Genomic DNA, 56,922 nt, shown 5'->3' with positions numbered 1-56,922 from the left:
CGAGGAGGAGGGGATCCGCCGCACGGTGAACCCGGCCGCGTCGAACCGGCCGCTCCTCACGGGCGACGACCCCGCCGCGGCGTACCGCGCCCTGATGGCGCGGCGCACGCCGATCTACCGTGAACTCGCGACGATCCGCGTTTCCACCGTGGGGCGCGCGCCGTCGTCGGTCGTCCGGCAGGTGCAGCGGCGCCTCAAGGACACCGCGCCCGGGCGCGAACGGCGCGGCCCGTGGCCCAAGCTGCCCACCGTCCTGCGCACGTCCAGCAAGAACCGATCGGAGTAGTAGATGAGCGAGAACCCGGTGAAGGTCCGCGTCGACGCGGGGAGCCCCTACGACGTGGTGATCGGGCGGGGCCTGCTGGACGAGACCGTCGCGGCCGCCGGCGAGGCGAGCAAGGCCGCGATCTTCTACCAGCCGACCCTCGCCGAGACCGCCGAGGCGCTGCGGCAGGCGCTGGCGGACAAGGGGATCGACGCGCACCGCGTCGAGATCCCCGACGCCGAGGCCGGCAAGGAGCTCCAGGTCGCCGGGTTCTGCTGGGAGGTGCTCGGCCGTATCGGTCTGAGCCGTCAGGACGTGATCTACAGCCTCGGCGGCGGCGCCGCGACCGACGTCACCGGCTTCGTCGCGGCCACCTGGATGCGCGGCGTGCCCGTCGTGCACATCCCCACGACGCTGCTCGCCATGGTCGACGCGGCCGTCGGCGGCAAGACCGGGATCAACACCGACGCCGGCAAGAACCTGGTCGGCTCCTTCCACGAGCCGCGCACCGTCATCGTCGATCTGGTGACGCTCGAGACGGTGCCCCGCAACGAGATCGTGGCCGGCATGGCCGAGGTCATCAAGACCGGATTCATCGCCGACCCCGTGATCCTCGATCTGATCGAGAAGGACCCGCAGGCCGCCCTCGACCCCACGGGCGACGTGCTTCCGGAGCTGGTGCGGCGTTCCATCGAGGTCAAGGCGAAGGTGGTCTCCGCCGACCTGAAGGAGTCCTCGTTGCGGGAGATCCTCAACTACGGCCACACACTCGGGCACGCCGTCGAGCGTCGCGAGCGCTACCGGTGGCGCCACGGCGCGGCGGTGTCCGTGGGCCTCATCTACGCCGCGGAGCTCGGCCGGCTCGCGGGACGCCTGGACGATGCGACCGCCGACCGGCACCGCACCGTCCTGGAGTCCGTGGGCCTGCCCACGAGCTACGACGCCGACGCCTTCGGCCAGCTCCTCGAGTACATGGGCAAGGACAAGAAGAACCGCGCCGGGATGCTGCGGTTCGTCGTGCTCGACGGTCTGGCCCGCCCCGGCCGGCTCGAGGCCCCCGACCCCTCGCTGCTGGTCGCCGCCTACTCCGCCGTCGCCAAGGAGGGCACCCAGCCGGGGGGCGCCGTGCTCCTCTAGCACGCTTACCCCGCTAATCGGCCCCGCCCCGTCCACCAACGGGGCGGGGTTTCTCGCTGTCGGGAGTCGAACCGTTGATTTCCGTACGCCGTTCTGGAGTGTGCACTCGATTCAACGAATCGGGCGATTCGCCCATGCGCTCGCCCGACGATTCTTACTCGACGTCAGAATTATTCGTGTCCGAGTTGTTGGATTGCAATTCATTGCAGGATGGGATTTCAAACGAACAGGCTTTGCAATAACAATATAGGCCTCGCGGTTTCGCCTAAAACGGACTTCGATCGCGGATCGTCAACGTCTGCGGCCGGTTGTATTGCACTAAGTATGAACGCGACTCCATTCGCAACCGGTGTCGGCTTATGCGGTTTCCGTGTATGTGATTCGTTCGGATGATTCGTTCATCGTCCGCGAAAGTCGTGGGAATTTCGTTGTAACATTGCCGCCCTAGTGTGAGATACGACGGCTGAGTAAATGGCCTTCGTATTCTTTTGTCCTTCAAGAAGTGGGGGAGTGGATGGTCGTCATTCGTCGCCTCGTCGGCGCGGGATCGGCAGAGCCGAACACCGGCCGTGCGGTGCTGGCGCGCCCTAATGCCGGCAGGGTGCGGCACGTTCAGCGAGTGCGTACGGCGGATACTGCCGTCATCACGGCGGCGGTCCTGGCCGCCCAGGTGGTTCGCTTCGGCGGCGATCCGTTCGCGCCCTTCGCCTCGACGCAGGTCCCGCTGCTCGTCTTCTCCCTTGCGCTCATCGTGTTGTGGAAACTGGCATTGCACCTGTCCCAGGCGGATGACGAACGGGTCATCGGGTCCGCGGTGGCCGAGTACAACAGCGTGTTGACCGGCAGTCTCGGTCTCGTCGGCTGCCTGGCACTCGCGGGCATGGCCACGAACTTCGTCTTCGCCCGTGGCTACTGGGCGTTGGCCTTCGGACTGGGAATCGCGGGCCTGCTCGCGTCCCGGACGGTATGGCGGCGCAGGGTGAGCGCCGAGCGTCGTTCGGGACGCCTCACGACCTCGTTGCTGGTACTCGGCGACACCGCGTCCGCGCGGAGGTTCCTCACCTCTGTGCGAGCGAACCCCGATCGCGGGTATCGCGTGGAGGGGGTGGTCCTCTCGGACACTGCCGACCGCATGCCCTTCCGTGACGACATGCCGATCGTCTTCCCCGACCTCGAGGCGGGGCTCGCGGCACTTCGGGGGCGCGAGGAGAGTGCGGTCGCACTCACGGCGATCGATGCGCTCGAGGTCGCCGCTATGCGCGAGCTCATGTGGCGGCTCGACGAACTGCACATCGACCTCATGGTGGCACCGGAGATGCTGACTGTCGCGGGTCCCCGCGTGACATTTCGCTCCGATGCCGGTCTGCCTCTGATGCACATCGAACGGCCGCGGTACCTGCGGGCGACCACGACGATGAAGCGCTCGTTCGACCTCCTACTCGGAGGCGGCCTGCTGATCGTCTTCGCGCCGCTGCTGGTCGCGGTTGCGCTTGCTGTGAAGCTCGGCGACGGAGGTCCGATCTTCTATCGCGCGGAGCGGATGGGGCTGGCGGACAAGCCGTTCGGCATGTGGAAGTTCCGCACCATGGTCGTCGGCGCGGATCTGATGCTCGCCGAGCTCGCCGACCGCAATGAGGCCGCCGGCGTGTTGTTCAAGATTCGCGATGACCCTCGCGTCACGCGGGTGGGGCGAGTGCTGCGCCGCTACAGCATCGACGAGCTGCCGCAGTTGTTCAACGTCCTCGGGGGCACCATGAGCCTCGTCGGACCGAGGCCGCCGCTGCTCTCGGAAGTCGCCGCGTACGACGCGATCACCACGAAACGGATGCTGGTGCGCCCCGGCATGACCGGCCTGTGGCAGGTCTCGGGTCGCAGCAACCTCTCCTGGGAGGAGACGGTGCACCTCGACCTGAGCTACGTCGAGAACTGGTCCCTCGCAGCCGATCTCCAGATCCTCTGGCGCACTTTCCGCGCCGTCCGCGACCACCACGGCGCGTACTGACCGCCGCCCACCCCCCGCTTCCCGAGTAAGGACGACAATCCCATGGCGAAAACCGCACTCATCACCGGTATCACGGGCCAGGACGGCTCGTACCTGGCCGAGCTCCTGCTCGCGAAGGGTTACGAGGTGCACGGCATCATCCGTCGTGCGTCCACGTTCAACACCGCACGCATCGATCACCTCTACGAGGACTCGCACGAGAAGGACGCCCGCCTGTTCCTGCACTACGGCGACCTCAGTGACGGCGCGCGCCTGGTGACGCTGCTCTCCGACGTGGCTCCGACCGAGGTCTACAACCTGGCCGCGCAGTCGCACGTGCGGGTCAGCTTCGATGAGCCGGAGCACACGGGCGACACCACCGGTATCGGCTCCACCCGGCTCCTCGAAGCGGTCCGGATGTCGAAGATCGACTGCCGCTACTACCAGGCTTCGACGTCGGAGATGTTCGGCGCGACACCGCCTCCGCAGAACGAAGACACGATGTTCTACCCGCGCTCGCCCTACGGCGCCGCCAAGGTCTACTCCTACTGGATGACCCGCAACTACCGCGAGGCGTACGACATGTTCGCAGTCAATGGCATCCTCTTCAACCACGAGTCCCCGCGGCGCGGCGAGACCTTCGTGACCCGCAAGATCACGCGCGCCGTCGCCCGCATCAAGGCGGGACTCGAGGAGTACCTGTACATGGGCAACCTCGACGCCATCCGTGATTGGGGCTACGCGCCGGAGTACGTCGAGGGCATGTGGCGGATGTTGCAGGTGGACGAGCCGAACGACTTCGTCCTGGCGACGGGCGTCCAGTGCACGGTCCGTGAGTTCCTGGAGACGGCCTTCGAGCACGCGGGTCTCGACTGGGAGCGTCACGTGCGGTTCGACGAGCGCTACCTGCGCCCCACGGAGGTCGACGCACTGATCGGCGACGCGACCCGTGCCGCGGAGCTACTCGACTGGAAGGCGCAGGTGCACGCGCAGGAACTGGCGAAGATCATGGTGGACGCCGACATCGCAGCGCTCGACTGCGCCAGCCGTCCATGGATCGACCGGCCCGTCTTCTCTGGAGCTCACGCGTGACCGGCCGGTTCGCGCCGGGGCCCCTCGATCGAGACGCGCTCGTCTACGTTGCGGGACACCGCGGACTCGTCGGGTCTGCGATCGTCCGAGCGCTCATCCGGGCGGGGCACACCAACGTCATCGGGTACACCAGCGCTCAGCTGGACCTGCGTGACCGCAGCGCCACTATGGACTTTCTCGCGGATGCACGGCCTCGGACGGTCATCCTCGCAGCGGCGCGGGTCGGCGGTATCGCCGCGAACAACGCCGAGCCGGTGGAATTCCTGTCCGACAACCTGCGTATCCAGACCAACGTGATGGACGGTGCCCTCGCGGCCGGGGTGCCTCGCCTGCTGTTCCTCGGATCGTCGTGCATCTACCCCAAGTACGCGGAGCAGCCGATCCGGGAGGACTCGCTCCTCACGGGAACGCTGGAACCGACCAACGACGCCTACGCCATCGCCAAGATCGCCGGCATCATCGGCGTGCAGTCAGTCCGGCGCGAGTACGGTCTGCCGTGGATCTCCGCGATGCCGACGAACCTCTACGGCCCCGGAGACAACTTCGACCCGCAGGGCAGTCACCTGCTCCCGGCACTCATCCGTCGGTACCGAGAAGCCGTCGAGACCGGTGCGGGCGAAGTAGTGAACTGGGGGAGCGGCACGCCGCGCAGGGAGTTGTTGCACGTCGACGACATGGCCGCCGCGTGCCTGCACCTGCTGGAGACCTACGATGGAGCCACCCAGGTCAACGTGGGCACCGGCGTCGACCACACCATCGCCGAGATCGCGGCGATGGTGGCGCGCGCGACGGGCTACACGGGATCGACCCGGTGGGACGCCACCAAGCCGGACGGTACTCCGCGCAAAGTGCTCGACGTCCGCTCGTTGGCGGCTCTGGGATGGCGGAGCACCATCGCCCTGCAAAGCGGTATCGACGAGACCGTCGCGTGGTACGCCGCCAACCGGAATCTGGTGCGGGCCTGAATATGCGGATCACCATCATAGGGCTGAACTTCGCTCCAGAAGTCACGGGAATCGCGCCGTACACGACTGCGATCGCGGAGGGACTCGCCGCCCGGGGACACGAGGTCGAGGTGCTCGCAGGACTCCCGCACTACCCGGGGTGGCGTGAGATCCCCGGCTATCGTGGGCGCTCCGTCGAACGTCTCGGACGTGCGACCGTGCGGCGTATCGGGCACTACGTCCCGCAAGGACATTCCATGCGGGGCAGGCTCCGCATGGAGCTCAGTTTCGGCCGCCTCGTCGCAGCGCGGCGCTGGGACTCGCCCGATGTGGTGCTCACCGTCAGCCCGTCCCTCTTGGCGGCGGGGGCGGTGGTCGCCGCGGCCCATGTGCGGAGGGTGCCGAGTGTTGTTGTGGTGCAAGACCTGTACGGCAAGAGCGCGGGCGAGACCGATGCCCTGAGCGCGGCTGCCGGAGCCCTCACTCGGCTGGAGAGGGCGATTCTGTCGGCAGCCTCCCGGGTGGTGGTGATCCATGACCGGTTCGCGGCGACGGTGGCATCCCTCGGGATCCCGGCACACCGGATCAACACCGTGCGCAACTGGACGCACGTACCCGACGCGGGCGTCGTCGACGTCGCCGCCGTCCGCGCGGGGCTGGGGTGGAGCCCCGACGAGATCGTCGTCCTGCACACGGGGAACATGGGGATGAAGCAGGGCCTGGAGAACGTCGTCGAGGCGGCGCGGATCGCGGACGCACGCGGCCTACGGATGCGGTTCAGCCTGGTCGGGGGCGGCAATCAGCACGATCATCTGGTCGCGTCCGCCGCGGGCGTCGCGTCGATCGAGTTCCGGGATCCGCTTCCGCCGAAGGACTTCCTGTGCGCCCTGCGCGCCGCCGACGTGCTACTGGTCAACGAGCGACCGGGCGTCGCCGAGATGGCGGTGCCGAGCAAGCTCACCTCGTATTTCGCCAGCGGGCGTCCTGTAGTCGCGGCGACCGATGCGGGGAGCACGACGTCGGCCGAAGTGCACGCGGCCGGCGCGGGAACGGTCGTTCCCGCCGGGCGACCTCAGGCACTCGTCGACGCCTGCCTGGACATGGCCGCGGACGTCGATCGGGCCGCAGCGTGTGGGGCGGCGGCTAAGGATTTCGCCGCGCAGCGTCTGGGCGCCGCGCACGCGATCGCCGAGTACGAGGGCGTCTGCCGATCCGTGATGGAGACGGGGAGGTCCGTTCATGCCTGAGACCGTCCGAGTCGGCGAGCTGGACCGCCGGTTCGCCGGCGGTCCCATCGTGTGCGTCGTCGGACCGGTGCACGGCACGCAGCAGATGCTGTTACCGCGCCTGACCGCTATGTACCGATCGGGTCCGCAGAACCGGGTCGGAGTGCTGCCGGATCCGGCGGGCCAGCGATGGCTCCGCATCGCGCCGGACCGGTCGTGGATCGCGCGTGACCCCGACTTCGACCCTGAGGACATCGGCGCGGCGGTGCGGCGTTTGCATGACCGGGTGAACGTACCGCCCATCCAGGTCGCCGTCGAGCGTGAGCACCTCCTGATGCGCGTCGACCACGGTGTCGGAGACATGGGTCTCGTGTTCGAGATCATTGCCGCGCTCTCGCAGCCGGGTGGGCCGACGACCACGGGCTTCGTCGATCCGGCACCGCGTTACGGCCTGCGCGGTGCGGTCCTCCGCATCGTCTCCCGCGAGGTCTTTCGCGATCCGGTGGGTACCGCGCGTTGCTTCCGAGCAGTCACCCGCGGGCGGCGCCGCCGTGCTGAGCCGGCGGCCGAGTTCCGAGCGCTCCCGGGCGGCGTCGTCGACGCGCACTCGGTGTTCGTGCGGTCCGATTCCGACTACCTCACGGCACTCACCGCGGCGCGTGGAGCCGGAGGCGGATCCGCCTCGGTGAGCGCACTACTCGCGCAGGCGTTCGCGGAGGAGATTGCCGCGCTCGAGCCGGGCGTCACGGACGTCCACGTCGTCGTCAGCCTGCGGGGTCGAGTGGGCGGTGATCGGGACACGGCGGGCAACCTCACAGCGGTCGTGACCGTCCCAGTCCAACCGCTCTCCGCCTTCGCGGCCCGATTCGACGTGCGGGTGCGTTCTGCGGAGGCTCCGATCAAGCTGGCCCTGTCGCTCATCTCACGGACAGCGACGCCGCGGGCCGGGGGCGCATCCGCACCGGGGCCGTCGTTGTCGGTCTCGAACGTGACGAGGGCGGCGGCCGGCGCCAGAATCGGGTGGGCGGGCGTCCCGGACAGACGGACCTGTGCCGTGGGAGCGCCGCTCAACGACCGGGGAGCGATCGCTGTCATGCTCACGCAGGTGGCGGCGCAAGTCACGGCCACGGCCCATTTCGATGCGGCGGTGTACGCCCCGGTTCTCGTCGAGCAGGCCGTCGCACGTGCGTTGTCCGGCGATCGGTGGACCCGATGAGGATCCTTCAGATCGCGACCCTGTTCAGTCCCGACGGCGCGTACGGCGGGCCCACGCGGGTCGCCGTCAATCAGTGCCGAGCGTTGCGGGCGCGCGGACACGACGTGATCATCGCCGGTGGTGCCGACGGGTACGCCACGCCTCCCGTGCAGATCGACGGTGTGCCGGCGCGGCTCTCCCGGGCCCGACGGGTACTGCCCGGTGCCGGTTTCGCGGGCCTCGCGGCGCCGGGGATCCTCCGACTGCTGGCCCAGGTGCGTGCAGAGATCGATGTTGTGCACGTCCACCTCGCGCGCGATCTGGTCACCCTTCCCGCGCTGCGTCTGGCGCAGCTGATGGGGTTACCGACCGTGGCCCAGACGCACGGGATGATCGACCTCAGCGGCAACCCGCTCGCGGGGCCTCTGGATCGAGCCCTCACCGGGCCGGCTCTGCGCGCGGCGGGCGCGGTCCTTCACCTCACGGACGCGGAGCGGCGTGATCTGGCCGCTGCGATACCCGGTGATCTTGCGTTCACCGAACTGCCGAACGGCGTTCCCGAGCCGGAGGGCCGCGTCGCGGCCACGGCGCCGCCCGAGGTGCTGTTCCTTGCGCGACTGCAGGAACGCAAACGCCCCGAGCTTTTCGTCGACGTCGCGCGAGAACTCTTGCGGGACGGCGTCGATGCGGTGTTCACGGTGGCCGGACCCGATGGCGGACGTCGATCCGCTGTCGTCAGCGCCGCCGGATGCGCGGTCCGCGTCGAGGACGCGGTGGATCCGGACCGGGTCTCCGAACGGATCGGACACGCGTCGGTCTACGTCCTGCCTTCCGTCGACGAGCCGTATCCGATGGCGGTACTCGAGGCGATGGCCGTCGGCCGTCCGGTCGTGATCACCGAGAGTTGCGGTCTGGCCACCGTCGTCCGTCGCAGCGGGTGCGGCATCGTCGTGGACGAGTCGAAGGAAGGACTGCGCGCGGGGATCGAGGCCATGCTCCGCGACCCCGCCGCTGCCGCGGAGATGGGCGTGAGGGGCGCGGCCGTCGCCCGCGCGCGCTTCGGCATGCCTGCCATCGCCGAGCAGTTGGAAACCGTGTACCGCCTTGTGCTCAGTGTGAAGAATGACGCATCGGAGGTCCGAGGATGAGGCGGTCGCGCGCAGTCGCGTGCGTCATCACTGTCGGGATCGTCCTCGGCGCGCTGGCGGGCGTGCTCGCCGACAGGTTCGGTACGCGCGAGTACGAGGCCACCGCGTTCGTGGTCACCTCGGCCGACGATGTCATTTCGGATCCGAGCTCGGTCTTCCAGAGCTCGTACGGCGTGTGGCGCATCCCCGAGTACGAGGCGATCGTGCGCTCAGAGAGTTTTCTCACCCGCGTGGTCGCCGACAAGCGTCTCGGGGTATCACCCGACGAACTCGCGGAACGCATCCACACGGGCACGGCTGCGAAGAAGTCCGCGGTGCTGACGATCAGCGCCGTCGACGGCTCCGCGCTCATCGCAGCGGCACTGGCGAACTCCGTCGCGGAGGCGCTCGCCGAGGTGATCGGCGAGCGGGAACACAGCGTGGACGTACGCGCCACTGTCGCTGCCGCCGCCGTGCCGCCGCAACACTCGAATTCCCCGCCGCTGTCGCTCGTCGTGGCGCAGCCTGCGGTCGCCGGAGCGGTCATCGCCTGGGCACTGATAGTTCCGATCGTCCGATCAAGGAGGACACATCGTGGCACTCGCACTTCGTAAGCCAGAGGACCGGTCGGGGTTGGTGGCACTGATCGTGTGGCTACTGCCCGGCTCGCGACTGAAGACCCGATTGCTGAACGCGCTCGGTAACGACATCCACCCCGACGTGACGATCGGGCCGAACATCGTCGTCGCATGCGGTCCGTTCCGTGTATCCGAGAGAGCTCGGGTAGGTGCCCTCAACACATTCCGCAACATGGCCGAGGTGCGGATCGGAGCCGGGTGCTTCTTGGGGAACCTCAACTCAGTGACCGCGCACCCGGACTTCCAGCCGGACCATCCGTGGGCGGGCAGGCTCATCCTCGATCCCGAGTCGGGAGTGACCAGCAGGCACTACCTGGACTGCTCCGGCGAGATCCGAATCCACCGGATGGCCGCGATCGGTGGCGTGCAGTCGATCCTGCAATCGCACGAGATCGACCTGCGCCGTAATGAGCCGAGCATCGGCCGGATCTCCATCGGCGAATACGGGTTGACTGCGACCCGAGCTCTGGTCCTCAAGGATGCGCACGTACCCCCGCGGTCCGTGCTCGCCGCCGGCGGGGTACTGATGCGCGGCGACACCGAGGGCAAGGAGGGCGTCTACGCCGGCAACCCCGCGCGGTTCGTCAAGGAACTGCGGGACGCGAAGTGGATGAGCCGCTCCGAGCTGGACACGCCGGTGCGTCGGGCAGCCGCGGCCCGGGTGGACTCGACCGCCGAGGTGACGGACTGACCATGGTTCTCCTTCTCGCGGCTGCGGCGACGCTGCTCCTGTTCGGCGCACTGCTTCCGCTGTCCACTCTTCGGCTACCGCCCGGCGTGCAACGCCGGGCGGCGGTGCTGACGGTGCTCCTCACCGCGTGGCCCGCGTCGTGGACCTTCTTGCTCGGGCCGTTGCTCTTCGGTGGTGCGGCGCCGTCGTTCTATCCCGCCATCTGGTACGGCCCCGCTATGGTTGCGGGTTTCGCGATGCTGGTGCAGAACCTGAACTCCCCGAACGCGCGGCCCGCGCGGGCGGCGATGTTGATCGCCAGCGTCAGCGTCCTCACCCTGCTCTCAGTGGTGCTCGCTCCGAAGAACTCCAGCGACATCATCCGATGGGGCATGGCCGCGATTCTTCTGTCCGGGGCTCTGGTGTCCGCAGAACGCGTTCCGGCGCGGGCGATCATGGTGGGGTGCAGGGTCGCTCTGGCCTGGACGGCGATGTCCGTGCTGGCTGCAGTGGTGATGAACCCGGCGGTGATCAGCGAATGCCGGGCGGATAAGTGCGGCATCGCCGGGCGAGTCCTGACCTCGCCGTTCGCCGGGAACGGCAACATCCTCGGCCTGTACGTCGCGATGCTCCTGCCGTTCGCCCTGCACCGCGCAGGGCTGTTCCGCGCCGGTGTGACTGTCGTCGGCGTCCTGGGCGTCTGCGAGCTCGCCGGTTCGCGTTCCGCGCTGATCGGTGTCGCCGTGGCCACCGTCGGGTATCTCGCGCTCGCGGCGACCACTTCGCCCCGCGTCCGGTCGGCGATCATCGCCGTGGGCCTCGTCGCCTGTCTCGCAGGATCTCTCGTGCCCGCGTTGATGGTGTACGGGAACGAAGCATTCACGTTTCGCGGGACCCTCTGGAACCGGGCGAAGGACTTCGTCGTCGACCGCCCGGTCTTCGGGTCCGGACCGACGGCGTGGGAGAAGTTCGGACTCACCTCGGTCGACGACGCGAACTACTCACCGCACAACATCTGGCTGGACACTGCTGTCTCCGTCGGGCTCTGGGGTGTGGCCGTGATGGTCGCGGCGATGGTGCTGCACCTGTGGCGCAGTGACGTCGATGATCGTGCCGCGATCGGCTTGTACCTCTGCACGCTGCTGGGCATCGGTGCGCTCGAGTCGTTGTTCGTCCCGTACTTCCTCGGGATCGCCCCGTTCGTCGCCGTTCTTCCACTCCTCGTCGGCGGCGCCCCTGATGCGCCGCCGGACCCAGCTCCTCCGCCGGTCGGGGACCCGCCCGATCACGACACCCAACGACCAATTCCGGCGGCCACGACCGTGGCGGCCACGACACCGGGAGACCCATGGACATGATGATCAACCTCGTCCGTCGCAGAATCGCACTGATCCTGCTCTGCGCCGTGATCGGTGCGGCGGTCGCGGCTGCCCTCGCGCTTACGGGCGAGCAGTCCTACAGGGCCACCGCCAGGCTCTTCGTCGCCACCTCCGCCCAGGACGTGGCCACCGCGAGCCAAGGCGACCTCGCGGCCAAGTCGCGGGTGCGTACGTACGCCGCGCTCGCCACCAGCGAGGACATTCTCCGCCAGGCGGCGAAGCGGGTCACGACCGACACCAGCGCGTCGGACCTCGGTTCGGCGGTCGTGGTGTCCAACCCTCCGGACACGGTGCTGCTCGACATCTCGGCGACCGCGAGCGATCCCGCAGTCGCAGCGGCGAAGGCGCAAGCACTCGCGGATCAGATGGTGGCCACGGCGACCGTCGTCGAGAAGCCGATCAGGTCCGGTCCGCCGTCGATCGGTCTGGTGGTGCTCCAGCCGGCGGCGAGCGGCATCACCACCGTGCCGAAGTTCGATCCGATCACCTTCGGCGTCTACACCGGAGGCGGCCTCCTCGGTGGGCTGGTCCTCGCGCTCCTGATTCCCGAGCGCTTCCGACTCCGGCGGCGCAAGCGGTGATGATCGGGCCGGACGCCGGCACCGGTCAGCCGGGCGTTTTCCGGGATCTGTCGACGTTCGACGGATCCCGGATCGATCGCGGTCGCCCGGTCGCGGTGCGGTGCCTGTGGCTCGCGGTGTCGGGCACGGTCCTCATGCGCTGGTGGTTGCCCAACCGGGCGCGGATCGCCGTACTCCGCGCGTTTGGCGCCGTGATCGGAAAAGGGTGCATCGTGCGGCACCGGGTCCGCATCGAGCTGCCGTGGTTTCTCGAGATCGGCGATCACACGTGGATCGGCGAAGGCGTCTGGATCATCGACAAGGCACCCGTGCGCATCGGATCGCACGTGTGCGTCTCCCAGGGGGCGGTGCTCTGCGCGGCGAGCCACGATCCGCGGCGCTCCGACTTCCCCGAGATCGATCGTCCCGTGACCATCGGCGACGGTGCCTGGGTCGCCTTGGGAGCCACAGTCCTCTCCGGCGTGACCGTCGGGACCAATGCCGTGGTCAGGGCCGGTGAGGTAGCGGCGCGGGACATACCCTCCGTCCGCCCCGTGACGGCGCACAGGAAAGGTGAAGACGATGATCGCTGACCGAGGTCGGGCGGCCCCGACGATCTCAGTGCTGATGCCCGCCTACAACCCCGGACGCTTCCTCGAAGCGGCTATCCGGAGTGCAGTGGAGCAACTGGGCGCCGAGGACGAGCTCGTCGTGCAGGACGCGAACTCGGACGACGGTTCCGCAGAGGTCTTCGCCGCGTGGGCGGCGGCCGATCCCCGCGTCCGAGTGGTCCATGAGAAGGACTGCGGACAGAGTGATGCGCTCAATCGCTGTCTCGCACGGGCACGCGGGCAGTGGTGCGTCTGGCTCAATGCCGACGACGTGCTCGTCGACGGAGCGCTCGATGCCGTGCGCACTGCCATCGCGCACGGGGAGGACCTTGATCTGGTGGTCGGGGCGAATCAGATCCTGCGTGCCGAGGGAGACGTGGTCGATGACTACTCGGGCCACGCGTTGACCCGAGCACACCTCGTCGGCAAGGGCTGCGCGGCGTTCTCGGGATCGATCGCGATGCGCACCGGATTCCTGCAAGAGGTGGGTGGATTCGACGCCCGACTGAACACGATGATGGATCTGGAACTGCAACTGAGGATGGCCGAGGCGCGGCCGAACCAGGTCGTCCTCGAGCAGGTCATCGGTGCCCTGCGGTTCCACGAGGTGTCGAAGTCGGCGAACCTGTGGCGGGAGTTCGTGGCGGAGAGCCACGAGGTGCGGATGGCGCACGCCGATACGCCAGCGCTGAAGGCGACGGCTCTGCTGTGCACGGGGATGCATCTGGCGGCGGTCCCGATCTTCCGCCTACGGCTTTCTCCGATGTACCGCGCGGTGCGCAAATCGGTGGTTCGGCGCTGACGTGGGACGACATTCGGCGCCGCCGAAGCGCAGCGTGGTGGGTTCGGCGATAGGGCGGGTGATCGCCCGCGTGGTGAGCTCGTTCGCCCTCGGCGCCTGTCTCATCCTCCTTGCGCGCGGCACCGATCCGCACTCGCTCGGTGTCTTCATGACCGCCTACGCGATCGCCCTGATCGTCGGTGTCGCGGTCGGATTCGGAGCGCCGACGAGGGTTCTGCGCGCGCCCGCGGAGGCGCACGGAACGGCGGCGGCGCTGTACCGCGTGCATACGGGCGTGGTGTGCGCGGTCCTCGGTGCGGGTGCGATCGGTGCTCTGGGCTACTCGACGATCGCCGCAGCGGGGGTGGTGTTCGCGTGGGGCGACACGGTGTTGAACTACGCGCAGGCGCACCTCGCGGCGATGGGCCGTGATCTCGCCGGGAACCTCCTCATCCTGGCGCATCGGCTGGTGCCGCTGCTCGTCGCCGCGCTCTCCCTACTGACGCAGGGGGGTGTGTCGTTCGTCGTCTTCGGGATCGCCTCGCTCGTGCCTGTCGTGCTCGGAGTCCTCGTTCCCCGAAGACGTTCCGAGCGTTCGATCGCCGTCGGGCGCGGGGCCGTCTTCGGGCCGGGATGGACGGGGTACCTCGGTTTCACGGGCGCGGCGATGATCAGCCAACTCCAGGTACCGGTCCTCGGTGCTGCCGGCGGCCCGGCGATGACCGCGCCCTACGCTCTGGCGGCGCGCGTGACCGGGCCCATCACCCTGGTCACGGCATCGCTCACACAGGTGTTGGTTCCGGAGCTCGCACGCCGCCGCGACGAACCGGAGCGATTCCGCCGGATCTTCCGCACGATCGTGCTCGGCTGCGCGATCTACCTGGTCGTCATCCTGATGCTGTGCTGGCCCGCGGCCCAGGTCGTGACGGCGCTGGCGGGGCCCCAGTATCGCGATGCGACGCTGCTCGTCGCCGCGTGCATCGTGGCCGCCGGGCTGAGTGCCAACAGCCAGGGGCTCAACGTCAAACTGCTCGCCCTGGGTCGGCCGCACCGGGCGACGGTCCCGATCCTCGTCGGCAACGTGGTCGGACTGGTGGTGCTCTACGCCACCGGGACGACGGCAGATCTTCGGTCGGTCGCGTGGGCGCCGATCGTCACGGAAGTCGTGGTGCTGGCGTTGATGTCGCTGGCCGTCACGCAGACAGCGCTGGATCCGCTCAGGGGCGGCGCAGGAGAGGAACGGCCTAATGGTCAGCGTATGGAGGGCCGTGCGAGCGGCTTCGGTCGTACTGATGGTGACGGCATCGAGCGGATGCGCGACGCAGTTCGTCGATCCGGTGTCGTCGGTGCCGGTGTCCGCGGCGCCCACGTGGACGGGGGTTCGAGTCGCCATCGTCGGGGACAGCTTCACGGCGGGCACCCAGTTCGGCGGTCAGGGGGAGGCGAACTGGGTCGCGCGGACGAGGTCCAAACTTCAACGCGATAACGCGGCGATCGATCTCGCCGTGTCCGCGTACGGGGGCCAAGGATACCTCGCACGTGGCGAGGGCGGGCACACGTTCGGCGACAGTGAGAAGGCCGTCGTGGATGCCGACACCGTCGCCATGGTCGTCTTCGGAGGCTCGAACGACATCAATGCCAAGGGAGATCTGACCAAGGCGGTGCAGGCGCTCTGCGTGAGCGCGAAGTCGACTGCGCGTGACATCAAGATCCTCCTCGTCACGCCCGCATGGCCGAGTTCGGCCGCCGGGGTGGTGGCGGTCGCGGATAATGCGGCGGCGCTCAAGAACGCCGCCCGGGGCTGCCCCGCCGAGGCGTTCGATCCCGTTGCCGACAGGTGGTTCCCCGACTTGGACAAGCGACGCAGGGACTACATCGGCAGCGATGGCATCCACCCCACCGACGCCGCCCACGAAGTCTTCGCGGACCGGATCTATCCGTGGATCAAGAAGTTCGCGAAGTAGTGGGGACGTCTCACCGGGAGAGGGAATGATGATCAGATGATCATCGCTCGATTGTTGGCCGCCGTGATATTGATCGTCTCCGGGATGTCGGCGAACGCTCAGCCGGCACGCGCGGCCGTGTGGATTCCGGTGGGTGTCGCCACCGTGTGCACGCTGCAGCCGGGATGCGATCCGTATGACGAGGCCGCGAAGACCGCAGCCGTCGGGGGCAAACTGACGAGGATTCCCGTGCCGTGGAACCTGGTCCAGTCGTACTCGGCGGCGTCGTACGACTGGAGCCGCGTCGATGCCGCCGTCGCCGGCGCGCGGAACGCCGGACTGATGGTCCTCCTGGTCCTCTACGGGCCCGCGCCGGTCTGGGCACAGGCTCCCGGCGCTAATCCCAGCGGGACCGGGAACCCGCCCGCTGACCCGCGGACCTTCGGAACCTTCGCGCAGGCGACCGCGCAGAGGTATGCGTCGCGGGTGAGCGCTTTCGAGGTGTGGAACGAGCCCAATCTCCCGCACTATTTGCAGCCGCCCACCGCCGCCACCTACGTGCCGCTCCTCAAGGCGGCCTACGAGGGCATCCGTGCGGCGGGTGCTCAGCAGCCCGTCGTCTCCGGCGGTACGTCCAGCTCGCCGGACGGCACGCCCGACATCACGTTCCTCCGCGACATGTACGCGGCGGGCGGCAAACCCTACTTCGATGCCGTCGGCGTGCACCCGTACACCTTCCCCAACCCGATCACGGGCACTGGCTCAGGAGTCCTGATCAACGGCTACCAGATCATGCAGTCGAACGGTGACGCCGCGAAGAAGATGTGGATCACCGAGTACGGCCAACCCACCGGAAGCAGCGTGGTGTCGGTCTCGGAGCAACAGCAGGCCCAGATCCTCGTCGATGCGGTTCAACGGACGCAGCAGCTGAATTGGGTCGGGGTCTTCGTCGTCTTCAATACGCGCGACCTCAGCGCCGATCCCACCGTGATGGACGCCAACTTCGGCCTCTTCCGCTACGACGGGAGCCCCAAACAGTCCGCGTTCGCGCTCAGATCGCTCCTGGTCGGCTGAGTCGCAGCCCGCCACGTCGTAAGGGACGTGGCGGGATCAGCGCGTCGGACGCGCGCCGTCCTGGCAGGTGGAACGCGGTGCGCGATTCGACATTCGCTCGTACAACCACGCGGTCACCTCGCTCAGATCCGCGGGGTCGTAGTGGCCTCCGGCGCGCTCGCGGTGCTCGACCGGGACACCGGCTGCACACAGGCGGGATACGGCCGCGGCCGTCCAGCGCGGCAGGATCAGTTCGTCGCCGGTGCCGTTGATGACGAGGGTCGGAATCGCCCGGTTCGGGCGCTGCGGGAGCTGGTTATCGCTCAGGTACTGCAGGAAGCGTCGACTGCCTTCCTGACTCGCTGCTGTGCCGTCGGGACGCACGTCGGCAGGACCGATCGGCGGTCCCGATGGATCGATCCAGGGCTTGGGCGCCGATCCGGCGCACCCCTTGGTGAAGCCATCGGCGTGCGCGAGCAGGGTGCCGTGCAGGACGTCCGAGGTCTTCATGTCGGGGTAAGAGGCCTGCGCCCCGAAAACGAGTTGCGGCAGGATCGAGTACTGGGCGCCGTTGAGGGTCCCACCTTCGATCAGCGGCGCGAATTCGAGAGACAGGGCCGGGACGGCCATCGCGTTGGCGACGATCCGTAGCTCCGGCGCCGCTGTGGGGGCGAGTTCCGCGGCCGCTTCGGTGGCGCGCCCGCCCTGCGAGATCCCGAGCAGGAAGACCCGGTCGGAGAGCGGTTCGCCGATGCGCCGCGCCGCACGGACAGCGCCGAGCACATCGTTGCCGTGACTTCGCGCATTCAGGTACGGGTGGCGCCCGGCGGAGCCCAACCCCAGGTAGTCCGGCATCACCACTGCGGCGCGCAGCTCCTTGAGCGCGGCCAGGACCACGGGGAGGTTCTGGAACATCCCCTCGTCGAGGGTCGGTGCGCACTGGGGACGGACGCCGGTGGTGCCGTGCCCGAAGGCAACGACCGGCCACCCGCCGGCGGGGGGAGTCCCGGTCGGTACGTACACACCGCCCGTCGCGGCGGTCGGCGCACCGTCGGGACCGATCGTCGTGTACGTGATGTCCGTGGCGGAGGACGTGGCATTCTGCAGGCTCTTGCTCGCGTGCGCGGCCGGCCGGGCGTCGACGAGGCTCCCCAGCGCCCGCTGGTCGGATCCGAGGGCGACCGAGGCGAAGGTCTTGTCGGGCGTGGGCGCGCTCGAATCGCCGCACGCCACAGCGATGGTCGCCAGCAGAGCGCAGATCGAAGCGCGGAGAATGCGTTGCACACCATCAGAGTAGGGAATCGGGACGGTAGCGTCGAAGGAGTGAGCGAGAAGCGGAACTACGACCAGGAATCGGCGGTGCTGCAGGTGCGGACGGGTGTCGCCGGGCGCTCGGCCCGCCTGGGGCACCGACTCACTCTGCGCGCCGGGACGTGGACGGCCGAGGCCACGGTCGAGGACGGCGCGCCGACACAGCTGACGGTCACCGTCGACGCTAAGTCGCTGGACGTCGTCTCCGGCGGGGGCGGGCTGACGCCGCTCAGTGCTCTGAGGGGTCAGAGCCCCAGCATCTCGACGGTACGCTCGACCGTGTAGTCGAAGAGTGCATTGGCGGGCTCGAGCGTGTTCGCGAACTGCCCGAACAGCTCGAAGCTCACGGCGCCGAACAGCTGCGTCCAGGCCATGACGCCGAGCGCGAGCTGCGCCGGGTCGGCGTCCGTGGCCACCACGTCGGCGACGGCGCGCAGCTGCTCGTCCAGCTCGCCCGACGGTGCCGGCGCCCCGCCCGCACCGAATCCCGCGATCCTGGCGAAGACGCCCGACGTGCGGATCGCCGCGGCGGTCGTCTCCGGCGGCGCGTGGTAACCGGGGACGGGGGAGCCGTACAGCAGCGTGTACTCGTGCGGGTGGTGCAGGGCCCACGCGCGGACGGCGCGCGCCGCGGCGATCCATCTCGCGCGCGGCTCGACGGCCGCGTCGGCGGCGGCCTCGACCGCGTCGCCCAGGGCGTTGTAGGCGTCGGTGATGAGCGCCGTGAGGAGCGCGTCGCGGCTGGGGAAGTATCGGTACACCGCCGACGAGGCCAGTCCCAGGTCTCGGGCGACGGCGCGCAGCGAGAGCGCGGCCGCGCCCACCTCCTGGAGCTGTTCCCGAGCACTCCGAGTGATCTCGGCGGTGAGTTCGGCGCGGGCGCGCTCGCGGGCGGTCAGGGAGGCGTTCACCTCTCGATCATTGCACTGATCCGAAAGCAGAGCACTGCTCTTGACAACAGTGCGCGGGCAGCGGAGCATGAGATTGAAACGAGAGCAGTGCTCACACTTTGGAGGAATCGTGACCCCACCCGCCGCCGACCACACCCGCCCTGGCCGCACGGCCACCGCCTTCAACAGCGCGGTCGCGTGGCTCTCCCGCCGCGGTGTCTCCGTCTACGGCAGGCAGTAGGGAACTCGCAATCCGTGGGCGGAAGTCCGGGGAGTGGCGCACGGTCCCCGTCAACGTGCTCGTCGTCGACGGTGCCGAGTACCTCGTCGCGGCGCGCGGCGTCACCCAGTGGGTGCGGAACCTGCGCGCTGCCGGCGCGGGGGAGCTCCGGCACGGGCGGACCGTCGAAGCATTCACCGCGACGGAGGTCACGGATCCGGCTGCGAAGGTGCCCGTGCTGCGCGCGTACCTGCGCAAGTGGGCCTGGGAGGTGGGCGCGTTCTTCCCGGGCCTCTCCTCCGGCAGCACCGACGACGAGCTCGCCGCCGCCGCGGTCCGCTACCCGGTGTTCGTCGTCACCCGCTCGTGAGTGACCTGCCGGCCCACGCGCCGGTACCGTCGAGGGGGTGAGCGAGACCACGACCATCGATCAGTCCAGTGCTGTGCTGGAGGTGCACACCGGTGTCGCCGGGCGATCCGCGCGGCTCGGCCACCGCCTGGTGCTGGCGCCCACCGCCTGGCGGGCGGCCGTCGAGGCCGACGGTGGCCAGCCCGTCGCCGTCACGGTGACCGTCGACGCGGCCTCGCTCGAGGTCGTCTCCGGCGAGGGCGGGCTCACGCCGCTGACCGCGCCCGAGCGCGCCGTCGCCACTGCGAACGCGCATCGCTCGCTCAAGGTCAAGACGAACCCGACCATCGAGTACCGGTCCACCGCGATCGACGCCACGGAGAACGGCTACCGTGTCCGCGGCGAGCTGACCATCTGCGGCACGACCCGCCCGTGCGACTTCGCCCTGCTCTACGAGGAGGCCGCGCCGGCGCCGGCGCTGGCCGCTGCGGTCCCGGTGAGGCAGACCGACTTTGGAATCAAGCCCTTCTCCCTCATGATGGGCACGCTGCAGGTCGCGGACGAGGTCACCGTCGTCGCGCGCGCAACGGTCTGACGATTCCGCCCGCGCCGCGATAGCGTGGCGGGATGCCGCAGACGACCACCGACCACGCCCGCCGCCGCGACGCGCTTCGCGCCGCCCTGTCCCGTCAGGAGCCCGCGCTCGACGCACTCCTGGTCACCGACCTCGACAACGTCCGCTACCTCGCCGGTTTCACCGGGTCGAACGGCGCCGTGCTCGTCGCCGCCGATCCGGACGGCGATGCGATCGCCACCGACGGCCGCTACCTCACCCAGGTCGCCGAGCAGTCGGGCGACCTGCGCGCGGTCATCGAGCGCGACGTCGCGAAGGCGCTCCTGGCGCAGGCGAAGGCGAAGGGCGCCGTCGGTTTCGAGGCGACGGCGCTCAGCTACGCCGACCACGCCCGTCTCGCGCCGGAGGCGCACCTCGTGCCGACCACCCGGCTCGTCGAGACGCTCCGCGAGGTCAAGGACGAGGGCGAGATCGAGCTGCTCCGCCGCGCCTGCACGATCAGCGATCAAGCGCTCGCGGCGCTCGTGGAGGAGGGGGCCGTCCGCGTCGGCGCCACGGAGACGCAGGTCGCGCGGCGCCTCGAGAACCTCATGTACGAGTTCGGCGCCGAGGCCGTCGCCTTCGAGACGATCGTCGCGGCCGGACCGAACTCGGCGATCCCGCACCACCGACCCACCGACGCCGTCCTCGCGGCCGGCGACTTCGTGAAGATCGACTTCGGCGCCCGCTTCCAGGGCTACCACGCCGACGAGACCCGCACCTTCGTCCTCGGGGAGCCGGCCGCCTGGCAGCGCGAGATCTACGACCTGGTCCGCGCCGCGCAGACCGCCGGACGGGAGGCCCTGGTGCCGGGCGCCGACGTCCGCGCGATCGACGGCGCGGCCCGCGCGGTGATCGAGGAGGCCGGGTACGGCGAGCAGTTCCTGCACGGCCTCGGCCACGGCGTCGGCGTGCAGATCCACGAAGCCCCGGCGCTGGGCAAACTCGGCAGCGGTACACTGTCCGACGGTGCTGTGGTCACCGTGGAACCGGGTGTGTACCTCCCGGGTCGTGGCGGAGTCCGCATCGAGGACACCCTCGTGGTCCGTGCGGACGGGCCGGAACTGCTGACGCGCACCACCAAAGACTTGATCGCACTCTAGGAGAATCGACACACCGTGGCATCGACTGCTGATTTCAAGAACGGCCTGGTCCTCAACCAGGAGGGCCAGCTGTGGCAGATCATCGAGTTCCAGCACGTCAAGCCGGGCAAGGGTCCCGCCTTCGTGCGGACCAAGCTCAAGAACGTGGTGTCCGGCAAGACGGTCGATAAGACTTTCAACGCCGGCGTCAAGGTCGAGGTCGCCACCGTCGATCGCCGCGACTTCAGCTACCTCTACCACGACGGCTCCGACTACGTCTTCATGGACGGCGAGACCTACGACCAGATCAACCTGGACGAGGCCAAGGTCGGCGAGGGCGCGAAGTTCCTGCTGGAGAACATGCAGGTCCAGGTCTCGATGCACGAGGGTGAGGCGCTCTTCGTCGAGCTCCCGATCTCGGCCGAGTACGTCGTGCAGCACACCGATCCGGGCCTGCAGGGCGACCGCTCCACCGGCGGCACCAAGCCCGCGACGCTGGAGACCGGTGCCGAGATCAACGTCCCGCTGTTCATCAACACCGGCGACAAGCTCAAGGTCGACACCCGTGACGGCAGCTACCTGGGGCGCGTGAACTCCTAAGTGCCCGAGCAGTCTGACAACCGGCGCCCGAAGAAGTCGGGCGCCCGGCACCGGGCGCGCAAGCGCGCCGTCGACCTGCTGTTCGAGGCGGAGGCCCGCGGCCTCGCCGACCTCGACGGCCTGCTGGCCGAGCGGCGGCAGCTCGCCGCCGACGACGCGGCGGTCGCCCCGGTGTCCGAGTACACCGCGACGCTGGTCACCGGCGTCGGCGTGGACGGCGACCAGATCGACTCGGTCATCTCCTCGCACCTGACCGGCTGGACGCTCGCGCGGCTGCCCGCGGTGGACCGCGCGATCCTGCGGATCGCCGTCTGGGAGCTCTTCAACGCCGTCGACGTGCCCCCCGCCGTCGTGGTCGACGAGGCCGTCGAGCTCGCCAAGGAGCTCTCGACCGACGAGTCGCCGACCTACCTCAACGGCGTGCTCGGCAAGGTGGCGGCGCTCGCGCCGCAGGTCCGGGCCGCGGCCGCCGCCCAGCCCGCCGCCGACCGCTCGGAGTAGCCGCTCAGCTCCTCAGACGCTCAGCTCCTCAGACGCTCAGCTCTTGAGGCGCTCTGCGAGGGCGCGGGCATTGCGGAGCGCCAGGGCCTGCACCACGCCGATCGGGTGCACGCCGCTGGCCGTGGGCAGGGCCGAGGCGTCGGCGATCACCACGTTCGGCACGTCCCACAGCACGCCCTCCGGGTTCGCCGCGCCGTGGCGCTCGGAGGACGCCATGCGGGCGGTGCTCATCGGGTCGTGCGCGCCGAGCGCGATCTCGCCGACCCCGTACCCGGCGGCGTGCGAACGCTCGAGGAACCGCTCGATGGGGCGGTCACCGGGCACGTAGTCGCCCCCGCGCTGCTGGCCGGTGAAGATCCGCCGGGCCCCGGCGGCCTCGAGGATGCGGACTGCGGTGTCCACGCCGGTCCGCAGGTTGGCCCGGTCGGCCTCCGCGAGGTCGTAGCGCACGGAAGGCTCGCCGGAGGCGTCCATCACCACCTCGCCGGCGCCCCGGTCGCGCAGCACCACCCGCACGATCGACAGGTGCGGGAACTGCCGCATCACGTTGAGGTGCTCGACGGGGTTGCGCCACGGCACGAAGCTCGACGCCAGCGCGGGCGTGAGTGGCACGGTCTCGTAGCGCACGCCGAAGCCCTTGCCGTCGAGGTTCGCGTGCGCGTCGCAGAACCGGGTCGACGGGGCGCCCAGCCACGGGGCCACGACCTCGCCGAACAGGCCGACTGCGGTCGCCGTCGGGTGCAGGTGCAAGTGCTTGCCCACGTGCTGCCCGCCGATGCCCGAACGGGCGAGCAGGGCGGGTGTCTGGAATCCCCCCGCGGCCACCACGACCGCGCTGCACCGCACCGTCAGCCACGAGCCGCCCGAGGTCCGCGCGATCACGGTGCGCGCGCGTCCGCCCTGCGTCTCGATGGAGCGGGCCTGTGCGCCGGTCACGATCCGCGCGCCCTTCTTCTCGGCGTCGCGCAACCACGTCCGGCCCGCGTCCTGCCGCGCCGCGACCCTGCTGGACGGCCCCCAGCGGCCCCCCGGCTCGACGTCGTCCGCCACGCTGACGAGGCGTACCGGCAGGTCGAGCGCTCGGCAGCCCCTCTCCAGGATCACGTCGCGGGCGGAGGGCGCGCCGGCCCCGTCGGACACCCCCGAGCGCTGCCACACCTCGGCGAGGGCGGCCTCCAGCGAGGCTCCGGTCTCGACGCCCCGCGCCTCCCAATCGGCGCGCACCTCCTCCGGCGGAAGGAAGTACCCGCCGTTCGAGACGGCGGTGCCGCCACCGAGGCAGCGCGCGGTCAGTAGGTACGACTGCGCGTTCTCGGTCCAGAACGGCCCCGGCGCGTACAACTGCTCGAGGTTGTCCAGATCGGAGTCGCCCACCTCGGTGGGCGAGACGTAGTCCCCGCGCTCGAGGACCAGCACGTCCAGTCCGGCCTCCGCGAGCTCCGCCGCGGCGACGGCGCCGCCCGCGCCGGAGCCGATCACCACCACGTCGCACGCCGTGGCCGCGTCGATCTCGTAGCGCGTCGGGGAGAGGGGCCGCTGCGCGCGCAGGGCCCGGGCGCGGGGCTTCTTCAACGGCGCCTGCCGGGGATATCCGATCGCGGCCATCAGTTCGGCGCCCGGGCCGTGCTCGCCGTCCGCGCCGCCGGCGGCGTAGTACGCGAGCAGGGCGATGTTGCGCAGGCGCTTGAACAGCATCCGCTTCTGCACGAACCGCGACCGCGAGAGGTCGATCAGGATGCGCTCGCGCTCGGCGGCCGAGAGATCGGCGAAACGCTGCCCCCGGGTGCCCAGCACAACGGTGCAGAAGACGACGTTGTCGAAGAAGGAGAGGGATTGCGCGAGCGTGACGCCGTCACTGTCGCGCGGGCTGCGGTCGGCATAGGATACGGCCAGCTCACCGGCCCGCAGATCGCTCGCCGAGGGGACGGCGACCCCGTCTCCCGGGGCGAAGGAGTCGACGATGGCGGACAGCGTCGTGCGTTGCCTGGTCGACAATTCCATGACCTGAACGTACTGGTATGCTTCGTCCTGCATCAAGGCATCCTTTGCAATCCGTCCAGAGAGGCGGAGCGAGCCGTCCGGAGAGGCGGGGAAGGAGGTCACGTGGCTCGGGAGCTCATGTCCGCGGCCGATGTCACCCGGACGGTGGCGCGGATCGCGCATCAGATCATCGAGAAGACGGCCTTAGACACCGCTCGATCCGGTGATGAAGCGGATTCCGCCCGTCCCCGCGTCGTCATCTTCGGCATCCCCACCCGCGGCGCGGTTCTCGCCGCCCGGCTGGCGGCCGACATCGAGGAGTTCTCCGGCGTGGCTGTGCCCGTCGGTCACCTCGACATCACCCTCTACCGCGACGATCTGCGGCACAAGCCGCACCGCCCTCTCGAGCGCACCACGGTGCCGCCGCAGGGGGTCGACGGTGCGCTCGTCATCCTCGTCGACGACGTCCTGTACTCGGGCCGGACGGTGCGCGCCGCGCTGGATTCGCTGCGCGACATCGGCCGCCCCGCCGCGGTCCAGCTGGCGGTGCTCGTCGACCGCGGGCACCGGCAGTTGCCGATCCGCGCCGACTACGTGGGCAAGAACATCCCGACCTCCCGCCAGGAGGACGTGCAGGTCCGGCTGCAGGAGAAGGACGGCGAGGACGCCGTGGTGATCTCCGAGCTGCCGGAACCGGACGCGAAGGAGGGCGGCCGGTGACCAAGCACCTGCTCTCCGCGGCGGACCTCAGCCGCGCCGAGGCCGAGGAGATCCTCGACGAGGCGGACCGGCTGCAGCAGGCGCTGCTGGGCCGTGAGGTCAAGAAGCTGCCCACGCTGCGCGGGCGCACCGTCATGACGGTGTTCTACGAGAACTCCACCCGGACCCGCGTTTCCTTCGAGGTGGCGGGCAAGTGGATGAGCGCCGACGTGATCAACGTCTCGGCGTCGGGGAGCTCCGTCGCCAAGGGGGAGTCGCTGCGCGACACCGCGCTCACCCTGCACGCCGCGGGCGCCGATGCGCTGATCGTCCGGCACCCCGCCTCCGGTGCGGCGCAGCAGATCGCGGCGTGGACGAATTCGGCCGCCGCGCTGGCGGGTCTGCCCGGCCCGATCGTGATCAACGCCGGCGACGGCATGCACGAGCACCCCACCCAGGCTCTGCTCGACGCGCTCACCCTGCGTCAGCGGCTCGGTGGGATCGAGGGCCGCCGCGTCGTGATCGTCGGCGACGTGCTGCACAGCCGGGTGGCCCGGTCGAACGCGGTGCTGCTGTCCACGCTCGGCGCCGAGGTCGTCCTCGTCGCGCCGCGCACGCTGCTACCGGTGGGTGTGGAGACCTGGCCGGTCACGGTCGCGGACTCGCTCGACGCCGAACTGCCCGGCGCCGATGCGGTGATGATGCTGCGTGTGCAGGCCGAGCGGATGAACGGCGGCTTCTTCCCGAGCGAACGCGAGTACGCGGTGCGCTTCGGGCTCAACCCGCAGCGCGCGGCGCTGCTGCCCGACCACGCCGTGGTCCTGCACCCCGGACCGATGCTGCGCGGCATGGAGATCGGCTACTCGGTGGCCGATTCGGCGCAGGCCGCGATCCTGCAGCAGGTCAACAACGGCGTGCACGTCCGCATGGCGGTGCTGTTCCATCTCCTTGCCACAGAGGGGGGTACGGAATGACCTCGGCGCGCCCCGCTGCCACCCACTCCTCGCGGACCGAAGGATCCTCCCGCATGAGCCTGCTGCTCACCGATGTCCGGCCCTACGGCGAGGGCGATCCCGTCGACGTGGCGATCGCCGGCGGTGAGATCACCGCCATCGGCGCCGGTCTCACGCCGGACGACGGTGCCGAGGTGATCGACGGCGGCGGCAAGGTCCTGCTGCCCGGCTTCGTCGACCTGCACACCCACCTGCGCGAGCCCGGCCGCGAGGACACCGAGACCATCGAGTCCGGCTCCGCCGCAGCGGCGCTCGGCGGCTACACCGCCGTCTTCGCGATGGCCAACACCAACCCGGTCGCCGACTCGGCCGTGGTCACCGACCACGTCTACCGCCGGGGCCAGGAGGTCGGCCTGGTCGACGTGCATCCTGTCGGCGCGGTCACCGTCGGCCTGGCCGGCGAGAAGCTCGCCGAGATGGGCATGATGGCCGCCGGCGCCGGGAACGGAGTGGGAGGGCCGAACGGCGACCGCCCCGGGCGGGTCCGGGTCTTCTCCGACGACGGCTTCTGCGTCGCCGATCCGCTGCTGATGCGTCGTGCGCTGGAGTACTCCGCCTCGCTGGGCGTGGTGATCGCGCAGCACGCCGAGGAACCCCGCCTGACCAAGGGTGCCGTGGCGCACGAGGGTCCCGAGGCCGCGCGGCTCGGCCTCACCGGCTGGCCCCGCGCCGCCGAGGAGGCGATCGTCGCCCGCGACGCGCTGCTCGCCCGCGATGCCGGTGCGCGCGTGCACATCTGTCACGCCTCCACGGCCGGCACCGTCGAGCTGCTGCAGTGGGCGAAGGGCCAGGGCATCGCGATCACCGCCGAGGTGACCCCGCACCACCTCCTGCTCGACGATTCGCGCCTGCAGACCTACGACGCGGTGAACCGGGTGAATCCGCCGCTGCGCGAGGCCTCCGACGTGGCCGCCCTGCGGAAGGCGCTGCGGGACGGCGTGATCGACTGCGTGGCCACCGACCACGCGCCGCACGCGGAGCAGGACAAGTGCTGCGAGTTCGCCGCCGCCCGCCCCGGCATGCTGGGGCTCGAGACGGCGCTGGCCATCGTCGCCCAGGTCTGCGTCGAGACGGGTGACCTGGGCTGGCGCGACGTGGCGCGGGTCATGAGCAGCAAGCCCGCGCAGATCGCTCGACTCGACGACCAGGGCCGCCCGATCGGCGTGGGCGAGCCCGCCAACCTGACGCTGGTCGATCCCGACCTGGGGTGGACGGTACGCGCGGGCGAACTCGCCAGCCGCTCGCGCAACACCCCGTTCGCCGAGCTGACCTTCCGCGCCAAGCCTGTGCTCACCGTGCTCCGGGGCCGGGTGACCGCCCGCGACGGGGTGGCCGCGCAGCCGGGGAACGGGATGCGCGCGTGAGCATCAGCGATTTCGCCACGCTGCTGCTCGTGCTCGTGGTGCTCGCCGGTCTGTTCTCGCTGATGGCGCTGGGCTGGCGTCGGCGCGGGCAGCGCCAGGCCGCGGCGATCGGCGAGATCCCCACCACCCCCGAGCAGCTCAGTGAGCTGGTGTTCGGACCGGTCTCCGGCGTCTACGTCGGCAGCACCGTGGCGCCGCACTGGCAGGACCGGGTGGCCGTGGGGGATTGGGGGTACCGGTCCACCGTGAATCTGAGCCGCTACGCCGACGGCTACCTGATGGAGCGCGGCCGCGGCAATCCGATGTGGATCGCCGACGAGCGCCTGGTGGAGGTGCGGCGCGCCTCGAAACTGGCCGGCAAGGTCATGCCCGGCGACGCCCTGCTGGTGTTCCGCTGGGAGCTGCCCACCGGCACCGTCGTGGACACGGGCTTCCGCGCCGACGACAAGACGACGTATCGAAAACTGATGGACGTGAGGGAAAGTTAGATGGCTGCCGACAACACAGCACTCCTGGTTCTCGAAGACGGAACCGTGCACCGCGGGGTCGAGTTCGGCGCCGTCGGGCAGACCCTGGGCGAGGCGGTGTTCTGCACCGCGATGACGGGGTATCAGGAGACGCTCACCGATCCGTCCTACGCCCGGCAGATCGTGGTGGCGACGGCCCCGCAGATCGGTAACACGGGCTGGAACGACGAGGACGACGAGTCGCGGGGCGATCGCATCTGGGTCGCCGGCTACGCGGTCCGCAACCCCACCCGCCGGGTCAGCAACTGGCGGGCCACCGGCACCCTCGAAGGCGAGCTGGTCGATCAGGGCGTCGTCGGCATCGCGGGCATCGACACCCGTGCGCTGGTACGCCGCCTCCGCGACCACGGCTCCATGCGAGCCGGCGTCTTCTCCGGCGCGGCGCTGGCGCCCGAGGCGGAGCTTCTCGACCGGGTGCGCGCGCAGCCGTCGATGAAGGGGCAGAACCTGATCGGCGAGGTCTCGACCACCGAGTCCTACACCATCGAGCCGGCCGGGGCAGAGCCCAGGTTCACCGTCGTCGCGGTCGACCTGGGCATCAAGACGAACACTCCGCGCATGTTCGCCGAGCGCGGTATCCGGGTGCACGTGGTTCCCTCGACCATCACGCTCGATGAGGTGCGCTCCTTCGATCCGGACGGCTTCTTCCTCTCCAACGGCCCGGGCGACCCCGCCACGGCCGAGCACGAGGTCGAGCTCACCCGGGGCGTGCTCGACGCGGGCCTGCCGCTGTTCGGCATCTGCCTCGGCAACCAACTGCTGGGGCGCGCCTTCGGCCTGGAGACCTACAAGATGAAGTTCGGCCACCGCGGCATCAACATCCCGGTCGTGGAGCACACCACCGGCCGGATCTCGATCACCGCGCAGAACCACGGCTTCGCCCTCGAGGGCGAGCGCGGCGCCGAGTTCGACACCCCGTTCGGCCGCGGCCGCGTCAGCCACGTATGCGCCAACGACGGGGTCGTGGAGGGGGTCGAGTTGCTCGACGGACGCGCCTTCTCCGTCCAGTACCACCCCGAGGCCGCGGCGGGACCGCACGACGCCGCATACCTCTTCGACAAGTTCGCTCAGATCATGGGAGACAAGTAACATGCCGCGCCGCACAGACATCCAGCACGTCCTGGTGATCGGCTCGGGCCCGATCGTGATCGGCCAGGCCTGCGAGTTCGACTACTCCGGCACCCAGGCCTGCCGCGTGCTCCGCGCGGAGGGGCTGCGCGTCTCGCTGGTGAACTCGAATCCGGCGACGATCATGACCGATCCCGAGTTCGCGGACGCCACCTACATCGAACCCATCACGCCCGAGTACATCGAGAAGGTCATCGTCGCCGAGCGCGACAAGGGTTTCCCGATCGACGCGGTGCTCGCGACCCTGGGCGGCCAGACGGCCCTCAACGCGGCGGTCGGCCTGCACGAGCAGGGAATCCTCGACAAGTACGGCATCAGCCTCATCGGCGCCGACTTCGACGCCATCCAGCGCGGTGAGGACCGGCAGAAGTTCAAGGACATCGTCGCGAAGATCGGCGGCGAGTCCGCCCGGTCCAAGGTCTGTTTCACCCTGGACGAGTGCAAGGAGACGGTCGCCGAGCTCGGCTACCCGGTCGTCGTGCGGCCGTCGTTCACCATGGGCGGCCTCGGCTCCGGCATGGCCTACGACGAGGCCGACCTGATCCGCATCGCCGGCGCGGGGCTGGCCGCCTCGCCCACCGCGAACGTGCTCATCGAGGAGTCGATCCTCGGCTGGAAGGAGTACGAGCTCGAGCTCATGCGCGACGGCCGCGACAACGTGGTGGTCGTCTGCTCGATCGAGAACGTCGACCCCGTGGGCGTGCACACGGGCGACTCGGTCACCGTCGCGCCGGCGATGACGCTCACCGACCGCGAGTACCAGATCATGCGCGACCAGTCGATCGCGATCCTCCGCGAGGTGGGCGTCGACACCGGCGGCTGCAACATCCAGTTCGCGCAGAACCCGCGCGACGGTCGCCTGGTCACCATCGAGATGAACCCGCGCGTCTCGCGCTCCTCGGCGCTCGCGAGTAAGGCGACCGGCTTCCCGATCGCCAAGATCGCCGCGAAGCTGGCCGTCGGCTACACGCTCGACGAGATCCTCAACGACATCACGGGCGAGACCCCGGCGTGCTTCGAGCCGACGCTCGATTACGTCGTGGTCAAGGCCCCGCGGTTCGCCTTCGAGAAGTTCCCCGGCGCCGACGACACCCTCACCACGACGATGAAGTCGGTGGGCGAGGCGATGAGCCTGGGCCGCAGCTTCGCCGAGGCCTTCGGCAAGGTGATGCGCTCGCTGGAGACCAAGCGCCACGGCTTCTGGACCGGCGCCCCCGTCGAGGGGAGCCTCGACGAGCTGCTGCAGGAGATCACGGTTCCCAAGGACGGACGGTTCTACCTGATCGGCCGCGCCTTCGAGCTGGGCGCCTCCGTCGAGCAGGTCTTCGACGCCACCGCGATCGACCCCTGGTTCCTCGAGGAGATCAAGGCCGTCATCGACCTCGGCGCCCAGGTCCGCGACGCCGAGCTGACGCCGGATCTGGTGCGGCTGGCCAAGACCCACGGCCTCTCCGACCTGCAGATCGCCGAGTTGCGCGGCGTCGGCGAGGACGAGATCCGCGCCTACCGGCACGAGCACGACGTGCGTCCGGTGTACAAGACCGTCGATACCTGTGCGGCCGAGTTCGAGGCCAAGACGCCGTACCACTACAGCAGCTACGAGCTCGACCCGTCGGCCACCGGCGAGGTGGCCCCGCAGACGGAGCGGCCCAAGGTGCTGATCCTCGGCTCCGGCCCGAACCGCATCGGCCAGGGCATCGAGTTCGACTACTCGTGCGTCCACGCCGCGCTCACCCTGAGCGAGGCCGGCTACGAGACCGTGATGATCAACTGCAACCCGGAGACGGTCTCCACCGATTACGACACCGCCGACCGCCTCTACTTCGAGCCGCTGACCTTCGAGGACGTCCTCGAGGTCTACCACTCGGAGCAGCGCTCCGGCGACGGCGGCCCGGGCGTCGTGGGCGTCATCGTGCAGCTCGGCGGGCAGACTCCGCTCGGCCTCGCGGCGCGCCTCAAGGCCGCGGGCCTTCCCATCGTCGGCACCTCGCCCGAGGCCATCGACCTCGCCGAGGACCGCGGCGAGTTCGGCCGCGTGCTCACCGAGGCGGGTCTCCCGGCGCCGAAATTCGGCACCGCCACCACGGCCGACGGTGCCCGCGAGGTCGCGGCCGGGATCGGCTACCCGGTGCTGGTGCGCCCCTCGTACGTGCTCGGCGGTCGCGGCATGGAGATCGTCTACGACGAGCAGGCGCTGCTCGACTACATCTCTCGCGCCACGGAGCTCGCCCCCGACCGCCCCGTCCTGGTGGACCGGTTCCTCGAGGACGCCGTCGAGATCGATGTCGACGCCCTGTGCGACGCCACCGGGGAGGTCTTCATCGGCGGCATCATGGAGCACATCGAGGAGGCCGGAATCCACTCCGGCGACTCGGCGTGCTCGCTGCCGCCCACCACGCTCGGCCGCGCCGACATCGACGCGGTGCGGGCGGCCACCGAGGCGCTGGCCCGCGGCATCGGCGTCCACGGCCTGATGAACGTGCAGTACGCCCTCAAGGACGACGTGCTCTACGTCCTCGAGGCCAACCCCCGCGCCTCCCGCACGGTGCCCTTCGTCTCCAAGGCCACCGCGGTGCAGCTCGCGAAGGCCTGCGCCCGGGTCATGCTCGGCCAGAGCATCGCCGAGCTGCGCGAGCAGCAGATCCTGCCCGCGGAGGGCGACGGCTCGCACATGCCGATCGAGGCGCCGGTCTCCGTGAAGGAGGCCGTGCTCCCCTTCAACCGCTTCCGCCGCGCGGATGGCACGGGTGTCGACTCGCTGCTCTCACCCGAGATGAAGTCCACCGGCGAGGTGATGGGCGTGGACCGCGACTTCGGCACCGCCTTCGCCAAGTCGCAGACGGCGATCAGCGGCTCGCTGCCCGCCACGGGCAAGGTCTTCGTCTCCGTGGCGAACAAGGACAAGCGGGCGCTGATCTTCCCGGTCAAGCGGCTCGCGGACCTCGGCTTCACCATCATCGCGACCGCGGGAACCGCGGATGTGCTGCGCCGCAACGGCGTCGATGCGGAGATGGTGCTCAAGCACTCGGACGTCATCCCCGAGGGGGAGCAGTCCATCGTCGAGATGATCAAGGCCGGCGAGGTGGGCCTGATCATCAACACCCCGTTCGGCAACGCCGGGCCGCGCATCGACGGCTACGAGATCCGCACGGCCGCGGTGCAGGCCTCCGTGCCGTGCGTGACCACCGTGCAGGGCGCCTCGGCGGCAGTGCAGGGCATCGAGGCCGCGCTGCGCGGGGGCATCGGCGTCAAGAGCCTGCAGGACATGCACGCGGCGCTGGTGAACCGGTGACCTTCGCCGCGCGCGTCGCCGCCGCCGTCGCCGACCGGGGACGGCTGGTGGTGGGCATCGACCCGCACCCGCCGCTGCTCGCCGCGTGGGGCCTGTCCGACGACGCCGCCGGCGTGCGCGCCTTCGGGCTGCGCTGCGCCGAGGCCGTCGCGGGCGAGGTCGGCTTCGTCAAGCCGCAGGTGGCCTTCTTCGAGCAGTTCGGCGCCGCCGGGATGCACGCCCTGGAGGAGGTCATCGCCGCGTGCCGCGAGGCCGGAGCCGTCGTGATCGCCGACGCCAAGCGCGGCGACATCGGTTCCACCATGGCGGGCTACGCGCGCGCCTGGCTCGGCGACTCGCCGCTGGCGGCCGACGCGGTGACCCTCTCGCCCTACCTCGGCTACGGCTCGCTCCGGCCCGCGATCGACGCCGCCCGCGCCGCAGGGCGCGGCGTCTTCGTGCTCGCCCGCACCTCCAACCCCGAGGGGGCGCAGGTGCAGGCCGAGGGCGTCGGGCAGCGCATCGTCGACGACGCCCGGGCCGACAACGCCGACGGGGCGGGCACCGTCGGCCTCGTGGTAGGTGCCACCCGGGACCACGGGCTGCAGCTGGACGGCCTGAACGGCCCGATCCTCGCGCCCGGGCTGGGCGCGCAGGGGGCGACACCCGCGGACCTGGCGGCGATCTTCGGCTCCGGCGGGACGGTGCTCCCCAGCTCGTCACGGCAGGTGCTGGGCGCGGGCCCGGACGCGGTCGCGCTGCGATCGGCGGCGCTGACGGTGCGGGACGAGATCGAGGCGGCGCTGGCCGGCGGGTAGTGGCGGAGAGCGGCGGAGTGGACCGCCCGCCCGGTCAGCCCGTCGGCTCGGGCTCGCCCTTCGCCGCGCGTTCGCGGCACTGCGACTCGTACTCGTCGAGGGCGACGAGACCGCCGGTCGAGGGGCCGTGGTAGAGATCGTCGGGGATACCGTCGCTGTAGATCATGACCTCGGAGGACGGTTGGACCTCGTTCGTGAGATCGGTCGCCGCGAGCGTGTTGGCATGAATCCGCATGCGCTCGTGCAGTTCACTGCGATGCGAGCGCTGCGCGACGAAGAGCGGGTCGTGCCACAGGTCGATGAACAGTGAGACGCACATGCCGAGCATCACGACCACGAACGGGACGGCGGCGAGGATCGCCATCTGTTTGATCCCCTGGAGGGCGTTGTCGCCGCTGACCGCGAGGAGCAGCGCGGCCGTGCCGCCGGTCACCGTCCCCCAGAAGACGACCACCCTCCGTTTGGGCTCGTCGGCACCGCGGGACGAGAGCGTCCCCATCACGATCGACGCCGAGTCGGCACCGGAGACGAAGAAGATGCCCACCAGCACCATGACCAGGAACGCCGTGAGGGTGGCCCATGGCAGGTGATCGAGAACGTTGTAGAGCAGCGCCTGCTCGTTCGCCGATTCGCTGATCGGGATACCCGACTGTTCCTGACTGAGCGCGGTGCCGCCGAAGATGACGAACCACACCATGGAGACGACGGTCGGGACGAACATCACGCCGATCACGAACTCGCGGATACTGCGCCCGCGCGAGATCTTCGCCAGGAACAGTCCGACGAACGGGGTCCAGCTGACCCACCACGCCCAGTAGAAGATGGTCCAGGTCGAGAGCCACTTCTCGGCGCCGGGTTCGTTCGCCGCGGAGCGCGCGGTCATCTCCATGAAGTCCGCGGCGTACGCACCCATCGTGGTGGGGAGGAGGTTCAGGAGGAACACCGTGGGACCTACGACGAAGACGAACACGGCGAGCACGATCGCGAGCACCATGTTGGTGTTGGAGAGGAACTGGATCCCCTTGGCGATCCCGCTGACCGCGGATCCGATGAAGCACACCGTCAGCAACGCGATGATGGCGACCAGGATCATCGTGGACGATCCGTCGGACACCCAACCGAGCTTCTCCATCCCGGCCCCGACCTGGGCCGCGCCCAGGCCGAGCGAGGCCGCGGTGCCGAACAGCGTCGCGAAGATGGCCAGGATGTCGATGACCCGCCCGCCGACGCCGCGCCCTCCCGTGCGGTTGAAGATCGGCGCGAACACGGAGCTGATGAGCTGCGTGCGCCCGCATCGATAGGTGCTGTAGGCGATGGACAGACCGACGATCGCGTACATCGCCCACGGGTGGAAGCCCCAGTGGAACATCGTCGTCGCCATGGCCACCGCCACATCGTGCGAGCTCATTCCGGGCGGAGCCCCGACGAAGTGGTAGATGGGCTCCGCGGCGCCGTAGAACATCAGACCGATCCCCATGCCGGCGCTGAACATCATGGCGATCCAGGAGATCGTGCGGTACTCGGGCGCTTCGCCGTCGCGACCCAGGGGAATCTTGCCGAACGAGGTCGCGGCGAGGAAGACAGCGAAGAGGACGAACTGTGCCGAGGCGACGAGGAAGAGCCAGCCGAGGTTGTTGATGACCCAGTCCAGAACTGTGTCGGTGCTGCTGCGCAGTCCGGCGGGGCTGATGAGCCCCCAGGCGACGAAGGCGACGACGGTCGCGCCGGCGATGCCGAACACGATCCGGTCTATGCGCGGTCCGTCGGACCGCGTCGCCGGAGCGGCGTCGGGTGCTGGCTGTGACATAGGGGATCCCATCGGGTTGAGGTGGAGCGCTCGGCTCCCGTCGACCTCGAGCGCGGCGACGGGTGGAGAGGGCACATCGACGACTGATGATCTATTGATATATCACCGAAGAGTAGGTGCGGCCACCCGTGCGGTCAAGACCTTCGAGGGAATTCGAGTGGCGCACCTCACAAAACCGGACTGGGAAGAAACTTGCCACAATGCGCGCCGTTCGGGTATTGACTCGCGCCAGGATGTGGATCACACTACGAATAGGTGACGCACATGGTGGAACCTGCTTCATATAACGCAACACGAAGGGTCTCGGTCATGATTGAGGTCTGCCAACTCTCCGCGCTTGACCCGGGTGACGCCCGCCGGGTCGAGACCGCCCCCCCGATCGCGATCTTCCGCACCGAGGAGGGGGAGGTCTTCGCGATCGACGACACCTGTAGCCACCAGGACGCCTCGCTCGCCGACGGCTGGCTGGAGGACTGCTGGGTGGAATGTCCGCTGCACGCATCGCGGTTCGACCTGCGCACCGGTCGCGCCGATGCGCCGCCCGCGAAGAAGCCCGTCCGCACCCATCGCGTGGAGATCGTCGACGGCATGATCCGCGTCGAATTGAGCACCGAGGCCCCGAACCTGCCGCCCGGCTCGGCGTCGTGCGTACCCGCGGAGCAGTCATGAGGTCGGTCGCGATCGTCGGCGGCTCGCTGGCCGGACTCTGCGCCGGCCGTGCGCTCCGGGAGCAGGGATTCGACGGTGCGATCACCGTCATCGGTGACGAGGTCCACCGCCCGTACGACCGGCCGCCACTGTCCAAGGACTTCATGCTGGGCACCATCGACTACTCCGACCTCTCGCTGGAGACGGACTCCGAGCCCGACCTACAGTGGGTGCTCGGCAGGCGTGCGGTCCGGCTCGACGCCGGTGCGGCGGAGATCGAACTCGACGACGGCAGCCGGATCGGTGCCGACGGCGTCGTTCTCGCCACCGGAGCCCGGGCCCGGCCCTTCCCCGGCCCGGAGATGGCGGGGGTGCACGTACTCCGCACCCTCGACGATGCCCTCGCTCTCCGCGCCGAGCTGCAGCCCGGTGCCCGGCTCGCGGTCATCGGTGCGGGTTTCATCGGTGCCGAGGTGGCGTCGACGGCGCGCAAGCTCGGCGTCGAGGTCACCGTCATCGAGGCGGCCGAGGTGCCGCTGGCGGGACCGCTCGGTCCGATGCTCGGCGCCGCCCTGTCCCGGGTGCACGGCGACAACCGGGTGACGCTGCACTGCGGCACCGGCGTCGCGGAACTCACGGGTACCGACCGGGTGACCGGAGTGGCGCTGGTGGACGGTCGGCACGTGCCGGCCGACGTCGTGCTCGTCGGCATCGGCGCGATCCCGAACGTGGAGTGGCTGCACGGCGGCCCGGTGGCGGTGGAGAACGGCGTCCGCTGCGACAGCCGCGGCGCGACGTCGGTTCCGCAGGTGGTCGCAGTCGGGGACTGTGCGTCCTGGTACGACCCGTTCCTCTGTCGGCAGCACCGGGTGGAGCACTGGACCGGCGCGATGGAGCGCCCCTCGATCGCCGTCGCCACGCTGCTGGCGGGTGCGGCATCGGGAGTGGGCGCGGCGCCCGCCAAGCCGCCGTACTTCTGGTCTGAGCAGTACGGCAAACGGATCCAATTCGCCGGTTACTCGCACCTTGCGGACGAGGTGACCATCGACCTCGGCGCGATCGACACGCTCGAATTCCTCGCCGTGTATCGGCGAGGTGGCACGCCGGTCGCCGCGCTCGGCGTCAACCAGCCCCGCGAATTCACCAGGGTCCGGCGCACACTCGCCCCCCTGTCCCGCTAACGCCCACCACACCGTCGGTCCCGACCGGGTCCACGCCATCAGATGAGGAGATGAATTGTCCACCACCGCGCTCCCGCCCAGCCTGGTCCCGACCCTCGGCGGTGCCTATTACGTCGATCCGGAGATATTCGCGAAGGAACAGGAGAAGGTCTTCGAGGCCATGTGGGTGTGCGCGGTTCGCGCCGCCGACCTCGAGCGCCCTGGCGCGTTCCGGACCGTGCAGGTCGGACGGGAGTCGGTGATCGTCTCCCGGTCCCGCAAGGGCGAGATCCGGGCGTTCTTCAACGTCTGCCGGCATCGCGGCGCGAAGCTGTGCACCGCCGAGTCGGGGGTGGCGGAACGGAACTTCCAGTGCCCGTACCACGCGTGGACGTACGACCTGGACGGCAAGCTGGTCGCGGCGCCGAACCTGACGAAGATGCCGGACATCGACCGGGTGGAGTACGGATTGCGCCGGATCGCGGTCCGCGAATGGTTGGGCTACGTGTGGGTCTGCCTGGCGGAACAGCCCCCGTCGTTCGAGGCGACGGTGATGCAGGACGTCATCGACCGGCTCGGCGAGCTCGATTCGGTGGATCACTACACGATCGGTGAGCTGGCACCGGGGCGTCGGATCGTCTACGACGTGAAGGCGAACTGGAAGCTCATCATCGAGAACTTCATGGAGTGCTACCACTGTGCCACGATCCATCCCGAGCTGACCGAGGTGCTCCCGGAGTTCGCCGACGGCTACGCCGCGCAGTACTTCGTGGGCCACGGCGCGGAGTTCGGCGAGGGCGTCGAGGGATTCACGATCGACGGTTCCGCGGGACTCGACCGGCTGCCGGCTGTCTCGGAGGAGCAGGACCGCCGGTACTACGCCATCACGGTGCGGCCGCTGGTGTTCATCAACCTGGTGCCCGACCACGTGATCTTCCATCGGATGTTCCCGCTCGCGGCCGACCGCACGATGGTCGAGTGCGATTGGCTGTACCTGCCGGGCGTGGTCGAATCCGGCCGGGATCTGAGCCGTTCGGTGGAGCTGTTCCACCGCGTCAATCAGCAGGACTTCGAGGCGTGCGAGCGGTGTCAGCCGGCCATGAGCTCACGGATGTACAAGGACGGCGGCGTCCTCGTGCCGAGCGAGGCGCACATCGGCGAGTTCCACGCGTGGCTCACCACCGCGCTCGAGGCGTGAGTTCGCCGGCGGTTCAGGCGGATCGGCGGGAGTAGCCCATCCGGTGGCTGATCTGCTCCGCTGCCGCGATGACCATCGGGATCACCTCGTCGATGCGCTCCCGGGAGAAGCGGTACACCGGGCCGGAGGCGCTGATGCCGGCGATCACCGCGCCGGTGTAGTCGCGGATCGGCGCGGCGACGGAGTTGAGCCCCTCCTCGAATTCCTCGAAGGTACGGGCGTAGCCGTCCTGGGCGATGGTCGCCAGCTCGGACCGCAGCAGGGCCGGATCGGTGATGGTGCGCTCCGTGAATCGCTCCAACCCGACCCGGTCGATCAGGTGCTCCGCCTCACCCGGGTCCAGGTGAGCGAGCAGCACCTTACCGCTGGACGTGGCGTGCAGCGGCGTCAGTGATCCGAGCCAGTCGATGGTGCCGACCGTCGACGGGCCGGCCGCCTGGACGAGGTTGACCGAGAAGCCGGATCTCGCGACCGCGACGTTGACGGTCTCGCCGACCTCGGCGGCGAGCGCGTCGCAGATCGGTTGCGCCTGGTGCGTGAGATCCTGGCGGGCCGGTACCGCGGACGCGAGCCGGAGAAGTCCGTGGCTGAGTCGGTACTTGCCGCGGCTGTCGTTCTGCTCCACCAACTCTCGTACTTCGAGAGCGCCGAGCAGCCGGAAGGCCGTCGACTTGTGCACCCCGATCTCCGCCGCGACCTCGCTGACCCCGGCCTCGCCGTCCCGCGCCAGCAGTTCCAGAACGCTGATCGCGCGGTCCACCGCCTGAACCCCCTTCGGGGGCGTCGCATCGAGATCGTTATCGGGGGTCACCATACCCGACACTATAGGGTGCCCTACTTCGGAATCGGACGTCCGCCTTCGCCCGATTCGCGATCGCGCGTGTTCAGCACTCCACCGCGGTGACGGGGACGTTCACCGCCAGGCCGCCGGTCGAGGTCTCCTTGTACTTGCTGCTGAGGTCCAGGCCGGTGAGCCGCATGGTTTCGATCACCTGGTCCAGGCTCACCCGATGGCTGCCGTCGCCCCGCAGCGCCATCCGCGCCGCGTTGATCGCCTTGCCGGCGGAGATCGCGTTGCGCTCGATGCAGGGGATCTGCACCAGACCGCCGATGGGATCACAGGTCAGGCCCAGGCTGTGCTCCATCGCGATCTCGGCGGCGTTCTCCACCTGCGGGGGAGTGCCGCCGAGGATCTCCGCCAAGCCGCCGGCGGCCATCGACGCGGCCGATCCGACCTCGCCCTGACAACCCACCTCGGCGCCGGAGATCGACGCCCGCTCCTTGAACAGCGAGCCGATCGCGCCGGCCGCGAGGAGGAAGCGCACTGCAGCGCCGTCGGGGTCCTCCCGGCCCGCCCGCGTGTAGTGCACCGCGTAGTGCAGTACCGCGGGAATGATCCCGGCCGCGCCGTTCGTCGGCGCGGTCACGATTCGCCCGCCGGAGGCGTTCTCCTCGTTCACCGCCAGCGCGATCAGATTCACCCAGTCCTCGGCGAACTCGGGGGACCGGTGGGGATCCTCCTTGCTGAGACGCTCGAACCACTCGGGCGCGCGGCGCTTGACGCCCAGGGCGCCGGGCAGGTAGCCGCTCTGCTTGATGCCGTGGGCCGCGCACGCCTCCATCACGTCCCGCAGCGCCAGCAGCCGGGTGCGGACCTCCCCCTCGGGGAGCCGCTCCGTCTCGAACGCGAGCATCACGTCCGCGATCGACGTGCCGCGGGCGGATGCCAGCTCGAGCAACTCCGCCGCGGAGCCGAAAGCCGACGACGACGCGCCCGTCTCCGTACCGCCGGCGTCGACCCGGGCTCGGCCGGTCTCGATCTCCTCGGCGGTGAGCACGAAGCCTCCGCCGATCGAGAAGTACGTCCGCTCGTGCAGCACGGCGCCGTCCCCGTCGAGGGCGCGCAGGCGCATCCCGTTCGGGTGGGCGTCGAGCACCGTCCGAGGAAGCAGCTCGAACTCCTGCTCGCGGATCGGAACCTCCCGGCCGGCGAGGACGATCGCGCCCGATTCCCGGATCCGCGCCAGTGCCAGGTCCTTGATCTCGACCTCGAGCGTTTCGGGTTGATGACCGTCGAGGCCGAGCAGGATGGCGGGCTGCGTGCCGTGACCAGCGCCCGTCGCGGCCAGCGATCCGTACAGCGTGACCGCGAACGACGCCGTGCGCGGGACGGTGCCGCGCAGGCCGAGGTCGGCGACGAACCGGGCGGCGGCCCGCATCGGGCCCACCGTGTGCGAGCTCGACGGGCCGATGCCCACCGAGAACAGATCGAGAACGCTGATCGTCATCGGCTACAGCCCCGGGTACAGCGGGAACCGGTCGGCGAGCGCCTCGACGCGGGCGGCGAGGTCGCTGGTGTCGGCGCCCTCGGCCGCGATCAGTGCGAGCGCGATGATGTCCGCCACCTCCGCGAATTCCTCGGCGCCGAAGCCGCGGGCGGCCAGCGCCGGCGTGCCGATCCGCAGGCCGGAGGAGACCATCGGCGGGCGCGGGTCGAACGGCACGGCGTTGCGGTTGACGGTGATGCCGACCGCCGCGAGCCGGTCCTCGCCCTGCTGGCCGTTGATCGCGGCGTCCCGCAGGTCCACGAGCACCAGGTGCACGTCCGTGCCGCCGGTGAGGACGGTGATCCCGGCGGCCGCGACGTCGGCGCGGCCGAGGCGGTCGGCGAGGATCGCGGCACCGTCGAGGACTCGCTGCTGGCGCTCCGCGAACTCGGGCCGGGCGGCCATGCCCATCGCGACCGCCTTCGCTGCGATCACGTGCTCCAGCGGGCCGCCCTGCTGGCCGGGGAAGACGGCGGAGTTGATCTTCTTCGCGATCGCCGCATCGTTGGTCATGATCAGTCCGCCGCGCGGCCCACCGAGGGTCTTGTGCGTGGTGGTGGTCGTGACGTCGGCGTAGGGCACCGGCGACGGGTGCAGACCGGCGGCCACCAGTCCGGCGAAGTGCGCCATGTCCACCATCAGGTAGGCACCCACCTCGTCGGCGATCTGCCGGAAGCGCTCGAAGTCGAGGTGCCGCGGGTACGCCGACCAGCCTGCGATGATCAGCTTCGGTCGGTGCTCGCGGGCCGCCTCGGCGACGGCGTCCATGTCGATACGGAAGTCCTCCTCGGAGACGCCGTACGCGGCCACGGTGTACAGCCGGCCCGAGAAGTTCAGTCGCATGCCGTGCGTGAGGTGTCCGCCGGCGTCCAGCGAGAGGCCGAGGATCGTGTCACCCGGCGTGATCAGCGCGTGCATCGCGGCGGCGTTGGCCTGGGCGCCCGAGTGCGGCTGCACGTTCGCGAAGCCCGCGCCGAACAGCTCTTTGACGCGATCGATGGTCAGCTGCTCCAGCACGTCGACGTGCTCGCAACCGCCGTAGTAGCGGCGTCCGGGGTAGCCCTCCGCGTACTTGTTGGTGAGCACGCTGCCCTGCGCCTGCATCACCGCGAGCGGCGCGTGGTTCTCCGAGGCGATCATCTCGAGGCCGCGCCGCTGGCGGCCCAGCTCGAGGCCGATGAGTTCGGCGACCCGGGGGTCGTAGTTCGCGAGATCCTGGTCGAGGGTGCTGGTCACGGAGGCTCCTGATGGGTCGGTGAGGTTGCGGGCGATGAGCTGTTGGTGGGGGGGCGAGGGTCGGTGGGGCCGCTCAGGTGAAGACGACGGTGCCGTGGCCGCCCAGCAGGACCCGCTGCTCGCAGTGCCAGCGCACGGCGCGCGAGAGCACCATCGCCTCGGCGTCGCGGCCGGCGGTGGCGAGCCGGTCCGGTGTGTACGAGTGGTCGATCCGCAGGACCTCCTGCTCGATGATCGGACCCTCGTCGAGGTCGGGGGTCACGTAGTGCGCGGTGGCGCCGATCAGCTTGACCCCGCGGTCGAAGGCCTGGTGGTACGGCTTGGCGCCCTTGAATCCGGGCAGGAAGGAGTGATGGATGTTGATGGCGCGGCCGGCGAGCGCGGCGCAGGCGTCGTCGGAGAGCACCTGCATGTAGCGCGCCAGCACCACGAGGTCGGCGGAGTACTCGTCGATCAGGGCGAAGAGCCGGGCCTCGGCCTCGGGCTTGGTCGTCGCGCTCACCGGCACGTGCACGTACGGCAGTCCCGCCGCCTCGGCCATCGGCCGCAGGTCCTCGTGATTGGACACCACCGCCACCAACTCGCCACCCAGGTTCCCGGCCCGCCAGCGGTAGATCAGGTCGTTGAGGCAGTGGCTGAGCCGGGAGACCATCACCAGGATCCGCGGAGAGCGGGAGTCGGTGATGCGGAAGTCCATGCCGTAGTCGTCCGCGATCGGGGCGAACGCGGCGGCGAGCGCCTCCGCCGTCGTCGCGCCTTCGGAGAGGAACGCCGTCCGGAGGTACAGGCTGGCGCCGGGCAGGTCGTCGAACTGCTGGTGCTCGGTGATGTCGCAGCCGTGGGTCAGCAGGAAGGTGGTGACGGCGTGCACGATTCCCGGACGTTCGGCGCACCGCAGAGTGAGGGTGAACGCCTGCGCGGTTCGGGAGCTGGGGATCACGGTGAACTTCCTGCCGTCCGGACTTGTCGCAGCTGCCGAGACGGCTGGCCGCTCACTGAACTCAAAGTGATATATCAGTGATGATGCCAGGCTAGGGGTGACGGATCGCGAGGTCAAGGGGTGCGTGCGGATTCCTCGAATCAGCCGCGGGGCGGCGGGGGGAGCTGGGCCAGCATGTACCGCACGCAGTTGTCGACCTTGGTGCGCCACGCGTCCACGGCCCGATCCGGATCCCCCTCGCGAATCGCGTCGATGATCCGCTGGTCGTCGGCGACGATCTCGTCGGTGGGGTACCGGTAGTCCAGCCCCAGGGCGGCGATGAACAGCCGCACCTGCGCGGTGAGCGCGGCGAACATCCAGCTGATCCGAGGCATCCCGGATGCCAGCGCGATCTCGTCCTGCAGGTCCATGTCCAGCGCGTACGCCTCCGCGGGCCGGTGGTCCCGGGCGCACCGCACGATCCGGGCCAGCAGCACGTCCACCCGATCGGGCGGCGCCGTCCGCGCCGACGCCATGCGTCGCACCACCGCGGTCCCGAGCAGTCCGCGCGCCGTGTAGGTCTCGATGACGTCCCGCGGCGCGGGCGCGGGGAGGCGGAAACGCCCGTCGACGCGGTCCAGGATCGCCTGCTCCGCGAGATACGTCATGACCTCCGCCGCGCGGTGCCGGCTCAGGCCCGCCTGCTCCGACGTCCGGCGCACCGAGACCGGTTCTCCAGGGCTCAACGACCCCGCCGCGAGGGCTGAGCACAGCGCCGCGACCGTCGCCGAGATGTCGTGGACGGAGGCGCGCAGCGGCGCGGCGGCGGGGGGCGGCACCGGCGGAGCGTGGGCCGGCGGCGGTGCGAACGGGGCCGGTTCCGCCAGGTCCCGGGCCCACTGGAACTCCCAGGGATCACCGCTCGCCGCGGCCGCGCGGATCCTGGACCGCACCTCGCGCAACTCCCGCAGCTGAGCCGGCGTTATCAGCGCCGCCAGCGGATGCAGTTGGGCGAGCCAGGCTGCGCCGGGCCGGGAGAGGAGGGTCACCGTCGGATGGCGCGCGGCCCAGGCGTCCGCGGCGGCATCCAGGGGCACGTCCACGACCAGGGTCATGGGGGTGTGCAGGTCCACGTGCCGCTCGGCGCGGCGGAGCAGCGCCGCGGGAGTCCCGGCCGCCGGGGCTGGAGGCGCCTCGTCGGCCACCGGCCGGCGGGAGAGCGCGGCGCACAGCACGGTCTCCACGGCCTCCGTCGCGACGGCGGACGGCGCCGCCGCGCCCTCCCTGCGATAGCCCAGCGCGCACCCCGCCGGACCGATGTCGACGTAGGTCACCAGCAGCCCGACGTCCGTCCCGGGTTCGGCGACCGGGAACCGTCGCCGCCGGATCCGGCTCACCGTCGCCTGGCTCACCCCGGTCGCCTCGGCGATCGCCCGGGTCGTCCATGTGGCCCGGCCCGCAGGCGGCGGCGCGAGCACCCGGGTGAGTACGGCGCGCAGGTCCGCGGTGGTCACCGTCGGGCGGCCGCGGGACGGCCGGACCTCGAGGAGGGCTTCGATCCCCGACTCCCGGTACGTGCGCCACCACCGATTCGCCGAGGTGGCACTGACCGAGGCCCGCCTCGCGGCCTCCGTCACGCCCACCTCGGCGCAGTCCAGGACCACCCGGGCACGGACGCCCGCACCGTGCGTGACCTGGCGGGACCGGGCAACTCGACGGAGCGCCTCCCGGTCCTGCGGAGGCAGCGGCACCGCTCGCTCAGACATCGTCGAAGGCCGTCACTTCCTGTGAATCGCACCGGATCGGTCAGGCCGCTCATCGTAGCCGAGAGTGATGCGCATAACCCATTGTTGGTGAACGGTGCGCCCGCGGCCCGGGCCGCGCCGGAACCGATGCCACGCGCACCGCGGCGAAAGGAGTCCGTCCACCATGAGTGACCCGCTGTTCACCCCGTTCACCCTGAAGAACCTGGTGCTGCGAAACCGGATCGTGAGCACCTCGCACGAGCCCGCGTACAGCGAGGACGGCCTGCCCAAGGACCGCTACCGCGCCTATCACCGGGAGAAGGCCCGCGGCGGTGTCGCACTGTCCATGATCGGCGGTAGCGCCCTGGTCAGCCCGGATTCGATGCCACCGTTCGGCAACCTGCAGCTGTGGCGCGACGAGGCGGTGCCGCTGCTGCGGTCGCTCGCCGACGACGTGCACGAGCAGGGCGCTGCGGTGATGACCCAGCTCACCCACATGGGCCACCGCACCGACAATTACACCCACGACTGGATTCCCGCGCTGTCCGCCTCGGGCACCCGCGAGCCCGCGCACCGCGCCTTCTCCCGCGTCGCCGATGCCCGCGACCTGCAGCGGATCGCGCGCGACTTCGCGGACACGGCCGCGCGCTGCCGTGCGGGGGGACTCGACGGGGTGGAGATCTCCGCGTACACCGGCCACCTGCTCGACAGCTTTCTCTCGCCGCGGCACAACCGCCGCACCGACGAGTACGGCGGCTCCCTGGAGAACCGGATGCGGTTCCCGCTGGAGGTGATCCGCGCGGTGCGGGCGGCGGTCGGCGAGGAGTTCATCGTGGGTGTCCGGATGTCCTTCGACGAGCTGCTGCCCGACGACTCCGGCATGGTGGAGGCGGACGCGCTCGCCGTCGCCGCGGCGATGACCGAGGCCGGGGTGGACTTCTTCTCCGTCAACCGCGGCAATGCCGACACCGACTACCAGCTCGCCAAGGTGATTCCGCCGATGTTCACCCCGGCGAGTCCGCACCTGGAGTTCGCCGGGAGAATCCGCCGGCAACTGTCCGTGCCGGTGATGCACTCGTCCCGGATCGCCGACGTCGCGACCGCCCGGTACGCGATCACGGAGGGACTGCTCGACATGGTCGGCATGGTGCGCGCCCTGATGGCGGATCCCGACCTGCCGAACAAGACCCGCGACGGCCACGCCGACCGGATCCGGCCGTGCGTGGGCGCCAGTATGTGCATCGACGGCATCTACACCAACGGCTCCGCGCTGTGCATCCACAACCCGGCCACCGGCCGGGAGACGCAGCTGCCCCAGCGGATCACCCCTGTCGCAGCGGAGCGGGCCGGGCGGGCCGCGGTGATCGGCGGCGGCCCCGCCGGCTTGGAGGCCGCGCGCGTGCTGGCCGAGCGCGGGCACGCGGTGGACCTGTACGAGGCGGCCGACCGGTTCGGGGGACAGGTGGCCCTGGCCGCGATCTCGGAGCGCCGCCGCGATCTGATCGGCATCGTCGACTGGCGGGTCGCCGAGTGCAAGCGGCTGGGGGTGACGCTGCACCGCAACCATTACGTGGACGCGGACGAGCTGGAGTCCCTGACCGACGGCGTCGACGTGGTGATCGTGGCCACCGGCGGCGTCCCCGACACGACCCTGGGCATCCCGGGAGACGAGCTGGCCATCGACTCCTGGGACATCATCGCGGGCAGCCGGAAGGTGGGTGGCGACGTCCTGGTCTACGACGACCTCGGCGGCCACCAGGCGATGGACGCGGTGGAGGCGTTGCTGCGGACGGCCGCCACCGTCGAGTACGCGACCCCGGAGCGCAGCGTGGCGCCCGACGTCGGCGCCTCTCCCGCCGGACAGTACTTCGCGCTGATGGCCGACCACGGGGTCCCGACGGGTGTGCTGCACCGCCTGCAGTCCATCGAGCGTCACGACGGCCGGCTGCGGGCCCGCCTGCAGGTCGAGGGCGCCACGGCGGTCACCGAACGGATCGTGGACGCGGTCGTGATCGAGCGGGGCACGGCGCCCGACCCGGAGCTCTACGACGTGCTGCTGCCCGGTTCCGTCAACCTCGGTCAGATCGCGGTGAAGGAACTGCTGGCCCGCGCCCCGCAGCCCGCCGACGCCAACCCCGCCGGGACCTATGCGCTGTACCGGATCGGCGACGCGGTGGCCAGCCGGAACATCCACGCGGCGATCTTCGACGCGTATCGCCTCTGCAGCGCCATCTGACCATCGCCGCCGGCGGCACTTTCCGGCCGCCGAAACGGCCCCGGCTTCCGAGGAAGCCGGGGCCGATGCGTGGGACGCCCGCGGGCGGTCGGTCAGGAGCCGCGGGCGATCCAGTCACCCAGTTGCGGCGCCTCGGCGCCGATCGTGGTCCCCTCGCCGTGCCCGGTGCGCACCGTCGTCTCCGGGGGCAGGGTCAGCAGCCGGTCCCGGATGGAGTCGATGATGGTGGGGAAATCGGAGAAGGAACGCCCGGTGGCGCCCGGTCCGCCGTGGAAGAGGGTGTCGCCCGAACACAGGGTGCCCAGCGCGGCGACGTACAGGCACACGGAGCCGGGGCTGTGCCCGGGCGTGTGCAGGACCAGGACCTCGGCGTCGCCGACGGGGATGCGGTCACCGTCGGCGAGCGGGGTGAACGCGGCGTCCGGGTGGGTCATGCGCAGGAGCATCTCGTCGTCCGGGTGCAGCAGCAGGGGAGCGCCGAACCGCTCGGCGAGCTGCGGCGCCACCGTGACGTGATCGTTGTGACCGTGGGTGCACACGATGCCCACCACGCGCCGGTCGCCGACCGCCGCGGCGATCGGCTCCGCCTCGTGCGCGGCGTCGACGATGAGCACCTCGGCATCGTCGCCGATCAGCCAGATGTTGTTGCTGACCTCCCACTCGCCGCCGTCGAGGGCGAAGATCCCGCTGGTCTCGACGTGGTCGATGCGCACGGCCGCGGTCACAGCTCGACCACCGAGCGCAGCACGGTACCGCCGTGCATCGCGTGGAACGCGTCCTCGACCTGGTCGATGGAGATGCGCTCGGTGACGAACTTCTCCAGCGGGAGCCGGCCCTGCAGGTACAGGTCCACCAGCATGGGGAAGTCGCGGCTGGGCAGGCAGTCGCCGTACCAGCTGGACTTGAGGGCGCCGCCGCGGGAGAAGAAGTCGACGAGCGGCATCTCCAGCGTCATGTCCGGCGTGGGGACGCCCACCAGGACGACGGTGCCCGCCAGGTCGCGGGCGTAGAACGCCTGCTTCCAGGTCTCCGGGCGGCCCACGGCGTCGATCACCACGTCGGTGCCGTAGCCGTCGGTGAGCTCCTGGATCGCCTCGACGGTGTCCGCCTGCGACGCGTCGACGGTGTGGGTCGCGCCCAGCTCCACGGCCGCGGCCAGCTTGTTCGGGTCGCGGTCCACGGCGATGATCCGGCGGGCTCCGGCGAGCCGGGCACCCATGATCGCGGCGTCGCCGACGCCGCCGCACCCGATCACCGCCACGGAATCACCGCGGCCGACGTTGCCGGTGTTCACCGCGGCGCCGAGGCCGGCCATGACGCCGCAGCCCAGCAGGCCGACGACCGCCGGATCGGCCGATTCGTCGACGATCGTGCACTGGCCCTCGTGGACCAGGGTCTTGTCGGCGAAGGCACCGATGCCCAGCGCGGGGGTGAGCTCGGTGCCGTCCTCCAGGGTCATTCGCTGCGTGGCGTTGTGGGTGTCGAAACAGTACTGCGGGCGGCCCCGCTTGCAGGCCCGGCACTGGCCGCACACTGCGCGCCAGTTCAGGATCACGAAATCGCCCGGCACGACGGAGGTCACGCCCTCGCCGACGGACTCCACGCGGCCGGCGGCCTCGTGGCCGAGCAGGAACGGGAACTCGTCGTTGATTCCGCCGTCGCGGTAGGTGAGATCGGTGTGGCAGACGCCGCACGAGGCGATGTCCACCACGACCTCGCCCGGCCCGGGGTCGGGAATCACGATCGTGGTGACCTCGACGGGCGCGCCCTTGCTGCGTGCGATGACGCCGCGGACGTTCTGAGGCATGGGGAACTCCTTCGATGGGGTGGTGGTGTCGCGGGTGGGCGGATCAGGCGGTGCGCAGGTCTTCGGCGGCGGCATCGGCGAGCCAGTCGACGAGGTACCGGCAGAAGGTCGACCGCACCAGAACGGTGACGTCGTCTCCGGCCCGCTCCCCGTCGCCGGGCGGGTTCGCCATCACGACCACGGTGGCGAGCGCCAGGTTGGTCTGCACGGCGCTCACGACGCCCGGCCCCGCGCCGTCGACGGCGCCGAACCGGCTCGGATGCAGGTCGATCGCGCAGCCCGCGGCCAGGACATCGCGCGCCCACGGGGCGCGCAGGCGCAGCGCGATCCGCTGGCTCGTGACGTCCACCGCTGCCGCCGCGGCGGTGGTGGCGGCGATGATGTCCTCGGGCGGCACCTCGCGGTCGAGGACCAGCCACTCCTCGGGGCCCATCCACACGACGGTCCGGTTCCCGGCCACCGCGGCGGTGCCCGGCACCGTCGGCAGTGCCACGCCGAGTTCCGCACCGGTGGCGGCCACGGCGTCGGCGCGCGCCCACACCGTCACCATCGCGGCGTACCGCTCCTCCGTGAGGCCGGGGATCAGGGTCGCGGCGCGCGCGCCGAGCGGGCTGATCGGGTTGTCATCCGTCACGGCGGGCTCCCTCGGGGTCGACGAAGACGGTGCCGGTCACCTCGACCGGAACCGGGGTCCCGTCCACGACGGCGTGCACGACGTCGCCGGTGCGGGAGTGGCCGGCACGGACCAGTGCCAGCGCGAACGGTCGGTCCAGCTCCGCGCTGCGGTAGCTGGAGGTCACGTGGCCGAGCATCGGGACCGGCGGCGGAGGCAGCACGCCGCCCTCGACGAACTCGATGATCTGCGCGCCCTCGGGAAGGACGGTGACCCCGTCGCTCGGCAACAGCCCGACGAACTGCTTGCGCTGCGGGTTCGCGTTCTCCTCGCGGGCGAACGATCGCTTGCCCAGGAAGTCGGGCTTCTTCTTCGACACCGCCCAGCTCATGCCCAGGTCCTGCGGGGTGACCGTCCCGTCCGTGTCCTGCCCGATGATCGGGTACCCCTTCTCCGCGCGCAGCACGTGCATGGTCTCCGTGCCGTACGGGGTCAGTCCGAGGTCGGCGCCGGCCGCGATGATCGCGTCCCACACGATCGGCGCGTACCGGCCCTCGACGTTCACTTCGAAGGCCAGCTCACCCGAGAAGCTGACCCGGCCCAGGCGGACCGCGACGCCGGCGATGTGGCCGTCGCGCCCCTGCATGAAGCCGAACGCCTCGTTGCTCAGGTCCACGTCCTGGACCACGCGGCCGAGGAGTTCCCGCGACTTCGGGCCCACCACGGGGTAGGTCTGCCAGTGGTCGGTCACGGAGGTGAGGAAGACGTCCAGATGCGGCCACTCGGTCTGGAGCCATTGCTCCATCCACTCGAGGATGGTGGCGGCGCCGCCGGTGGTCGTGAACGCGATGTAGTGGTCGTCGGCGATCCGCATGACGGTGCCGTCATCGATCACCATCCCGTCGACGCCGCACATCACGCCGTACCGGATGAATCCGGGCTTGAGCGTGCTCATCAGGTTCGTGTACATCATGTCCATGAACCATCCGGAGTCCGCGCCGCGCACGTCGATCTTGCCGAGCGTGGAGCCGTCCAGGATGCCGACGCCGCGGCGGACCGCCGCGCATTCGCGCAGCACGGCGGTGTCCATGTCCTCGACCGCGTCGTCCGGGCCGGTCAGCGGGTAGTACCGGGGACGCTTCCACTGCCCGACGTCCTCGAAGACCGCGCCCCGCGCGACGTGCCAGTCGTGCACGGCCGTGGTCCGGACCGGGTCGAACAGGTCGCCGCGGGATCGGCCGGCGAGCGCCGCGAAGGCGACCGGCGTGTACGGCGGGCGGAAGGTGGTGGTGCCGAGGTCCCCGACGGCCACGCCGAGGACCTCCGCGGTGATCCCGGACGCGATCACGCCCGACGTCTTGCCCTGGTCGTGTGCGGTACCGAGAGTGGTGTAGCGCTTGATGTGCTCCATTGAATTCATCCCGGCTCCGATGGCGCGGGTCACCTCGGTCACGGTGACGTCGCGTTGGACGTCGACGAACGACACCGTGGGATCCGCAGCGGCGACCCGCCACAGCACCCGCGACGGCGCGTCCGGTGCGGCACCGTCGAGCGCGGCGGGGACGGTGACCTCGCCGCGCACGGCGGCGGCGCCGGCGCGCAGGCACCCGGCGGTGTCGAAACTGCCGGTCGCCGCGCCGACGACGCTCACGTGCTCGACCGGTTCGGCGGGGACGAACGCGCCGAGCGCGTCGTCGAACCGCAGTCGCCCGCGGACCTGGGAGAACAGGTGCACCGCGGGATTCCACCCACCGCTGACCAGCACCGTGTCGCAGTCCAGGCGCTCGACCGTGTCGTCGGCGGCACCGTCGGCCGCGACGTCGACGCCCGTGACCCGGGTCTCGCCGTGCGCGGCGACCACGACCGTGCCGGCACGCAGGTCGATGCCGCGCTCGGCGCACGCGGCGGCGAGTCGGGCGGGGGCCTGCGGCCGGGCGTCGACGATCGCCGTGATCGCCACGCCCGCGTCCTGCAGGTCGAAGGCGGCGCGGTAGGCGGCGTCGCCGGTGGTGAACACCACCACCCGTTCACCCACCAGCACGCCGTAGCGGTGCAGGAAGTCGCGGGCGCTCGCGGCCAGCATGACGCCGGGACGGTCGTTGCCGGCGAAGACGATCGGTCGCTCGTGCGCGCCGGTCGCGATCACCGTCTCGGCGGCCCGGATCCGCCACACGCGCTGTCGGGCGACGGTGGGGTCGGTGACGCCGAGGTGATCGGTGCGGCGTTCGAGCGCGAGCATGAAGCCGTCGTCGTAGTGGCCGAACGCGGTGGTGCGTTGCAGGTGCGTGACGTCCCGGTAGCCGTCCAGCTCGGCGACGGTCTCGCGGACCCACTCCTGGGCGGCGCCCGCGGGCTCGGCGGCGAGGGAGCCGCCAGGCTGGGGCCGCTCGTCGACCAGCACCACCCGGTCGCCCCGGCGGGCGGCGACGACCGCCGCGGCGAGGCCGGCGGGTCCGGCCCCGACGACCAGGACGTCGCAGTGCAGGTGCCGCGCGTCGTACCGCGCGGGGTCGGGCTCGGTGGCCAGGCGCCCCTGCCCGGGGAGCCCGACGGTGACCAGACCGTCCGTGATCTCGGTGGTCGCCGCGAGCAGCATGGGCTCGGGGAACGGATGCTCGACCTGGATCAGGCCGCCGGAGTCCTCGGCCCAGGCGGCGGAGACGCCGCGGGGCCGCCCGAGCTTGACGCTGCTCGCGACCGCGTGCACACCGTGCGCGAGCAGGGCCGACGCCACGGTGTCGCCGGGATGTCCGGTGTAGACGGTGCCGTCGAAGGTGAACCGCACTTCGCGGTCGCGGTCGATGTGGCCGCCGGACGGGGTGCGGAACCGGGCGCTCATGCGCGGGTCCGCCCGTTCGGGTGGGCGGCGCCGGGCCGGTCGACGCTCTGGAACCGGTAGGTGACGGTGTCGCGGACGGCGGTGAACCAGCGGCGACAGCCCGCCGAGTGGTACCACTGCTCGTCGAGCGCGCCGGCGGGGTTGGCCCGGTAGAAGACGAATTCGGCCCATTCGCGGTCGTCGAGCGCGGCGGGGTCCGCCGGGTAGGCCACGTGGGCCTCGCCGCCGAAGTGGAACTCGACCTCCTCTCGGGGGCCGCACCAGGGGCAGGGTATGAGTTGCATGAGCCGGCCTTTCTCGGCGTGGACTACTTAGTGGGCGACGGCTGCGGCGCCGTGCTCGTCGACGAGCGCGCCGGAGGTGAACCGGTCGAGGGCGAACGGGGCGACGTACGGGTGCGGGGCGCCGTTGGCGACCGTGTCGGCGAAGCACCAGCCGATGCCCGGCGTGGCCTTGAAGCCGCCGGTGCCCCAGCCGCAATTGAGGAAGACGTTCTCGTACGGCGTCCGCCCCACGATGGGCGAGGCGTCGGGGGTGACGTCGACGATGCCCGCCCAGGAGCGCAGGAGGTGGGCGCGAGCGAACACGGGGAACAGTTCCACCGCGGCCGCCATCTGCCGTTCGATGATGTGGAACGCGCCGCGCTGGCCGTACCCGACGTAGGAGTCGACGCCGGCGCCCATCACGAGTTCGCCCTTGTGTGCCTGCGAGACGTAGACGTGCACCGCATTGGACATCACGATGGTCGGGTGAACGGGCTCGAGCAACTCCGAGACCAGGGCCTGCAGGGGGTGACTCTGCACGGGGATGCGGAAGTCCAGCATCCCGGCCAGGACCGCGGAGTGCCCGGCGGCGCACAACGCGATCCGGCCGGCGCCGATGTCGCCGCGGGTGGTGCGCACACCGGTGACCCGGTCACCGTCGGTGGTGAAGCCGGTGACCTCGCAGCCCTGGATGATGTCGATGCCCGCGCGATCGGCGCTGCGGGCCAGGCCCCAGGCCACGTAGTCGTGCTTGGCTATGCCCGCGCGCGCCTGGTAGGTCGCTCCCATGACCGGGTAGCGGATGTCCTGGCTGATGTTGACGATCGGGCAGAGGCGTTGGACGTCCTCGGGGCCGATCCACTCGGCGTCGATGCCGTTGAGCTTGTTGGCCTCCACCCGGCGCACGCTGTCGCGCACGTCCTGCAGCGAGTGCGCGAGGTTGAGCACGCCGCGCTGGCTGAACAGGATCGGGTAGTCGAGTTCCTCCTCGAGTCCCTCCCAGAGTGTGAGCGAGTGATCGTAGATCCGCGCGCTCTCGTCCCACAGGTAGTTGGAGCGGATCAGGGTGGTGTTGCGGGCCATGTTGCCGCCGGCCAGCCACCCCTTCTCCAGGACCGCGACATTGGTGATGCCGTGGTTGCGGGCGAGGTAGTGGGCGGTGGCCAGGCCGTGACCGCCGCCGCCGATGATCACGACGTCGTAGCTCTTGCGTGGCTCGGGATTGCGCCACAGGAAGTCTGGATGATCAGGCAGATGAGCGCCGGGGGGCGATGAGGGCATCGGCTCGACTCCGTGTCGGTAGTGGGGGACAGGTGTCCGAGGCGACGGCGCGAGCCGTCAGGTCGGAGGTTGATATATCAGTCTGACGGTAGCGTAGAGTGTCGAGGTGGAACGGGTCAATGGATTCGCGGAACCGGCCGCGAACGATGCACGCGAGGATCGATGGATGACGGTCGTGAGTATCTCTGATGCGGGGACGGCGGCGACGAACGCGCAGGTCGCCTACGAGCACATCTGCGAGCGATTGATGCTGCTCGACATCGCCCCGGGTGACCCGATCAGTGACGAGCGGCTCGCCGCCGAGCTCGGATTCGGCCGGACCCCCGTGCGCGAGGCGCTCAAGCGCCTCGAGCGGGACCGGCTGGTGGTGGCGTATCCCCGCCGCGGGACGTTCGCCACCGGGGTGGACATCGCCGACCTCAGCCACATCTCGACCATCCGGAAACAGCTCGAACCCTTGGCCGCCGGCTTGGCCGCCGCCAACTCCGGTCCTGAGGACGGGGAGGAGCTCCTCGCCCTCGCCGACGATGTCGAGGGTATCGACCAGGCCTCGTCCCGGCGCGACATCCTCCTGCTCGATGTGCAGCTGCACCGGCGGATCTATCGCGCGAGTGGGAATCCCTTCCTCGAAGACGTCCTGATCTGTCAGGACGCGCACGCCACTCGGATCTGGTGTCTGTTCCTCGATCGCCTGGAGAGCCTGGTCGCGCACGTCCGGGAACATGCGGCGTTGCTCCGAGCGATCGCCGCGGGCGATGTGCAGGCGGCCGAGGCCCGCGCTCTCGAGCACGTGGTGGGGTTCGAGGAGGATGTCCGGCGCGTCCTCCGGGAGTCCGCGGGCGGCTGATCGGTCCACTTCGCCGGGGCGCCGACACGCCCGGGCCCGCCGGGAACCGCAGGTATTTTCGCAGGTCACATGAGTTTCACCCGTCACATGGTGCGGTCGTTCCTGATTCGGTCTTGCCGTTCTGAAAGCATTGCGGGGCAACGGCTCTCGATTGCAACACGCGCCGGGTGCGCGGGCTCGTGCCGCCGGACTTCGCGAGCGCGTACAGCACCGCCAAACCGCAGGTGAGAGGGGGGTGGGGTTCCCATCCCGAGCGAATCGTGGGTACGGTCGCAGGAGTCGCAAGTTCGCGGCAAAGACCTAAGTACATCGAAGACGGAGGAATCGTGGCCCTTCCCCAGTTGACCGACGAGCAGCGCGCCGCTGCTCTGGAGAAGGCAGCTGCCGCTCGTCGTGCACGCGCCGAGCTGAAGAACCGGCTGAAGAGCGGCGGCACCACCCTGCAGCAGGTGCTGAAGGATGCGGAGACCGATGAGGTTCTCGGCAAGATGAAGGTCTCGGCCCTGCTCGAGGCCCTGCCCAAGGTGGGCAAGGTCAAGGCTCAGGAGCTGATGACCGAGCTGGAGATCGCCCCCACCCGCCGCGTGCGGGGTCTGGGCGACCGGCAGCGCAAGGCGCTGCTCGAGAAGTTCTCCGCCTGACACGTAGTGTCCGGAGAAGTTCCCGCGGGCCGGAGGGGCCGACTGGTTGTACTGGTCGGCCCCTCCGCCGTCGGTAAGTCGTCCGTGGTCGGCAAGCTCCGTTCGGAGGTGCCCGACCTGTTCTTCTCGGTGTCCGCCACCACGCGCGATCCGCGCCCCGGCGAGGTGGACGGCCGGGACTACCACTTCGTCGGCGAGCAGGGTTTCGATCGGCTCGTCGCCGACGGTGCCCTCCTCGAGTGGGCGGAGATCCACGGCGGCCTGCAGCGGTCGGGGACGCCGGCGCAGCCCGTCTACGACGCGCTCGAGGCCGGGCGGCCGGTGCTGGTCGAGGTGGATCTCGCCGGCGCGGCCAGCGTGAAGGCGGCGCTGCCGGAGGCCGTCACCGTCTTCCTGAGCCCGCCGAGCTGGGAGGAGTTGGAGCGCCGGTTGCGCGGCCGGGGCACCGAGAGCGCCGCCAAGATCGAGCGCCGGCTCGAGACCGCGCGGGCGGAGATGGCCACGCGCGACGACTACGACGCGGTCGTCGTCAACGACGACTTGGACCGGGCCGTGTCGGATTTGGTATCCTTGCTGGTCGGCGCCGGCGAGCAGCGGGCGTAAACCGGCTGCGTCCAGCGCGTAGACTGGGCGACGAAGCGAGTTCGTAACTTTTTGCAACGTAGGAGACGCGTGAGCACCATCACTGAGACCGTGTACGACCAGCCGCTCGGCATCACCAACCCGCCGATCGACGAGCTGCTCGAGCGCACCTCCTCGAAGTACGCCCTCGTGATCTACGCGGCCAAGCGCGCGCGCCAGATCAACGACTACTACAACAGCCTCTCCGACGGCATCCTCGAGTACGTCGGCCCGCTCGTCGAGCCCGGCCTGCACGAGAAGCCGCTGTCGATCGCCATGCGCGAGATCCACGAGGATCTCCTGGAGCACACCGAGGGCGAGTGAGCTAACTCCCCATGATCATCGTCGGCGTCGGCGGCGGCATCGCCGCCTACAAGGCGTGCGCCCTGGTCCGGCACTTCACTGAGCGCGGGCACGAGGTGCGGGTGATCCCCACCGAGTCCGCGCTCAAGTTCGTCGGCGCAGCCACGTGGGAGGCGCTGTCGGGCAACCCCGTCCAGACGGGGGTCTTCGAGTCGATCCCCGAGGTGCCGCACGTGCGCCTCGGGCAGTCCGCCGACCTCGTGGTGATCGCGCCGGCGACCGCGGACCTCATGGCCCGCGCCGCCCACGGCCGCGCGGACGACCTGCTCACCGGCACACTGCTCACCGCGCGGTGCCCGGTGGTCTTCGCGCCGGCCATGCACACGGAGATGTGGGAGCACCCGGCCACGCGCGCGAACGTCGCGACCCTGCGCGCGCGCGGCGCCGTCGTCCTCGAGCCCGCCTCGGGCCGGCTCACCGGCAAGGACACCGGTGCGGGCCGGCTGCCCGAGCCCGACGAGATCGGCGCCCTCGCCGATGTGCTGCTGGAGCATCCCGGCGCGCTCGACCGCGACCTCGAGGGCCGCACGGTCGTCGTCTCGGCCGGCGGCACCAAGGAGGCGCTCGATCCCGTCCGCTATCTGACGAACCGCAGCTCCGGGAAGCAGGGCTACGCGCTGGCCCGGCTCGCCGCGCAGCGCGGCGCGCGCGTCACCCTGGTCGCCGGCAACACCATCGGCCTCGCCGACCCGTCCGCCGTCGACGTGGTGCGCGTCGCCTCCGCGCTCGACCTGCAGGCCGCGATGGCCGAGCACGCGGTCGACGCCGACCTGGTGATCATGGCCGCCGCGGTCGCCGACTACCGGCCCGCCGAGATTGCCACCACCAAGCTCAAGAAGGGCGCCGACGGTACGAGCGAGGCGCTCGAATCGATCACCATGATCGAAAACCCCGACGTCCTGGCGGGCCTCGTCGCAGCCCGGCGCGACGGTGCCCTGCGCTCCGACGCCGTCATCGTCGGCTTCGCCGCCGAGACCGGGGACGAGTCGGGCTCCGTCCTCGACTACGGGCGGGCCAAGCTGCGTCGCAAGGGCTGCGACCTCCTGGTCCTGAACGCCGTCGGCGACGGCCGTGCCTTCGAGGTCGACGAGAACTCCGGCTGGCTGCTGGGCGCGGACGGCGGCGAGACCGCCCTGCCCCTCGGCTCGAAGTCGGCCATGGCCGCGCGCATACTGGATGCCGCCGTCGCGCGGGTGCGCGCAGCCCGCTAGCCTTTCCAATCGCAAACACCATCGAGAGGACGTCCGAAGTGGTTTCCGGTTCCGCAAGTTCCGCCCACCGCCTGTTCACCAGTGAGTCGGTGACCGAGGGTCATCCGGACAAGATCTGTGATGCGATCTCGGATTCGATTCTGGATGCTCTGCTTGCGGAGGATCCCGGTTCGCGTGTTGCGGTGGAGACTC

General features: G+C 70.2%; 55 protein-coding genes (1 of these 55 only partly in view). 40 read left to right on the top strand and 15 right to left on the bottom strand.

Annotated elements, in window-relative coordinates; genetic code table 11:
* From FK529_RS20305 to FK529_RS17905, 17 genes are all read left to right on the top strand, one after another.
* Nucleotides 1-286: the end of a shikimate kinase gene (locus FK529_RS20305; RefSeq protein ID WP_146563792.1), read on the top strand. Its footprint begins 332 nt before the window's first position; only the last 286 of its 618 coding nucleotides appear in the window; its start codon lies beyond the left edge, outside the window; the stop codon is at nucleotides 284-286.
* Between the two features lie 3 nt (nucleotides 287-289).
* A complete protein-coding gene (gene aroB / locus FK529_RS20300; RefSeq protein ID WP_146563790.1) occupies nucleotides 290-1,402 on the top strand; it encodes a 3-dehydroquinate synthase in 1,113 nt (370 codons plus the stop codon).
* Nucleotides 1,403-2,021: 619 nt separating this feature from the next.
* Entirely contained in the window at nucleotides 2,022-3,404 is a 1,383-nt protein-coding gene (locus FK529_RS17970) for a sugar transferase (protein WP_231703167.1), read from the top strand.
* Between the two features lie 42 nt (nucleotides 3,405-3,446).
* Complete coding sequence (gmd, locus tag FK529_RS17965; RefSeq protein ID WP_146563786.1) at nucleotides 3,447-4,475, top strand: GDP-mannose 4,6-dehydratase; 1,029 nt, start codon at nucleotides 3,447-3,449, stop codon at nucleotides 4,473-4,475.
* Nucleotides 4,472-5,440: a GDP-L-fucose synthase family protein gene (locus FK529_RS17960; protein ID WP_231703166.1), complete on the top strand. Its 969-nt coding sequence runs from the start codon at nucleotides 4,472-4,474 to the stop codon at nucleotides 5,438-5,440. Before gmd ends, FK529_RS17960 begins: the two co-directional genes overlap by 4 nt.
* The gene (locus FK529_RS17955) at nucleotides 5,356-6,666 is read left to right on the top strand and encodes a glycosyltransferase (RefSeq protein ID WP_146563782.1); all 1,311 of its coding nucleotides are present in this window, start codon (nucleotides 5,356-5,358) and stop codon (nucleotides 6,664-6,666) included. Before FK529_RS17960 ends, FK529_RS17955 begins: the two co-directional genes overlap by 85 nt.
* On the top strand, nucleotides 6,659-7,861 hold the full coding sequence (locus FK529_RS17950; protein ID WP_146563780.1) for a hypothetical protein: 1,203 nt from the start codon (nucleotides 6,659-6,661) through the stop codon (nucleotides 7,859-7,861). The genes FK529_RS17955 and FK529_RS17950 overlap by 8 nt, the downstream gene beginning before the upstream one ends.
* Nucleotides 7,858-8,988: a glycosyltransferase gene (locus FK529_RS17945; protein WP_146563778.1), complete on the top strand. Its 1,131-nt coding sequence runs from the start codon at nucleotides 7,858-7,860 to the stop codon at nucleotides 8,986-8,988. The genes FK529_RS17950 and FK529_RS17945 overlap by 4 nt, the downstream gene beginning before the upstream one ends.
* Entirely contained in the window at nucleotides 8,985-9,581 is a 597-nt protein-coding gene (locus FK529_RS17940) for a YveK family protein (protein WP_146563776.1), read from the top strand. Before FK529_RS17945 ends, FK529_RS17940 begins: the two co-directional genes overlap by 4 nt.
* Complete coding sequence (locus tag FK529_RS17935; protein WP_146563774.1) at nucleotides 9,562-10,296, top strand: LbetaH domain-containing protein; 735 nt, start codon at nucleotides 9,562-9,564, stop codon at nucleotides 10,294-10,296. The genes FK529_RS17940 and FK529_RS17935 overlap by 20 nt, the downstream gene beginning before the upstream one ends.
* Nucleotides 10,297-10,298: 2 nt before the next feature.
* Complete coding sequence (locus FK529_RS17930; RefSeq protein ID WP_146563772.1) at nucleotides 10,299-11,633, top strand: O-antigen ligase family protein; 1,335 nt, start codon at nucleotides 10,299-10,301, stop codon at nucleotides 11,631-11,633.
* Nucleotides 11,630-12,235, top strand: coding sequence for a Wzz/FepE/Etk N-terminal domain-containing protein (locus tag FK529_RS17925; RefSeq protein ID WP_158635147.1), 606 nt, complete (start codon nucleotides 11,630-11,632; stop codon nucleotides 12,233-12,235). The genes FK529_RS17930 and FK529_RS17925 overlap by 4 nt, the downstream gene beginning before the upstream one ends.
* A complete protein-coding gene (locus FK529_RS17920; protein ID WP_205124405.1) occupies nucleotides 12,235-12,807 on the top strand; it encodes an LbetaH domain-containing protein in 573 nt (190 codons plus the stop codon). Before FK529_RS17925 ends, FK529_RS17920 begins: the two co-directional genes overlap by 1 nt.
* A complete protein-coding gene (locus tag FK529_RS17915; protein ID WP_146563768.1) occupies nucleotides 12,797-13,627 on the top strand; it encodes a glycosyltransferase in 831 nt (276 codons plus the stop codon). The genes FK529_RS17920 and FK529_RS17915 overlap by 11 nt, the downstream gene beginning before the upstream one ends.
* A gap of 1 nt (nucleotide 13,628) precedes the next feature.
* Complete coding sequence (locus tag FK529_RS20660; protein WP_231703165.1) at nucleotides 13,629-15,092, top strand: lipopolysaccharide biosynthesis protein; 1,464 nt, start codon at nucleotides 13,629-13,631, stop codon at nucleotides 15,090-15,092.
* Nucleotides 14,998-15,570, top strand: coding sequence for an SGNH/GDSL hydrolase family protein (locus FK529_RS17910; protein WP_231703170.1), 573 nt, complete (start codon nucleotides 14,998-15,000; stop codon nucleotides 15,568-15,570). Before FK529_RS20660 ends, FK529_RS17910 begins: the two co-directional genes overlap by 95 nt.
* 36 nt (nucleotides 15,571-15,606) lie before the next feature.
* Nucleotides 15,607-16,623: a cellulase family glycosylhydrolase gene (locus tag FK529_RS17905; RefSeq protein WP_146563764.1), complete on the top strand. Its 1,017-nt coding sequence runs from the start codon at nucleotides 15,607-15,609 to the stop codon at nucleotides 16,621-16,623.
* Between the two features lie 36 nt (nucleotides 16,624-16,659).
* Here FK529_RS17905 and FK529_RS17900 read toward each other — a convergent pair whose 3' ends face one another.
* Nucleotides 16,660-17,886: a lipase family protein gene (locus FK529_RS17900; protein WP_146563762.1), complete on the bottom strand. Its 1,227-nt coding sequence runs from the start codon at nucleotides 17,884-17,886 to the stop codon at nucleotides 16,660-16,662.
* A gap of 39 nt (nucleotides 17,887-17,925) precedes the next feature.
* Here FK529_RS17900 and FK529_RS17895 point away from each other — a divergent pair, with 39 nt between their 5' ends.
* Nucleotides 17,926-18,198 carry a hydantoinase B/oxoprolinase family protein gene (locus FK529_RS17895; protein ID WP_146563760.1) on the top strand — a complete coding sequence of 91 codons (273 nt, stop codon included), beginning with the start codon at nucleotides 17,926-17,928 and terminating at the stop codon, nucleotides 18,196-18,198.
* Here the strand turns inward: FK529_RS17895 and FK529_RS17890 are convergent.
* Nucleotides 18,159-18,824 carry a TetR/AcrR family transcriptional regulator gene (locus FK529_RS17890; RefSeq protein ID WP_166436435.1) on the bottom strand — a complete coding sequence of 222 codons (666 nt, stop codon included), beginning with the start codon at nucleotides 18,822-18,824 and terminating at the stop codon, nucleotides 18,159-18,161. The two genes, FK529_RS17895 and FK529_RS17890, sit on opposite strands and share 40 nt — an antisense overlap.
* A 275-nt stretch (nucleotides 18,825-19,099) precedes the next feature.
* On the opposite strand from FK529_RS17890, the gene FK529_RS20785 reads away from it, so the two are divergent.
* The 5 genes from FK529_RS20785 to nusB are packed head-to-tail and all read left to right on the top strand — an operon-like array spanning nucleotide 19,100 to nucleotide 22,168.
* The gene (locus tag FK529_RS20785) at nucleotides 19,100-19,393 is read left to right on the top strand and encodes a hypothetical protein (protein ID WP_331456338.1); all 294 of its coding nucleotides are present in this window, start codon (nucleotides 19,100-19,102) and stop codon (nucleotides 19,391-19,393) included.
* A gap of 37 nt (nucleotides 19,394-19,430) precedes the next feature.
* Nucleotides 19,431-19,967, top strand: coding sequence for a YceI family protein (locus FK529_RS17880; RefSeq protein ID WP_231703164.1), 537 nt, complete (start codon nucleotides 19,431-19,433; stop codon nucleotides 19,965-19,967).
* Nucleotides 19,968-19,999: 32 nt separating this feature from the next.
* Nucleotides 20,000-21,088 carry a M24 family metallopeptidase gene (locus tag FK529_RS17875; RefSeq protein ID WP_146563756.1) on the top strand — a complete coding sequence of 363 codons (1,089 nt, stop codon included), beginning with the start codon at nucleotides 20,000-20,002 and terminating at the stop codon, nucleotides 21,086-21,088.
* Between the two features lie 15 nt (nucleotides 21,089-21,103).
* Nucleotides 21,104-21,667 (top strand): elongation factor P, encoded by a 564-nt coding sequence (gene efp / locus FK529_RS17870; protein WP_068534038.1) that lies wholly within the window; start codon nucleotides 21,104-21,106, stop codon nucleotides 21,665-21,667.
* Nucleotides 21,668-22,168: a transcription antitermination factor NusB gene (nusB, locus tag FK529_RS17865; protein WP_146563754.1), complete on the top strand. Its 501-nt coding sequence runs from the start codon at nucleotides 21,668-21,670 to the stop codon at nucleotides 22,166-22,168.
* A 36-nt stretch (nucleotides 22,169-22,204) separates the two neighbouring features.
* Here nusB and FK529_RS17860 read toward each other — a convergent pair whose 3' ends face one another.
* Nucleotides 22,205-24,202 (bottom strand): FAD-dependent oxidoreductase, encoded by a 1,998-nt coding sequence (locus tag FK529_RS17860; protein ID WP_158635145.1) that lies wholly within the window; start codon nucleotides 24,200-24,202, stop codon nucleotides 22,205-22,207.
* Between the two features lie 69 nt (nucleotides 24,203-24,271).
* Here FK529_RS17860 and pyrR point away from each other — a divergent pair, with 69 nt between their 5' ends.
* Genes pyrR through pyrF form a run of 7 tightly spaced genes read left to right on the top strand, consistent with a single transcriptional unit; the run spans nucleotide 24,272 to nucleotide 32,968 of the window.
* Nucleotides 24,272-24,868, top strand: a complete 597-nt coding sequence (gene pyrR / locus FK529_RS17855; protein WP_146563750.1) for a bifunctional pyr operon transcriptional regulator/uracil phosphoribosyltransferase PyrR — start codon at nucleotides 24,272-24,274, stop codon at nucleotides 24,866-24,868.
* Entirely contained in the window at nucleotides 24,865-25,821 is a 957-nt protein-coding gene (locus FK529_RS17850) for an aspartate carbamoyltransferase catalytic subunit (protein ID WP_146563748.1), read from the top strand. Before pyrR ends, FK529_RS17850 begins: the two co-directional genes overlap by 4 nt.
* Before the next feature lie 53 nt (nucleotides 25,822-25,874).
* Complete coding sequence (locus tag FK529_RS17845) at nucleotides 25,875-27,224, top strand: dihydroorotase (protein ID WP_146563746.1); 1,350 nt, start codon at nucleotides 25,875-25,877, stop codon at nucleotides 27,222-27,224.
* A complete protein-coding gene (locus FK529_RS17840) occupies nucleotides 27,221-27,712 on the top strand; it encodes a PH-like domain-containing protein (protein ID WP_146563744.1) in 492 nt (163 codons plus the stop codon). The genes FK529_RS17845 and FK529_RS17840 overlap by 4 nt, the downstream gene beginning before the upstream one ends.
* Complete coding sequence (gene carA / locus FK529_RS17835; protein WP_146563742.1) at nucleotides 27,713-28,840, top strand: glutamine-hydrolyzing carbamoyl-phosphate synthase small subunit; 1,128 nt, start codon at nucleotides 27,713-27,715, stop codon at nucleotides 28,838-28,840.
* A gap of 1 nt (nucleotide 28,841) precedes the next feature.
* A complete protein-coding gene (gene carB, locus FK529_RS17830; RefSeq protein ID WP_146563740.1) occupies nucleotides 28,842-32,171 on the top strand; it encodes a carbamoyl-phosphate synthase large subunit in 3,330 nt (1,109 codons plus the stop codon).
* Nucleotides 32,168-32,968, top strand: a complete 801-nt coding sequence (pyrF, locus tag FK529_RS17825) for an orotidine-5'-phosphate decarboxylase (RefSeq protein ID WP_146563738.1) — start codon at nucleotides 32,168-32,170, stop codon at nucleotides 32,966-32,968. Before carB ends, pyrF begins: the two co-directional genes overlap by 4 nt.
* Nucleotides 32,969-33,002: 34 nt before the next feature.
* Here pyrF and FK529_RS17820 read toward each other — a convergent pair whose 3' ends face one another.
* Entirely contained in the window at nucleotides 33,003-34,775 is a 1,773-nt protein-coding gene (locus FK529_RS17820; RefSeq protein ID WP_146563736.1) for a BCCT family transporter, read from the bottom strand.
* A gap of 309 nt (nucleotides 34,776-35,084) precedes the next feature.
* Here FK529_RS17820 and FK529_RS17815 point away from each other — a divergent pair, with 309 nt between their 5' ends.
* Genes FK529_RS17815 through FK529_RS17805 form a run of 3 tightly spaced genes read left to right on the top strand, consistent with a single transcriptional unit; the run spans nucleotide 35,085 to nucleotide 37,781 of the window.
* On the top strand, nucleotides 35,085-35,444 hold the full coding sequence (locus tag FK529_RS17815) for a bifunctional 3-phenylpropionate/cinnamic acid dioxygenase ferredoxin subunit (protein WP_146563734.1): 360 nt from the start codon (nucleotides 35,085-35,087) through the stop codon (nucleotides 35,442-35,444).
* A complete protein-coding gene (locus tag FK529_RS17810) occupies nucleotides 35,441-36,604 on the top strand; it encodes an NAD(P)/FAD-dependent oxidoreductase (RefSeq protein ID WP_146563732.1) in 1,164 nt (387 codons plus the stop codon). Before FK529_RS17815 ends, FK529_RS17810 begins: the two co-directional genes overlap by 4 nt.
* Before the next feature lie 55 nt (nucleotides 36,605-36,659).
* Complete coding sequence (locus tag FK529_RS17805) at nucleotides 36,660-37,781, top strand: aromatic ring-hydroxylating oxygenase subunit alpha (RefSeq protein WP_146563730.1); 1,122 nt, start codon at nucleotides 36,660-36,662, stop codon at nucleotides 37,779-37,781.
* 13 nt (nucleotides 37,782-37,794) lie between these two features.
* On the opposite strand, the gene FK529_RS17800 is transcribed toward FK529_RS17805, so the two are convergent.
* The 5 genes from FK529_RS17800 to FK529_RS17780 form a co-directional block, all read right to left on the bottom strand.
* Nucleotides 37,795-38,595, bottom strand: a complete 801-nt coding sequence (locus tag FK529_RS17800) for an IclR family transcriptional regulator (protein WP_146563728.1) — start codon at nucleotides 38,593-38,595, stop codon at nucleotides 37,795-37,797.
* A 70-nt stretch (nucleotides 38,596-38,665) separates the two neighbouring features.
* Nucleotides 38,666-40,069, bottom strand: a complete 1,404-nt coding sequence (locus FK529_RS17795) for an L-serine ammonia-lyase (RefSeq protein WP_146563726.1) — start codon at nucleotides 40,067-40,069, stop codon at nucleotides 38,666-38,668.
* A gap of 3 nt (nucleotides 40,070-40,072) precedes the next feature.
* Nucleotides 40,073-41,344 (bottom strand): serine hydroxymethyltransferase, encoded by a 1,272-nt coding sequence (glyA, locus tag FK529_RS17790; RefSeq protein ID WP_146563724.1) that lies wholly within the window; start codon nucleotides 41,342-41,344, stop codon nucleotides 40,073-40,075.
* A gap of 73 nt (nucleotides 41,345-41,417) precedes the next feature.
* Nucleotides 41,418-42,284 carry a formyltetrahydrofolate deformylase gene (purU, locus tag FK529_RS17785; protein ID WP_231703163.1) on the bottom strand — a complete coding sequence of 289 codons (867 nt, stop codon included), beginning with the start codon at nucleotides 42,282-42,284 and terminating at the stop codon, nucleotides 41,418-41,420.
* A gap of 140 nt (nucleotides 42,285-42,424) precedes the next feature.
* On the bottom strand, nucleotides 42,425-44,029 hold the full coding sequence (locus FK529_RS17780; RefSeq protein ID WP_146563722.1) for an FCD domain-containing protein: 1,605 nt from the start codon (nucleotides 44,027-44,029) through the stop codon (nucleotides 42,425-42,427).
* A gap of 163 nt (nucleotides 44,030-44,192) precedes the next feature.
* Between FK529_RS17780 and FK529_RS17775 the strand changes: the two genes are divergently transcribed.
* On the top strand, nucleotides 44,193-46,244 hold the full coding sequence (locus tag FK529_RS17775) for an oxidoreductase (protein ID WP_146563720.1): 2,052 nt from the start codon (nucleotides 44,193-44,195) through the stop codon (nucleotides 46,242-46,244).
* Between the two features lie 92 nt (nucleotides 46,245-46,336).
* Here the strand turns inward: FK529_RS17775 and FK529_RS17770 are convergent, their stop codons facing one another.
* The 6 genes from FK529_RS17770 to FK529_RS17745 are packed head-to-tail and all read right to left on the bottom strand — an operon-like array spanning nucleotide 46,337 to nucleotide 53,047.
* On the bottom strand, nucleotides 46,337-46,969 hold the full coding sequence (locus FK529_RS17770; protein WP_146563718.1) for an MBL fold metallo-hydrolase: 633 nt from the start codon (nucleotides 46,967-46,969) through the stop codon (nucleotides 46,337-46,339).
* Nucleotides 46,966-48,051, bottom strand: a complete 1,086-nt coding sequence (locus tag FK529_RS17765) for an S-(hydroxymethyl)mycothiol dehydrogenase (protein ID WP_146563716.1) — start codon at nucleotides 48,049-48,051, stop codon at nucleotides 46,966-46,968. Before FK529_RS17765 ends, FK529_RS17770 begins: the two co-directional genes overlap by 4 nt.
* Nucleotides 48,052-48,094: 43 nt before the next feature.
* Nucleotides 48,095-48,685: a sarcosine oxidase subunit gamma gene (locus FK529_RS17760; RefSeq protein WP_146563713.1), complete on the bottom strand. Its 591-nt coding sequence runs from the start codon at nucleotides 48,683-48,685 to the stop codon at nucleotides 48,095-48,097.
* Complete coding sequence (locus FK529_RS17755) at nucleotides 48,675-51,503, bottom strand: FAD-dependent oxidoreductase (protein ID WP_146563711.1); 2,829 nt, start codon at nucleotides 51,501-51,503, stop codon at nucleotides 48,675-48,677. Before FK529_RS17755 ends, FK529_RS17760 begins: the two co-directional genes overlap by 11 nt.
* Nucleotides 51,500-51,787: a sarcosine oxidase subunit delta gene (locus FK529_RS17750; protein WP_146563709.1), complete on the bottom strand. Its 288-nt coding sequence runs from the start codon at nucleotides 51,785-51,787 to the stop codon at nucleotides 51,500-51,502. The genes FK529_RS17755 and FK529_RS17750 overlap by 4 nt, the downstream gene beginning before the upstream one ends.
* Nucleotides 51,788-51,814: 27 nt before the next feature.
* Nucleotides 51,815-53,047, bottom strand: a complete 1,233-nt coding sequence (locus tag FK529_RS17745) for a sarcosine oxidase subunit beta family protein (RefSeq protein WP_146563707.1) — start codon at nucleotides 53,045-53,047, stop codon at nucleotides 51,815-51,817.
* Nucleotides 53,048-53,213: 166 nt separating this feature from the next.
* On the opposite strand from FK529_RS17745, the gene FK529_RS17740 reads away from it, so the two are divergent.
* The 6 genes from FK529_RS17740 to FK529_RS17715 all read left to right on the top strand — a co-directional run.
* A complete protein-coding gene (locus tag FK529_RS17740; RefSeq protein ID WP_146563705.1) occupies nucleotides 53,214-53,894 on the top strand; it encodes a GntR family transcriptional regulator in 681 nt (226 codons plus the stop codon).
* Between the two features lie 326 nt (nucleotides 53,895-54,220).
* Complete coding sequence (gene mihF, locus FK529_RS17735; RefSeq protein WP_068520860.1) at nucleotides 54,221-54,535, top strand: integration host factor, actinobacterial type; 315 nt, start codon at nucleotides 54,221-54,223, stop codon at nucleotides 54,533-54,535.
* Nucleotides 54,536-54,541: 6 nt separating this feature from the next.
* On the top strand, nucleotides 54,542-55,138 hold the full coding sequence (gene gmk, locus FK529_RS17730) for a guanylate kinase (protein WP_146563703.1): 597 nt from the start codon (nucleotides 54,542-54,544) through the stop codon (nucleotides 55,136-55,138).
* A 69-nt stretch (nucleotides 55,139-55,207) separates the two neighbouring features.
* Entirely contained in the window at nucleotides 55,208-55,480 is a 273-nt protein-coding gene (gene rpoZ, locus FK529_RS17725; protein WP_231703162.1) for a DNA-directed RNA polymerase subunit omega, read from the top strand.
* An 11-nt stretch (nucleotides 55,481-55,491) separates the two neighbouring features.
* Complete coding sequence (gene coaBC / locus FK529_RS17720; protein ID WP_146563699.1) at nucleotides 55,492-56,730, top strand: bifunctional phosphopantothenoylcysteine decarboxylase/phosphopantothenate--cysteine ligase CoaBC; 1,239 nt, start codon at nucleotides 55,492-55,494, stop codon at nucleotides 56,728-56,730.
* A gap of 38 nt (nucleotides 56,731-56,768) precedes the next feature.
* Nucleotides 56,769-56,922: S-adenosylmethionine synthetase N-terminal domain-containing protein (locus FK529_RS17715; protein ID WP_231703168.1), on the top strand; the 154-nt coding region annotated here is incomplete at its 3' end.

This window comes from Tsukamurella asaccharolytica, from assembly GCF_007858435.1.
Lineage (GTDB): Bacteria > Actinomycetota > Actinomycetes > Mycobacteriales > Mycobacteriaceae > Tsukamurella > Tsukamurella asaccharolytica.
The sequence above is the reverse complement of the archived record's forward strand: the minus strand, read 5'-3'. Positions and strand labels throughout refer to the sequence as shown.

What these genes read in the sequence shown, in the direction of transcription:
- aroB (WP_146563790.1), top strand. Translation starts at nt 290, where the DNA reads ATGAGCGAGAACCCGGTGAAGGTCCGCGTCGACGCGGGGAGCCCCTAC.
- gmd (WP_146563786.1), top strand. Translation starts at nt 3,447, where the DNA reads ATGGCGAAAACCGCACTCATCACCGGTATCACGGGCCAGGACGGCTCG.
- FK529_RS17955 (WP_146563782.1), top strand. Translation starts at nt 5,356, where the DNA reads ATGGCGGAGCACCATCGCCCTGCAAAGCGGTATCGACGAGACCGTCGC.
- FK529_RS17950 (WP_146563780.1), top strand. Translation starts at nt 6,659, where the DNA reads ATGCCTGAGACCGTCCGAGTCGGCGAGCTGGACCGCCGGTTCGCCGGC.
- FK529_RS17945 (WP_146563778.1), top strand. Translation starts at nt 7,858, where the DNA reads ATGAGGATCCTTCAGATCGCGACCCTGTTCAGTCCCGACGGCGCGTAC.
- FK529_RS17940 (WP_146563776.1), top strand. Translation starts at nt 8,985, where the DNA reads ATGAGGCGGTCGCGCGCAGTCGCGTGCGTCATCACTGTCGGGATCGTC.
- FK529_RS17930 (WP_146563772.1), top strand. Translation starts at nt 10,299, where the DNA reads ATGGTTCTCCTTCTCGCGGCTGCGGCGACGCTGCTCCTGTTCGGCGCA.
- FK529_RS17925 (WP_158635147.1), top strand. Translation starts at nt 11,630, where the DNA reads ATGATGATCAACCTCGTCCGTCGCAGAATCGCACTGATCCTGCTCTGC.
- FK529_RS17920 (WP_205124405.1), top strand. Translation starts at nt 12,235, where the DNA reads ATGATCGGGCCGGACGCCGGCACCGGTCAGCCGGGCGTTTTCCGGGAT.
- FK529_RS17915 (WP_146563768.1), top strand. Translation starts at nt 12,797, where the DNA reads ATGATCGCTGACCGAGGTCGGGCGGCCCCGACGATCTCAGTGCTGATG.
- FK529_RS17905 (WP_146563764.1), top strand. Translation starts at nt 15,607, where the DNA reads ATGATCATCGCTCGATTGTTGGCCGCCGTGATATTGATCGTCTCCGGG.
- FK529_RS17875 (WP_146563756.1), top strand. Translation starts at nt 20,000, where the DNA reads ATGCCGCAGACGACCACCGACCACGCCCGCCGCCGCGACGCGCTTCGC.
- FK529_RS17860 (WP_158635145.1), bottom strand. Translation starts at nt 24,202, where the DNA reads ATGCAGGACGAAGCATACCAGTACGTTCAGGTCATGGAATTGTCGACC.
- FK529_RS17845 (WP_146563746.1), top strand. Translation starts at nt 25,875, where the DNA reads ATGAGCCTGCTGCTCACCGATGTCCGGCCCTACGGCGAGGGCGATCCC.
- carA (WP_146563742.1), top strand. Translation starts at nt 27,713, where the DNA reads ATGGCTGCCGACAACACAGCACTCCTGGTTCTCGAAGACGGAACCGTG.
- carB (WP_146563740.1), top strand. Translation starts at nt 28,842, where the DNA reads ATGCCGCGCCGCACAGACATCCAGCACGTCCTGGTGATCGGCTCGGGC.
- FK529_RS17820 (WP_146563736.1), bottom strand. Translation starts at nt 34,775, where the DNA reads ATGTCACAGCCAGCACCCGACGCCGCTCCGGCGACGCGGTCCGACGGA.
- FK529_RS17815 (WP_146563734.1), top strand. Translation starts at nt 35,085, where the DNA reads ATGATTGAGGTCTGCCAACTCTCCGCGCTTGACCCGGGTGACGCCCGC.
- FK529_RS17810 (WP_146563732.1), top strand. Translation starts at nt 35,441, where the DNA reads ATGAGGTCGGTCGCGATCGTCGGCGGCTCGCTGGCCGGACTCTGCGCC.
- FK529_RS17800 (WP_146563728.1), bottom strand. Translation starts at nt 38,595, where the DNA reads ATGGTGACCCCCGATAACGATCTCGATGCGACGCCCCCGAAGGGGGTT.
- FK529_RS17795 (WP_146563726.1), bottom strand. Translation starts at nt 40,069, where the DNA reads ATGACGATCAGCGTTCTCGATCTGTTCTCGGTGGGCATCGGCCCGTCG.
- FK529_RS17780 (WP_146563722.1), bottom strand. Translation starts at nt 44,029, where the DNA reads ATGTCTGAGCGAGCGGTGCCGCTGCCTCCGCAGGACCGGGAGGCGCTC.
- FK529_RS17775 (WP_146563720.1), top strand. Translation starts at nt 44,193, where the DNA reads ATGAGTGACCCGCTGTTCACCCCGTTCACCCTGAAGAACCTGGTGCTG.
- FK529_RS17765 (WP_146563716.1), bottom strand. Translation starts at nt 48,051, where the DNA reads ATGCCTCAGAACGTCCGCGGCGTCATCGCACGCAGCAAGGGCGCGCCC.
- FK529_RS17755 (WP_146563711.1), bottom strand. Translation starts at nt 51,503, where the DNA reads ATGAGCGCCCGGTTCCGCACCCCGTCCGGCGGCCACATCGACCGCGAC.
- FK529_RS17750 (WP_146563709.1), bottom strand. Translation starts at nt 51,787, where the DNA reads ATGCAACTCATACCCTGCCCCTGGTGCGGCCCCCGAGAGGAGGTCGAG.
- FK529_RS17745 (WP_146563707.1), bottom strand. Translation starts at nt 53,047, where the DNA reads ATGCCCTCATCGCCCCCCGGCGCTCATCTGCCTGATCATCCAGACTTC.
- FK529_RS17740 (WP_146563705.1), top strand. Translation starts at nt 53,214, where the DNA reads ATGACGGTCGTGAGTATCTCTGATGCGGGGACGGCGGCGACGAACGCG.
- coaBC (WP_146563699.1), top strand. Translation starts at nt 55,492, where the DNA reads ATGATCATCGTCGGCGTCGGCGGCGGCATCGCCGCCTACAAGGCGTGC.